This window comes from Desulfovibrio sp. (assembly GCF_018379785.1).
In the GTDB taxonomy this organism is placed as follows: Bacteria; Desulfobacterota; Desulfovibrionia; order Desulfovibrionales; family Desulfovibrionaceae; genus Desulfovibrio.
This window is the reverse complement of the sequence record NZ_JAGZUV010000008.1, coordinates 1-56,226: the sequence shown is the minus strand read 5'-3', so window position 1 is coordinate 56,226 and position 56,226 is coordinate 1. Positions and strand designations below refer to the sequence as shown.

The 56,226-nt window shown below is 63.4% G+C and carries 54 protein-coding genes and 1 tRNA gene (1 of these 55 only partly in view); 27 read left to right on the top strand and 28 right to left on the bottom strand.

The annotated features are described in order from the left end of the window. The 5 genes from ilvD to KH208_RS02835 all read right to left on the bottom strand — a co-directional run. Window positions 1–865, bottom strand: the 5' portion of a protein-coding gene (gene ilvD / locus KH208_RS02855) for a dihydroxy-acid dehydratase (protein WP_291433670.1). It extends 818 nt beyond the left edge of the window; 865 of the gene's 1,683 nt are visible here — the first part of the coding sequence; it begins with the start codon at window positions 863–865; its stop codon lies beyond the left edge, outside the window. Continuing rightward, window positions 838–1,146, bottom strand: coding sequence for a hypothetical protein (locus KH208_RS02850; RefSeq protein ID WP_291433669.1), 309 nt, complete (start codon window positions 1,144–1,146; stop codon window positions 838–840). Before KH208_RS02850 ends, ilvD begins: the two co-directional genes overlap by 28 nt. Before the next feature lie 267 nt (window positions 1,147–1,413). After that, window positions 1,414–1,839, bottom strand: coding sequence for a DUF4440 domain-containing protein (locus KH208_RS02845; RefSeq protein WP_291433667.1), 426 nt, complete (start codon window positions 1,837–1,839; stop codon window positions 1,414–1,416). A 65-nt stretch (window positions 1,840–1,904) separates the two neighbouring features. Continuing rightward, window positions 1,905–2,318, bottom strand: coding sequence for a pyridoxamine 5'-phosphate oxidase family protein (locus KH208_RS02840; RefSeq protein ID WP_291433665.1), 414 nt, complete (start codon window positions 2,316–2,318; stop codon window positions 1,905–1,907). Next, window positions 2,311–2,781, bottom strand: a complete 471-nt coding sequence (locus KH208_RS02835; RefSeq protein ID WP_291433663.1) for a MarR family winged helix-turn-helix transcriptional regulator — start codon at window positions 2,779–2,781, stop codon at window positions 2,311–2,313. The genes KH208_RS02840 and KH208_RS02835 overlap by 8 nt, the downstream gene beginning before the upstream one ends. A 204-nt stretch (window positions 2,782–2,985) precedes the next feature. Here KH208_RS02835 and KH208_RS02830 point away from each other — a divergent pair, with 204 nt between their 5' ends. The 6 genes from KH208_RS02830 (at window position 2,986) to thiF (ending at window position 9,134) form a co-directional block, all read left to right on the top strand. Beyond that, complete coding sequence (locus KH208_RS02830; protein ID WP_291433661.1) at window positions 2,986–4,536, top strand: lipopolysaccharide biosynthesis protein; 1,551 nt, start codon at window positions 2,986–2,988, stop codon at window positions 4,534–4,536. 235 nt (window positions 4,537–4,771) lie between these two features. Continuing rightward, complete coding sequence (gene thiS / locus KH208_RS02825; protein ID WP_291433659.1) at window positions 4,772–4,972, top strand: sulfur carrier protein ThiS; 201 nt, start codon at window positions 4,772–4,774, stop codon at window positions 4,970–4,972. Between the two features lie 296 nt (window positions 4,973–5,268). Beyond that, on the top strand, window positions 5,269–6,039 hold the full coding sequence (locus KH208_RS02820; RefSeq protein ID WP_291433657.1) for a thiazole synthase: 771 nt from the start codon (window positions 5,269–5,271) through the stop codon (window positions 6,037–6,039). A 12-nt stretch (window positions 6,040–6,051) separates the two neighbouring features. Continuing rightward, entirely contained in the window at window positions 6,052–7,170 is a 1,119-nt protein-coding gene (gene thiH, locus KH208_RS02815) for a 2-iminoacetate synthase ThiH (RefSeq protein WP_291433655.1), read from the top strand. A 76-nt stretch (window positions 7,171–7,246) separates the two neighbouring features. Further along, entirely contained in the window at window positions 7,247–8,467 is a 1,221-nt protein-coding gene (locus tag KH208_RS02810; RefSeq protein ID WP_291433654.1) for a diaminopimelate decarboxylase, read from the top strand. A gap of 58 nt (window positions 8,468–8,525) precedes the next feature. Continuing rightward, window positions 8,526–9,134, top strand: coding sequence for a sulfur carrier protein ThiS adenylyltransferase ThiF (gene thiF, locus KH208_RS02805; protein ID WP_291433652.1), 609 nt, complete (start codon window positions 8,526–8,528; stop codon window positions 9,132–9,134). 11 nt (window positions 9,135–9,145) lie between these two features. Here the strand turns inward: thiF and KH208_RS02800 are convergent, their stop codons facing one another. From KH208_RS02800 to KH208_RS02770, 7 genes are all read right to left on the bottom strand, one after another. Continuing rightward, entirely contained in the window at window positions 9,146–10,003 is an 858-nt protein-coding gene (locus KH208_RS02800) for an invasion protein (protein WP_291433650.1), read from the bottom strand. A 64-nt stretch (window positions 10,004–10,067) separates the two neighbouring features. After that, on the bottom strand, window positions 10,068–10,496 hold the full coding sequence (locus KH208_RS02795) for a (deoxy)nucleoside triphosphate pyrophosphohydrolase (RefSeq protein ID WP_291433648.1): 429 nt from the start codon (window positions 10,494–10,496) through the stop codon (window positions 10,068–10,070). A gap of 3 nt (window positions 10,497–10,499) precedes the next feature. Further along, a complete protein-coding gene (locus KH208_RS02790; RefSeq protein ID WP_291433646.1) occupies window positions 10,500–12,506 on the bottom strand; it encodes an ABC-F family ATP-binding cassette domain-containing protein in 2,007 nt (668 codons plus the stop codon). Then, window positions 12,503–13,579, bottom strand: a complete 1,077-nt coding sequence (locus KH208_RS02785; RefSeq protein WP_291433644.1) for an NAD(P)-dependent oxidoreductase — start codon at window positions 13,577–13,579, stop codon at window positions 12,503–12,505. Before KH208_RS02785 ends, KH208_RS02790 begins: the two co-directional genes overlap by 4 nt. Next, complete coding sequence (locus tag KH208_RS02780; protein WP_291433642.1) at window positions 13,576–14,706, bottom strand: hypothetical protein; 1,131 nt, start codon at window positions 14,704–14,706, stop codon at window positions 13,576–13,578. Before KH208_RS02780 ends, KH208_RS02785 begins: the two co-directional genes overlap by 4 nt. Before the next feature lie 4 nt (window positions 14,707–14,710). Beyond that, window positions 14,711–15,637 carry a dihydroorotate dehydrogenase gene (locus KH208_RS02775; RefSeq protein ID WP_291433639.1) on the bottom strand — a complete coding sequence of 309 codons (927 nt, stop codon included), beginning with the start codon at window positions 15,635–15,637 and terminating at the stop codon, window positions 14,711–14,713. A gap of 207 nt (window positions 15,638–15,844) precedes the next feature. After that, window positions 15,845–16,654, bottom strand: coding sequence for a dihydroorotate dehydrogenase electron transfer subunit (locus tag KH208_RS02770; RefSeq protein WP_291433638.1), 810 nt, complete (start codon window positions 16,652–16,654; stop codon window positions 15,845–15,847). A 394-nt stretch (window positions 16,655–17,048) separates the two neighbouring features. Here KH208_RS02770 and KH208_RS02765 point away from each other — a divergent pair, with 394 nt between their 5' ends. From KH208_RS02765 to KH208_RS02710, 12 genes are all read left to right on the top strand, one after another. Further along, window positions 17,049–18,122, top strand: coding sequence for an aminopeptidase P family protein (locus KH208_RS02765; protein WP_291433636.1), 1,074 nt, complete (start codon window positions 17,049–17,051; stop codon window positions 18,120–18,122). 69 nt (window positions 18,123–18,191) lie between these two features. Further along, window positions 18,192–18,716: a shikimate kinase AroL gene (aroL, locus tag KH208_RS02760; RefSeq protein WP_291433634.1), complete on the top strand. Its 525-nt coding sequence runs from the start codon at window positions 18,192–18,194 to the stop codon at window positions 18,714–18,716. A gap of 13 nt (window positions 18,717–18,729) precedes the next feature. Then, window positions 18,730–19,770 carry a glycosyltransferase gene (locus KH208_RS02755; RefSeq protein WP_291433632.1) on the top strand — a complete coding sequence of 347 codons (1,041 nt, stop codon included), beginning with the start codon at window positions 18,730–18,732 and terminating at the stop codon, window positions 19,768–19,770. 211 nt (window positions 19,771–19,981) lie between these two features. Beyond that, window positions 19,982–20,401 carry an ATP synthase F0 subunit B gene (locus KH208_RS02750; RefSeq protein ID WP_291433630.1) on the top strand — a complete coding sequence of 140 codons (420 nt, stop codon included), beginning with the start codon at window positions 19,982–19,984 and terminating at the stop codon, window positions 20,399–20,401. 111 nt (window positions 20,402–20,512) lie between these two features. Then, complete coding sequence (locus KH208_RS02745; RefSeq protein ID WP_291433627.1) at window positions 20,513–21,088, top strand: ATP synthase F0 subunit B; 576 nt, start codon at window positions 20,513–20,515, stop codon at window positions 21,086–21,088. After that, on the top strand, window positions 21,085–21,636 hold the full coding sequence (gene atpH, locus KH208_RS02740; RefSeq protein ID WP_291433625.1) for an ATP synthase F1 subunit delta: 552 nt from the start codon (window positions 21,085–21,087) through the stop codon (window positions 21,634–21,636). The genes KH208_RS02745 and atpH overlap by 4 nt, the downstream gene beginning before the upstream one ends. A gap of 3 nt (window positions 21,637–21,639) precedes the next feature. Next, complete coding sequence (atpA, locus tag KH208_RS02735) at window positions 21,640–23,148, top strand: F0F1 ATP synthase subunit alpha (protein WP_291433623.1); 1,509 nt, start codon at window positions 21,640–21,642, stop codon at window positions 23,146–23,148. A 23-nt stretch (window positions 23,149–23,171) separates the two neighbouring features. Continuing rightward, window positions 23,172–24,056: a F0F1 ATP synthase subunit gamma gene (locus KH208_RS02730; RefSeq protein WP_291433622.1), complete on the top strand. Its 885-nt coding sequence runs from the start codon at window positions 23,172–23,174 to the stop codon at window positions 24,054–24,056. Between the two features lie 11 nt (window positions 24,057–24,067). After that, window positions 24,068–25,489, top strand: a complete 1,422-nt coding sequence (gene atpD, locus KH208_RS02725; RefSeq protein ID WP_008682594.1) for a F0F1 ATP synthase subunit beta — start codon at window positions 24,068–24,070, stop codon at window positions 25,487–25,489. A gap of 168 nt (window positions 25,490–25,657) precedes the next feature. Next, window positions 25,658–26,059, top strand: coding sequence for a F0F1 ATP synthase subunit epsilon (locus tag KH208_RS02720; protein WP_291433621.1), 402 nt, complete (start codon window positions 25,658–25,660; stop codon window positions 26,057–26,059). A gap of 226 nt (window positions 26,060–26,285) precedes the next feature. After that, the gene (gene lepA / locus KH208_RS02715; RefSeq protein ID WP_291433620.1) at window positions 26,286–28,091 is read left to right on the top strand and encodes a translation elongation factor 4; all 1,806 of its coding nucleotides are present in this window, start codon (window positions 26,286–26,288) and stop codon (window positions 28,089–28,091) included. A gap of 543 nt (window positions 28,092–28,634) precedes the next feature. Next, window positions 28,635–30,755, top strand: a complete 2,121-nt coding sequence (locus tag KH208_RS02710) for a methyl-accepting chemotaxis protein (protein ID WP_291433618.1) — start codon at window positions 28,635–28,637, stop codon at window positions 30,753–30,755. 82 nt (window positions 30,756–30,837) lie between these two features. Here KH208_RS02710 and KH208_RS02705 read toward each other — a convergent pair whose 3' ends face one another. After that, the gene (locus tag KH208_RS02705) at window positions 30,838–32,478 is read right to left on the bottom strand and encodes an L-lactate permease (RefSeq protein WP_291433616.1); all 1,641 of its coding nucleotides are present in this window, start codon (window positions 32,476–32,478) and stop codon (window positions 30,838–30,840) included. 470 nt (window positions 32,479–32,948) lie between these two features. On the opposite strand from KH208_RS02705, the gene KH208_RS02700 reads away from it, so the two are divergent. Next, window positions 32,949–33,302 carry a hypothetical protein gene (locus tag KH208_RS02700; protein ID WP_291433614.1) on the top strand — a complete coding sequence of 118 codons (354 nt, stop codon included), beginning with the start codon at window positions 32,949–32,951 and terminating at the stop codon, window positions 33,300–33,302. 99 nt (window positions 33,303–33,401) lie between these two features. Here the strand turns inward: KH208_RS02700 and KH208_RS02695 are convergent, their stop codons facing one another. The 9 genes from KH208_RS02695 to KH208_RS02655 all read right to left on the bottom strand — a co-directional run bounded on the left by KH208_RS02695 (window position 33,402) and on the right by KH208_RS02655 (window position 42,501). After that, on the bottom strand, window positions 33,402–34,364 hold the full coding sequence (locus KH208_RS02695; protein ID WP_291433612.1) for a glycosyltransferase: 963 nt from the start codon (window positions 34,362–34,364) through the stop codon (window positions 33,402–33,404). After that, the gene (locus tag KH208_RS02690; protein WP_291433610.1) at window positions 34,361–34,834 is read right to left on the bottom strand and encodes a GtrA family protein; all 474 of its coding nucleotides are present in this window, start codon (window positions 34,832–34,834) and stop codon (window positions 34,361–34,363) included. The genes KH208_RS02695 and KH208_RS02690 overlap by 4 nt, the downstream gene beginning before the upstream one ends. Continuing rightward, a complete protein-coding gene (locus KH208_RS02685; protein WP_291433609.1) occupies window positions 34,831–35,787 on the bottom strand; it encodes a glycosyltransferase family 2 protein in 957 nt (318 codons plus the stop codon). Before KH208_RS02685 ends, KH208_RS02690 begins: the two co-directional genes overlap by 4 nt. A 30-nt stretch (window positions 35,788–35,817) precedes the next feature. Next, entirely contained in the window at window positions 35,818–36,963 is a 1,146-nt protein-coding gene (locus KH208_RS02680) for a DegT/DnrJ/EryC1/StrS aminotransferase family protein (RefSeq protein ID WP_291433608.1), read from the bottom strand. 142 nt (window positions 36,964–37,105) lie between these two features. Continuing rightward, complete coding sequence (locus KH208_RS02675; RefSeq protein ID WP_291433606.1) at window positions 37,106–37,615, bottom strand: hypothetical protein; 510 nt, start codon at window positions 37,613–37,615, stop codon at window positions 37,106–37,108. Window positions 37,616–38,076: 461 nt separating this feature from the next. Beyond that, entirely contained in the window at window positions 38,077–38,568 is a 492-nt protein-coding gene (locus tag KH208_RS02670) for a chemotaxis protein CheW (protein WP_291433604.1), read from the bottom strand. Between the two features lie 180 nt (window positions 38,569–38,748). Continuing rightward, window positions 38,749–39,576: a glycosyltransferase gene (locus tag KH208_RS02665; protein ID WP_291433602.1), complete on the bottom strand. Its 828-nt coding sequence runs from the start codon at window positions 39,574–39,576 to the stop codon at window positions 38,749–38,751. Beyond that, window positions 39,554–42,349 (bottom strand): response regulator, encoded by a 2,796-nt coding sequence (locus tag KH208_RS02660; protein WP_291433600.1) that lies wholly within the window; start codon window positions 42,347–42,349, stop codon window positions 39,554–39,556. Before KH208_RS02660 ends, KH208_RS02665 begins: the two co-directional genes overlap by 23 nt. Next, window positions 42,346–42,501: a hypothetical protein gene (locus tag KH208_RS02655; RefSeq protein ID WP_291433598.1), complete on the bottom strand. Its 156-nt coding sequence runs from the start codon at window positions 42,499–42,501 to the stop codon at window positions 42,346–42,348. The genes KH208_RS02660 and KH208_RS02655 overlap by 4 nt, the downstream gene beginning before the upstream one ends. Here KH208_RS02655 and KH208_RS02650 point away from each other — a divergent pair. Continuing rightward, the gene (locus KH208_RS02650; protein ID WP_291433596.1) at window positions 42,500–43,450 is read left to right on the top strand and encodes a DMT family transporter; all 951 of its coding nucleotides are present in this window, start codon (window positions 42,500–42,502) and stop codon (window positions 43,448–43,450) included. The genes KH208_RS02655 and KH208_RS02650 overlap by 2 nt on opposite strands. A gap of 102 nt (window positions 43,451–43,552) precedes the next feature. On the opposite strand, the gene KH208_RS02645 is transcribed toward KH208_RS02650, so the two are convergent. Then, window positions 43,553–44,980, bottom strand: coding sequence for a DHA2 family efflux MFS transporter permease subunit (locus KH208_RS02645; protein ID WP_291433594.1), 1,428 nt, complete (start codon window positions 44,978–44,980; stop codon window positions 43,553–43,555). A gap of 187 nt (window positions 44,981–45,167) precedes the next feature. Further along, window positions 45,168–46,778, bottom strand: a complete 1,611-nt coding sequence (locus KH208_RS02640) for a cobyric acid synthase (RefSeq protein ID WP_291433592.1) — start codon at window positions 46,776–46,778, stop codon at window positions 45,168–45,170. 115 nt (window positions 46,779–46,893) lie between these two features. Here KH208_RS02640 and KH208_RS02635 point away from each other — a divergent pair, with 115 nt between their 5' ends. The 3 genes from KH208_RS02635 to KH208_RS02625 all read left to right on the top strand — a co-directional run bounded on the left by KH208_RS02635 (window position 46,894) and on the right by KH208_RS02625 (window position 50,893). Then, complete coding sequence (locus KH208_RS02635; protein WP_291433590.1) at window positions 46,894–48,972, top strand: AsmA family protein; 2,079 nt, start codon at window positions 46,894–46,896, stop codon at window positions 48,970–48,972. A gap of 272 nt (window positions 48,973–49,244) precedes the next feature. Continuing rightward, complete coding sequence (gene motA, locus KH208_RS02630) at window positions 49,245–50,093, top strand: flagellar motor stator protein MotA (RefSeq protein WP_008682633.1); 849 nt, start codon at window positions 49,245–49,247, stop codon at window positions 50,091–50,093. A gap of 92 nt (window positions 50,094–50,185) precedes the next feature. Continuing rightward, on the top strand, window positions 50,186–50,893 hold the full coding sequence (locus tag KH208_RS02625) for a flagellar motor protein MotB (protein ID WP_291433584.1): 708 nt from the start codon (window positions 50,186–50,188) through the stop codon (window positions 50,891–50,893). A 219-nt stretch (window positions 50,894–51,112) separates the two neighbouring features. Here KH208_RS02625 and KH208_RS02620 read toward each other — a convergent pair whose 3' ends face one another. Both KH208_RS02620 and KH208_RS02615 read right to left on the bottom strand, forming a co-directional pair. Next, complete coding sequence (locus KH208_RS02620) at window positions 51,113–51,799, bottom strand: metal-dependent hydrolase (RefSeq protein WP_291433582.1); 687 nt, start codon at window positions 51,797–51,799, stop codon at window positions 51,113–51,115. 17 nt (window positions 51,800–51,816) lie between these two features. Further along, the gene (locus KH208_RS02615) at window positions 51,817–52,389 is read right to left on the bottom strand and encodes a UbiX family flavin prenyltransferase (RefSeq protein WP_291433580.1); all 573 of its coding nucleotides are present in this window, start codon (window positions 52,387–52,389) and stop codon (window positions 51,817–51,819) included. A 154-nt stretch (window positions 52,390–52,543) separates the two neighbouring features. Between KH208_RS02615 and KH208_RS02610 the strand changes: the two genes are divergently transcribed. Further along, window positions 52,544–52,620, top strand: a tRNA-Arg gene (locus KH208_RS02610). Window positions 52,621–52,706: 86 nt separating this feature from the next. On the opposite strand, the gene KH208_RS02605 is transcribed toward KH208_RS02610, so the two are convergent. Further along, a complete protein-coding gene (locus KH208_RS02605; RefSeq protein ID WP_291433578.1) occupies window positions 52,707–53,303 on the bottom strand; it encodes an adenylyl-sulfate kinase in 597 nt (198 codons plus the stop codon). Window positions 53,304–53,831: 528 nt separating this feature from the next. Continuing rightward, window positions 53,832–54,083 (bottom strand): TIGR04076 family protein, encoded by a 252-nt coding sequence (locus KH208_RS02600; RefSeq protein WP_291433576.1) that lies wholly within the window; start codon window positions 54,081–54,083, stop codon window positions 53,832–53,834. Window positions 54,084–54,488: 405 nt separating this feature from the next. On the opposite strand from KH208_RS02600, the gene KH208_RS02595 reads away from it, so the two are divergent. From KH208_RS02595 to KH208_RS02585, 3 genes are all read left to right on the top strand, one after another. Further along, entirely contained in the window at window positions 54,489–55,331 is an 843-nt protein-coding gene (locus KH208_RS02595) for a site-specific integrase (protein WP_291433574.1), read from the top strand. 319 nt (window positions 55,332–55,650) lie between these two features. Further along, window positions 55,651–55,980, top strand: a complete 330-nt coding sequence (locus KH208_RS02590; RefSeq protein WP_291433573.1) for a conjugal transfer protein TraJ — start codon at window positions 55,651–55,653, stop codon at window positions 55,978–55,980. After that, window positions 55,977–56,226: hypothetical protein (locus KH208_RS02585; protein WP_291433572.1), on the top strand; the 250-nt coding region annotated here is incomplete at its 3' end. The genes KH208_RS02590 and KH208_RS02585, both read left to right, overlap by 4 nt.

The window sequence follows — 56,226 nt, the reverse complement described above, 5'->3', positions numbered from 1 at the left end:
TGTCCAGGCCCGCCTCGCCGAACACGGCGGGCAGATGCAGCACCGTATTGGTGGAGCAGCCCAGGGCCATGTCCACGGCCACGGCATTGGCCACGGATTCGGGGGTGACGATGTCCAGCGGACGGATATTGTTCTTGAGCAGATCCATGACCCGCATGCCCGCGGTTTTGGCCAGGCGCACGCGCGCCGCGCTCACCGCCGGGATGGTGCCGTTGCCGGGCAGGGCTACGCCGATGGTTTCGGCCAGGCAGTTCATGGAGTTGGCCGTGAACATGCCCGCGCAGGCCCCGCAGCCGGGACAGGCCCGCTCGGCCATGCGCTCCAGCTCGTCCTCGCTCAGAGTGCCGCTGCGCACCCGGCCCACGGCCTCGAAGACCGTGATCAGGTCGCCGCGCGTGTGCGGCCCGAGATTGCCGGGCAGCATGGGCCCGCCGGAAACCAGCACCGAGGGCAGGTTCAGGCGCATCATGGCCATGAGCATGCCGGGCACGCATTTGTCGCAGTTGGGGATGAAGACCAGGGCATCAAAGGCGTGGCCCCTGGCCATGATTTCAATGGAATCCGCGATGAATTCGCGCGACGGCAGGGAAAAACGCATGCCCTCGTGGTTCATGGCGATGCCGTCGCACACGGCAATGGCCGGAAACTCCAGGGGCGTGCCGCCGGCCATGCGCACACCGGCCTTGACGGCCGAGGCCAGGGCATCCAAATGCATGTGGCCGGGCACCACCTCGCTGGCGGCGTTGACCACGCCCACCAGGGGGCGTTCCATTTCCTCCCTGGTCAGCCCCAGGGCGTAGAGCAGGGAACGGTGCGGGGCTTTTTCCAGCCCGCTCTTCATCTTTTTGCTGCGAGCATCATCCATGGCGGCAATCCTTTGAGGTAAAAAACAACACGACCCGGCGCGATCTCGGCATGCCGGGCAACGGATTTGTCATACGGCAAAAGTCCGCGCCCGTAAACACGCGCGGCGCGCGGGCCCAAGGCAGACGCATCTAATTCCAGGTTTTGCGGGTCTCTTATTTGCCGTGATGATCCGTCAAACCCAGCCTTTTGTGTGCTGGCTGCGTCATCCGGCGCTTTTTGCTGCTCATGTACTTGAGTACACTCCGCGCAAAAAGTGCCATTTTCCTTGCCAGCACGCAAAAATCTTGCTTCAGCCGTTGCGACGCAGGAAGCTACGGATTTTAGGATTCTCCCGGCACCAGCCATCCGCCTGCGCTTCGCTCCGGCGGAGCAAAGGTGACTTCGCCTCTTTTTTGTTCGTTCCCCAATCTATCAGGAATAAGACTTATTAGATGCGTCTGCCCGCCGCGCGGGCCGTCATAGCGGATCACCACGCCGTCGCCGGGCCGGATTGCCGCCCGCATCCACCGGGCGAAACCTATGCGCGGCCGACGGCCGGAAACAAACTCAGGCCGTGGCCGCCGGGCCGGAATAATGCACGTGCACGAGCCGCCATCCCCGACCGGGCCGCCGGACATAGACCTGGCTTTCCCGGCCGCTGGTGTGCCGCTCGCCGTTGTCGGCGCGTCTGGTGGCCGTGAACTCCCAGTCGAATTCCGCCACGGCCGCGTCGCCGTAAAGATGGATGGCCGGCTCACCCGTGAGCCTGAGTTCACGCCTGGAAAAGGTATTCGCCATGGTTTTGGTATAAAAGTTGTCCCGGATGGCTTCCCAGCCGCGCTCATGCCCGCGCGGATGGATAAAGGAAGTTTCCGGCGCAGTGTCCCAGACCTGTTCCGCCAGTTCCGGCTTGTCCGCGTGGATGATGGATTCGCGGTACATTTCGATTTTTTCGCGCAGTTCTTCCCCGGCATTGTCCTGATCTGTTGTCATAGCTGTTCCTTCGGATACGCGCGCGGTTCCGGCGTCAAAGCGGAAGCCGCGCGCCTTTGTTGCGGTTAAAACGTGCCCTTGCGAGGCGGGTTGCCGGAAAAATCGGCAATGACGTATTCGCCGTGTTCAAGACAAAGCGAGGCGAACACCGGATTGTCCGCGCTGCCGTAGATGCCCTTGATCAGCGGCTGGGCAGCCAGGACGCGCTCCTTCACGGCCATGTCGTCCGTCAGCGCCATCTTGCCCGTCAGGCGCAGCCAGGTCATGTCCTGTTTCACGGCGCAGATTTCCACCGCCGGATTGGCCTGCAACTGCTTGAACACATCCTTGTTTCTGGCCGTGCAGAACCAGAGCTTCCCGTCCTGCTCAAACTGGAACTGAAAAGCGCGCACCCTGGGCTGCGTGCCGTCCATGGTGGCGATGAAGCACATGGGCGTTTCCGACAGAATCCGCGAAATTTCCTGCAATTCCTTACTCATGACATTCTCCTTGCGGCGGGAGTATTGCGTCCCGTTTCAGATTTTCCAGTACCGCGCAAAGGCCCCTGACGCAGGCCTCCCGCTCTTCCCGGTCCATGCCGCGCCAAGCCGTACGCAACATGGCAGCGGAGATTTCCTCCTGCATGCCGCGCAGGCCCTCGCCCCTGGCGGTCAGCACGATGCGCTGCACCCGCGCGTCCGCGGGATCGGGCTCCCGGCGGCAATAGCCCCGCTCTTCCAGGGTTTTGATCAGGCCGGTGACGGTGTTTTTCCGCCTGTCGATGGCCTCCGCCAAGGCGCCCATGCTCAGAGGGCCCTGGCGGAACAGCGCGTGCAGCACCGCGCCGTGGGCGGGCAGCAGATCCGTGACGCCGCGTTCGGCCAGGGCCCTGAGCAAAAAGGCGTTGGCCTGCTCGCGCACGGCGGCGGCCAGGGCGATGACGGCATCCGTACTCTGTTCCATAGTCTTGCCACTCCAATTGGTTCGTGGGCGAACTAACCCATGCGGCCAAATTAGTTCGCCCACGAACAAATGTCAATATTTTTCTTCGGCCATAAAATCCGCCGCTTCCCGGCCCGGTTTCCGCCGCCTCCCGCGCGGGCGGGCGACAGGCGCTTTCTGCAAAAAGCCCTTTAGGCTTTTTGAGAAAATGTGTAGATTGCCCACATGCAAAGCTCCACGCCCACCCTGGCCCGCCGCTATGCCTTCAAGCTGCTGGCCAACGTGGCTTCCGTGCCGGTGTACCTGGCCATGGAGGCCATTCTGCCGCGCGCTCTCGGCCCGCGCATGTACGGCAACTACAGCTTTGCCACCAATCTCTTTCAGCAGCTTTCCGGCTTTCTGGACATGGGCACCTCCACCTGCTTTTACAACGCCCTGTCCCGCCGCCAGAACGAAACCGGCCTTATCGGCTTTTACTTCCGCATCAGCCTGCTGGTGGCCCTGATCAGCCTGTTGGCCGCCCTCTGCATGCTGATTCCGCCGGTGGGGGGGCTACTCATGCCCGACGTACCGCTCTGGCTCGCGCCCCTGGCCGCGCTCTGGGCTTTTCTGACCTGGTGGGGCCGGGTGCTGCGCTCCATGAACGACGCCGTGGGGGCCACAGTCTCCTCGGAAATGGTGCGCACCGTGATCTCGCTGCTGGCCGTGGCTCTGCTGGGCGTGCTGTTCTGGGGCGACTGGCTGAACATCCACAGCCTCTTCGCCCAGCAATATCTCATGCTCGGGGCCACGGCCCTGGGCTACTGGCTGGTCACGCGCCGCCACTGGCGCGAGCGCGAGGAAAGCCTGCGCTTCCATCTGAGCAAGGCGCAGAACCGGGCCTATTGCCGCGAATTTTTCGACTACAGCCACCCGCTTTTCGTCCAGGCCCTGCTTTCCTTTCTGCTGCTCACCGCCGAGCGCTGGCTGCTGCAATGGTTTGACGGCAGCGCGGAACAGGGCTTCTTCGCCCTGTCCCAGAAAGTCAGCATGGCCTGTTTTCTTTTTGTCTCCGCCATGACCCCCCTGATCATGCGCGAGCTTTCCATCGCCTGGGGCCAGAAGGACCGCGTGGCCATGGCCCGGCTGCTGACCCGTTTCGCCCCCCTGCTTTACGTGGTGGCGGCCTATTTTTCCTGCTTTACCCTGGCCGAGGGCCCGGCCCTGGTGAACATCTTCGGCGGCGCGGAATTCACGGCGGCCATCCTGCCCGTGCAGATCATGGCCCTCTATCCCTTGCACCAGGCCTACGGCCAGCTGGCCGGGTCGGTCTTTCACGCCACGGGGCGCACGCGCGTGCTGCGCAATATCGCGGCCCTGGAGTGCGTGTACGGCTTTGCCACGGCCTGGTTTCTGCTGGCCCCGCCGGACCTGTTGGGCCTCAACCTCGGGGCTGTGGGCCTGGCCCTGAAAACCGTGTGCGTGCAATGCCTGACCGTGAATTTGTATCTCTGGCTGGCCTCGCGCTTCATTCCCCTGAACTTCTGGCGCAATTTCGCCCATCAGCTCTGGAGCCTTGCCGCTCTGCTGCTGCTGGCCTTTGCCTGCCGCGAGCTGACCATCGATCTGGGCTTCGGCGATCTGGACTCCTTCCGCCGCTTCTTCATTTCCGGCGTGCTTTACAGCCTGCTCTGCCTGGGCCTCTGCCTGGCCGTGCCCCAAGTGCTGGGCCTTTCCCGCCGGGAATTGCGCGAGCTGTTCATCCGCCTGAAAAAATCCCGCCGCAGGGCCGCGTAAACATCCCTTGCATTCTTGCGGCGCAGAGACTATCGTTTTTTCCTACCGGCTGGGGGAGCCGTCACGGCTGAGAAAGGGTGTTAGCGCCCTGACCCCTAGAACCGCGCAAACGCGCGGCTCTGCACCTGACGCAGATAGTGCTGACGAAGGGAAGCTGGCCGACCTGCCGCCGCAGGTTCGCGCTCGCCCGCAGACATTCCGGTCCGCGGGCTTTTTTGTTTTCTGGAGGTTCGACATGGATGTGATCGTCAACGGCGGAGCCGAAACCTGCGCGGAAGCCGCCAGCGTGGCGGATCTGCTGCAAACGCGCGGCCATGACCCCAAAACTGTGGTCGTGGAGCGCAACGGGAACATCGTCCCCGCCGACGCTTTCGCGGCCACGCAACTGCACGGCGGCGACGTGCTCGAAATTGTGCAGTTTGTAGGCGGCGGCTAGGAGCTGTTTCCAAATTAGGGAGTTTTGCCTTTCCGGCGAGGAAAACGAGCCTGTTACGACGGGAGTATACTCTTGTCTCAGCCGTTGCAGCGAAGCTGCTTACGAATGAGGACAGCAGCGTCCGGTATTCGGCCAGAGTGAAAAGCGACCTCTGACGAAGCTGGAAGGTAAAAGAACCAATTTAGAAACAGCCCCTGGAACGACATTCTCTTTTCCCGCCGGACGGCACGGTCCGGTGGGAGAGGTTGAGGCCGTTTTCCCTTTTCCGGCATCAGAGCATCCTGACGGAGAAACATATGAATGATCCCTTTGTGGTCGGCGGCGTGACCCTCAAAAGCCGTCTGTTCATCGGCACGGGCAAGTACAGCGCCGACAGCCTGATTCCGGCGGTGGCCGAGGCCAGCGGCGCGGAAGTCATCACCGTGGCCATGCGCCGGGTGGAAAAAGGTCAGCAGGGCATTATGGGCCATATTCCCAAAACCATGCGCCTGCTGCCCAACACCTCGGGGGCGCGCACCGCCGACGAGGCCGTGCGCCTGGCCCGCCTGGCCCGCGCCGCGGGCTGCGGCGACTGGGTCAAAATCGAGGTTATTTCCGACACCCGCCATCTGTTGCCCGACGGCTATGAAACCGCCAGGGCCACGGAAATTCTGGTTAAGGAAGGCTTCACCGTGCTGCCCTACATCAATCCGGATCTCTACGTGGCCCGTGCCTGCGCGGAGGCCGGTGCCGCGGCGGTCATGCCGCTGGGCGCGCCCATCGGCACCAACCGGGGCCTGCGCACCAGGGAAATGATCGCCATCCTCATTGAGGAGCTGGACCTGCCCATCGTGGTGGACGCGGGCATCGGCCGTCCCTCCCAGGCCTGCGAGGCCATGGAGATGGGCGCGGCGGCCTGTCTGGTGAACACGGCCATCGCCTCTTCCGACGATCCGGTACGCATGGCCGGAGCCTTCAGGGCCGCCGTGGAAGCCGGACGCAACGCCTGGTTGGCCGGAGCGGGCGCGGTCATGGCGCGGGGCGAGGGGGCTGAGGCATCCTCGCCGCTCACAGGTTTTCTCAGATAGAGGATCACACAGATGAAAAATTTCCAGGAATTTTTGCAGGCCTGGCCCGCCGAGCGCCGGGCCGAGGGCGTGGCCGACGTCACCCCGGCCAACGTGCTGGCCGTGCTGGACAAGGACGTGCTGCAGCCCGCCGATTTTCTGACCCTGCTCTCGCCCGCCGCCGGGGAATGTCTCGAAGCCCTGGCCCGGAAGGCCCACGACCTGACCCTGCGCTATTTCGGGCGGGCCGTTAATATCTTCACGCCGTTGTACATTTCCGACGTGTGCACCAACCAGTGCCGCTACTGCGGTTTCAACGCCAAAAACAAGCAGCCGCGCCGCCATCTCAGCGTGGACGAAGCCTATGCCGAGGCCAGGGCCATCGCGGAGATGGGTTTTCAGCACATCCTGCTGCTCACGGGCGACGCGCCCAAGCTCTCCTCGCCGGAGTATATCGCCTCGGTGGCGCGGCGGATCAAGCCGTTGTTCGCTTCCGTAGGCGTTGAGGTCTATTCCCTCACCGTGGAGGAATATTCCCTGCTGGCGGAGGCGGGCGTGGACTCCATGACCATGTTCCAGGAGACCTACAATCCCGAACTCTACGCCTGGCTGCATCCCGTGGGCCCCAAGCACGACTACGGCTTCCGCCTCAACGCGCCGGAACGCGCCGCGCGCGCGGGCATGCGCTCTCTGGGCGTGGGCGCGCTGCTGGGCCTGGAATCTTTCGAGCAGGACGCCTTCGGCACGGGCCTGCACGCCTGGTGGCTGCAACGCAACTTCCCCGGCGTGGACGTAAGCGTGTCCATTCCGCGCATCTGCCCGCACGAGGGCGACTTCGACGTGCAGCATGCGGTGGATGACCGCCACCTGGTGCAATACGTCACCGCGACGCGTTGCTTTTTGCCGCGCGCGGGCATCACCTGCTCCAGCCGCGAAAGCGCCTTCATGCGCGACCACCTGGTGCCTCTGGGCGTCACCCGCGTGTCCGCCGGAGTGTCCACGGCCGTGGGCGGCCGGGCCACGGAGGACATGCACAATCCCGGCCAGTTCGAGATCACCGACCACCGCAGCCTTGAGGAAATGAGCGCTGCCCTGGCGGCCAATGGTTACCAGGCGGTGATCAAGGATTGGGAAGACCCGGCGGCGGCCTGACTTCGCAAGCAGCGTGCTCGCGGACGGCACCCGCGGGCACGCTGCTTGCAGCCGCGCGCCAGGGAGGATTGCTCCTATGCGGATGACGGATGTGGAAACACTGCTGAACCGACATGGATTTCCCTTGTATATTTATGACAGCGAGGCGATATCCGGTCGGATTTCCCGTCTGAAAGAGGTCTTCAACGGCTTCGATATCCTGTATTCCATGAAGTGCAACAGCAACGATGCCGTCTGCCGCCATATAACGGCGCACGGCCTGGGCATCGACGCGGCCTCGAAAAATGAAGTGCTCGCGGCGCATTTTCTGGGCGTTCCCAGCGATAAGATCTTGTTTTCCGCGCCCGGCAAAAGCGATGACGACCTGCGGGAAACGCTGGACAACTGTCTGATCATCGCGGATTCCTACAATGAGCTGCAAAGAATCGACGCCCTTTGCGCCGGGCGGGGCATGACCCGTCCGGTCGGCCTGCGCGTCAGCCCGGATATTTCTTACGGGCCCGGGTCTTGCCCGGCCGTCTGTCCCGGCCTGCCCGACAAATTCGGTGAAGATGAGGAAGACTTGCCCGCGCATGGGGATTTTTTACGCGGCCTGAAGTATGCGCGCCCCGTGGGCATCCATGTCTATACGCGCAGCCAGGTGCTCAGCGCCGGGGCCCTGGGCGTCTGCTTCGAGCATGTGGCGCGGCTGGCGCGCGGCTGGAAACGCGACCTTGGCTTGCCTCTTGAGTTTGTCAACTTCGGCGGCGGCCTGGGCATCCCTTACGCCGAAGAAATGCAGCCCTTGGACCTTGAGCGGCTTCACAGGCATGTGGCGGGCCTGATGCGGACCATCCCGCAAAGCGGCCCCGCCCCGGTGCGCCTCTATATGGAAAGCGGCCGTTTTCTGGTAGGCAAGGCGGGAGTCTTCGTTACCCGCATTGTTGACGTCAAGCACTCACGCGGCAGGACTTTTGTCATTGCGGCGGGCCTGCTCAACCATTTTCTGCGCCCGGCCATTGCCGGGCTGATGGATGCTCTGCCGCTTGAGCGGACATACGCCGGGCCGTGCGAACCCTTGTGGAGCGGTTGCAATACTGTTGTTCCCAAGGCCTGGGGACGGCCAGCGCCCGCCCGGACCGTCACGGTCTGCGGCAACCTGTGCACCGCCATGGACACCGTGGCCCACGGCATCCCTCTGGAAAACGCCGTAGTGGGCAATCTGCTGGTTTTTGAAAACGCGGGCGCCTATGCCGCCGCGCTGAGTCCGCACGGTTTTTCCAGCCAGCCCGGGGCAAAAGAGATTCTGTGGGCCTGAGGGTTCTTCGCATCCCGGAGTATGGCTTTGCCCGCCACGAAGTGCGGAAGGAAAATATATGAGCAACAGTCTGCGCCAGGGCCTGGTCCGATACTTCTCGCCGCAGCAACTGGACAAACTGCGCGCCGCGCGCGTGGGCCTGGCCGGAGCCGGCGGCCTGGGCTCCAATGCGGCGCTCATGCTGGCGCGTTGCGGGGTGGAGAACCTGCTGCTGGTGGACGACGACGTGGTGGAGCCGTCCAATCTCAACCGCCAGCAGTTCTGGCCGCGCCATCTGGGCAGCCCCAAGGTGGATGCCCTGGCCGGGATACTGCGCGAGCTCAATCCGGACATCCGGGTGGAGACGCGGCGACTGCGCCTGGGCCCCGCCGATCTGCCGGAAATTCTGCCCGCCTGCCCCATCTGGGTGGAGGCCCTGGACGATCCGGAAGCCAAAACCATGCTGGTGGAACGTGCCCTGCTGGACGGGCGCATGGTGGCCAGCGCCTCGGGCATGGGCGGCTACGGCGGCCCGGCCATGCGGAAACGCCGCCTGGGCCGCCTGACCCTGGTCGGGGATTTCACCACCGATGTGCTCGCGGCCCCGCCCCTGGCCCCGCGTGTCACCGAAGCGGCGGCCCTGCTGGCCGACGCCGTGCTGGAATTTATTTTGGGGGAGGAAGGGTAGGCCCGCGGTGGTCAGGGTAAAGGCTTGACGGAAATTTCGCGGTAGACGCCCCTGGCCGGATCAAAGGCAATGACGCGTTCCGCCCAATGGCGCAACGGCTTGCCGGACTCGCAGGAGCCTTCCATGCCTGTGGGCAGATCCGGGGCCACGACGTGGAAAGCGTCCCAGGAACGGCCGTTGACACTGCGTTGTTTAACCGTCACCGCCGGGCCCGAAGCGGAACTGTAGCCCGCGATGAAGAAACCGAGCGGGGTGTAGAAATTATCCCCGCAACCCAGAAAAAGCTGGCTTGCCCACAGATTCAAGAGCGGGTCTTCGTTGAAGCTGAAATCCATGATGCCGTCATGGTTGAGATCCCTGGGGACGATATTACGGGTTTCGCCATGATACGCGGATTCCAGTTGCTGCTGCCGGGGCCAGTCTTCTCTTTTTTCATGCTCCGCCGTGAGCTGCTCCGGGTCAAACGGCAAAACGGCGATGATTTCCAGCTCTCTCCAGCGTTCCTTGGCTTCTTCCACCCCGATGCGAGCCCCGGGCGTTCCCACCCGGCGGATGCCCGCCGCAAGCCGGGCCGCTTCACCGGACTGCCCGGATGCGCCCTTCTTTGTCTGTTTACGGCCCGGCTCCCGCTCTTTTCGTTCCTCGTCGTATTTCAGGCTCTCCAGCTCCCGCGCTTTTTCGGCGTCGTCATAGGGCATCAGCTCCAAATAAAAGAGGGGGGCGTCGGCGGGCATGCCCGCCCCACGGCACCGCGGCGGCTTGGAGGCCGCGGTGGCCGCCCCGGGCGGCGCAAGCAGGGCCGTCAGCATCAGCGGGACCAGAACAAGCCCGCACAGACGCCGAATATGAGCAAAACGCATACGCCCCATGCGGGTTCCTTCCGGCCGGCAAATTGCCGTTGAACCGCTTGCAAAAAATTCAGCACACACGCATTCAGGCCATTCGCGGCCCTTCTGCCCGCAACTGTTCCAGCACGCCCGCATCGGCGGGCAGAAAGCCCAGCTCCGGGGCTTCGGCCGGAGTCACCCAGCGCAGATTCTGGCCTTCCGCCGGGCAGGGCTCGCCGCTGAAGGCCGTGACGTGGAAAAAGTACAGACGCACACGAAAGCCGCGCTCCGCATAACTGTGTTCCAGGCTCTGCCAGAAGCGGCACTCGCGCACGCCGATGCCCAGCTCCTCGGCCAGTTCGCGGGCGAGAGCCTCCGCCGGGCTCTCCCCTTTCTCCAGCTTGCCGCCGGGAAATTCCCAATAGCCTTCCAGGGGCTTGTCCGTGGGCCGCTGCGCGGCCAGAAAACGCCCGCCCCGCCAGATGATGCCCGCGGCCACCTCAATCAGCCGCGGGCCGTCGCCGCTCTCAGGCATGAATCACTCGCTTTCGGCCTGTTTCTTGATAGCCGTTATTTTTTCTTCCAGGCCCGCCATTTCCTCCAGCAGGTCCTCGCCGCGCCGCTTGCATTCTTCAAAGCGCTTGAGCAGTTCGCCGGAGCGGCTGTGATCCGCATAGACCTCTGGATCAGCCAACTGACTTTCCACCGCGCCCTGTTCGTCCAGCACGCGGGCCAGTTCCTCTTCCAGAGCCGTATACTTGCTTTGCAGGGGTTTGAGTTCCTTGTGCAGGGCGTTGCGTTTCTCGGCCTGTTCGCGCTTGAGGCGCTTCTGTTCCTCGCGTGAGAGACCGGGCGCGGCCTCCCGCGCCGTTTCGGAATTCATTTTCGGCAGTCCGGCGGCGCTCAGGGCAGCGCCGCCCCGGCCGTCCGTTCCGGCACCGGCCAGGCGCGCCCTGCGGTCGGCGTCGTAGGCCGCGAATCCGGCATGGACCGTAATGCCGTTTTCATTCAGTTCCCAGGCTTCGGCTCCGACCTGCGACAAAAGCCAGCGGTCATGGGCCACCATCAGCAGGGTGCCGGTGAATTTTTGCAAAGCCAGGACCAGAGCCTCGCGGCTTTCCAGATCCAGATGGTTGGTGGGCTCGTCCAGCAACAGAAAATTGCAGCGTTTCAGAAACAGGCTGGCCAGAACCAGGCGGCTTTTTTCGCCGCCGGACAGGGCGCTGACCTGGCGGTCGAAATATTCCTGGCCCAGCAGAAAGAGGCCCAGCACGCTCATGAGCTCCTCTTCCGTGGTGTGCGGGTCCGAAAGGCGGCGGATTTCGCCCAGCACCGTGGTGTCCGGGCGCAGGGTGTCCATCTGGTGCTGGGTATAGTAGCCCAGGCGCATCTGGGAGGCCGTGACCAGATTGCCGCCGCAACGCTCCAGCTGCCCGGCCAGAATCCGGAGCAGGGTGGATTTGCCGCAGCCGTTATGCCCCACCAGGGCGATGCGCCCGCCCCGGTACAGCGTGAAGGTCAGGGGCGGCCACATGCTCTTGCCGTCCGGGAAATGAAAGGCCAGATCAGCGGCGGCCAGCACGATCTTTTCCGAGTGCGGGGCCTCGGGCCAGCTGAAATTGAGCTCCTTGCGCTTTGGTTCGGGCCTATAATCCTCCAGCTCCTTTTCCAGCTTCTTGGCCATCTTCTGGCGCGAACCGGCCTGGCGGGCCTTGGTGGCCTTGGCCCGGAAGCGCTCCACAAAAGCCATTTTACGGTTGATCTCGTCCTGGAGGGCGCGGGCCTCGCGCTCGCGCTGGGCGTTGTACTCCTCCTGCAAAGCCAGGAACTGGGTGTAGGTGGCCTTGCGGAATACCGGGCGGGACAGCCCCAGATAGAGCACATGGGTGCCCACATTGTCCATGAACATGCGGTCGTGGGCCACAAAGACCAGCGCGCCCTTGAAGTCCAGCAGAAAGGATTCCAGCCACTCCACGGCTTCCATGTCCAGGTGGTTGGTGGGCTCGTCCAGCAGCAGCACGTCGGCCCCGGCCGTGAGCACGCGGGCCAGTTTGGCCCGTTCGCGCCAGCCGCCGGACAGCTCCCGCAGGGTGCGTCCCCACTTGGCCTCGGAGAATCCCAGCCCGGACAGCACGGCCTTGGCCCGGTGCTCGGGATTATAGCCGTACGTGGCTTCCAGCTCACTCTGGCGGTGCATGAGCGCGGTCAGGCGGCTTTCGTCACCGGATTCGGCCGCCTGCTCCCACTCGGCCCAGAAATCGTTCCAGTCGTGGAGCACGTCCAGCACGTAAGTCAGCAGGGGCGTGTCCAGGGCTTCCCCGGACAGCTCCTGCTCCACAAAACCCAGGCGGCAGCCCTTGGGCAAAAGCACCCGTCCCCCGTCGGCGGATTCCACCCCGGCCAGCAGGCGCAGCAGGGTGGACTTGCCCGTGCCGTTGGGACCGCAGACGCAGAGCCGCACGCCGGAATCCACCTCCAGCGAAAAATTGCTGAAGATGTCCCGACCGCCGAATGATTTGGAAAGTTCCTGAATGGTTATCTTCACAGCCAACCCTCGCGCCGGTAGCCTTCCACGGCCTCGGCCATGCCCTCGGCCAGACTGACCCGGGGCTCGTAGCCCAGCTCCCGCCGGATGCGGGCGGCGTCGCAGAGCCAACCCACCTGCCGGGCCTCGCGGTATTTGTCCAGGTTCCAGTTGGGCGCGCGTTGCGGGGCCCGGCTCGGCAGGCAGCGCGACAGCCGCGCCCGCAACAGTCCCCCGCCGGAGGCCAGTCCCGCCGTCACGGCCAGCAGGGGCAGAGGCAGATGAATCACGCGCAGCCGGGGGCGGCCCAGGGCCGCGCCCATGACGCGGCAGAAATGGGCCATGCTGTACAGGCCGCCGTCGTTGATATGGTATACGCCCCGCGCCGTATCCTTGCAGCAGAGCAGCACGGCCCGGGCCATGTCCCGCGCGTGCACGGCGGACACGGGAAAATCGCGGAACGCTCCGGGGCTCACGGCAAAGCCCCTGGCCGCGCCCTTGAACACGGGCAGCAAGCCCTTGTCGCCGGAGCCGTAAATAATGGGCGGACGCAGGGTCACCAGCCTGTCCCCCAGGGCCCGGCCCAGAATCTGCTCCACCAGCAGCTTGGACCAGCCGTAGGCGGAAACCGGCGCGGGCACGGCATTGTCCGCCACGCCGGGCGGGCAGTCGGAAGGGCCGGTGGCCGCCAGGCTGGAGACCAGCACAAAACGCGCGGGCAAACCCTTGCCGGAGCCCTGAGCCGCCGCCTCCACGTCGGCCAGCGCCACGGCCAGAGCGCGCGCGGCCAGCGCGTTGGCCCGCAGATAGTCCTGCCAGCCCAGGCCGAACAGCAGGGCCGCCATGTGAATGACCACATCCTGCCCGGCCAGGGCTTCGGCCAGCCCCTCCCCCGTGCGCAGATCAGCCCGCGCCACGGCCACATCCGCAGGCAGATGCCCGGTGCGCGAGGCCGCGCGGGTCAGGCAGGTGACGCGCGCGCCCGCTGCCAGCAGGCGCGGCAGCAGATGACGGCCCACAAAGCCCGTGCCGCCGGTGACCAGCACCTTTTTGCCGTCCAGAGGGGAAAAGCGTTCGTCCGAGGGCCCGGTCATACGCTGATCTCCCGGCGGTATATGCGGTAGCGCTTGGTGATCCGGCCCGAAAAATCCTCAATAAGGTCGTCCACGGCCACATTGTCCTCCAGCACCCAGGAGCCTTCCACCCACTGAAAATCCGGTTTGCTGCGGGCTTTTTCCAGCATATAGTCCAGCAGCAGCAGGGGCAGGCCCAGCAGGCGGAACTCCTCCTTGATGCCGAACAGCATGATGCGGTAGCCGCCCCGGATTTCCTCCCGCGCCTGCCACCAGTGCCAGAGCGCGGACAGCCCCAGCTTGCCGTTGAGGCGCTTGAGCAGGGGGTTCATGTCCGGCAGGGCCACCATGCCCGCGGCGGGTTCGTCGTTGTGGTAGAAAAGCACGAAAAAATCCGGATCCAGGATGCCTTTGAGCTCTTTGACATGGTGCTCGGCCTCGCCGTCGGAAAGCGGCGAAAAGCCCCAGTTCTTGGCCCAGGATTCGCGGTAGATCTCCAGCATGGTCCGGATGTCGGCGGCCAGGGTGGCCTTGCTGGACGTACGGCAGGTGAAACGGGCCTCGGCCTTGAGCCGGTCCACTTCCTCCCGCAGCCAGTCCGGCGGCGACAGGCGATCGCGCTCAATGAGGTAGGCGAAAAGATCCTGTTCCTTGCGCAGATGCCAGCCTTCCAGCAGTTCCGCATAATAGGGAGGATTCCAGGGCATCATGATCACCGGGGGCAGGTCGAAGCCGTCCACCAGCAGGCCGCAGGTGTAATTGGCGGAGGGGTTCAGCGGCCCGCGCATGAAGCTCATGCCCTGGGCGGCCAGCCAGCTCCGGGCTTCGCCCAGCAGGGCGTGGGCGGCCTCCGGATCGTCCAGGCATTCGAAAAAGCCGAAGGCCCCGCAGGCCTCTCCGGCATAGGCATTGTACTTCTCGTCCACAATGGCCGCGATGCGCCCCACGGGCCGCCCGTCGCGCAGGGCCAGATACAACTCGCGCCGGGCCGATTCCCAGAAAGGGTGCGCGCCGGGCGTGAGCAGCTCGCGGTCCTGGCTTTTGATAGGGGGCACCCAGAGAGGCTGATCCGCGTAGACGGTCCAGGGCAGGTCCACAAATGTGGTCAGCTCCTGTTCGGAGCGAACCGGAATGATGCTGACGGCCATGGGCCTAGTCCATGCGCAACGCGCCGCGCAGTTCGGCGGGCGAGCGCGCTCCCAGGCGTTCGCAGGCCGCGGGCAGTTCCGCCGCCAGGGCAAAAGCGCTGTCCGGGCGCATGAAGTTGGCCGTGCCCACCTGCACGGCGGCCGCGCCCACCAGGATGAATTCCAGCGCGTCCTCGGCGCTGACGATGCCGCCCATGCCCACCACCGGAATCTTCACGGCCTGTGCCGCCTGCCAGACGCAACGCAGGGCCACGGGCTTGATGGCCGGGCCGGACAGGCCGCCCACCACATTGGCCAGAGACGGACGCCGGGTACGCAGATCCACGGCCATGCCCAGCAGGGTGTTGATGCAGGAAACGCTGTCCGCGCCCGCGTCTTCCACGCTGCGCGCCATGAGCGCGATGTCCGTGACATTGGGCGAGAGCTTGACCATCACATGCTTGCGCGGCGCGCCCTTGCGCACGGCGGCGGTGACGGCGGCGGCCAGCTTGGGATCCTGGCCGAAGAGCACGCCGCCCTCCTTGACGTTGGGGCAGGAAACATTGACTTCCAGCGCGGCCACGCCCTCCTCGCCGTCCAGACGCGCGGCCAGTTCCCCGAATTCCGCCGGGGAGGTGGCATACATATTGGCGATGACCGGCGTTTCCCGCCAAGGCAGATGGGGCAGCTTGTCCCGGCAGAAGACCTCCACCCCGTCGTTTTGCAGGCCCACGGCATTGAGCATGCCCGCCGTGGTTTCCACAATGCGCGGGCAGGGATTGCCCTCGCGCGGCTTGAGGGACAGGCCCTTGACCACTATGCCGCCCAGGGCCGCCAGATCGCCGTAAGGCGCGAACTCCACGCCGTAGCCGAAGGTGCCCGATGCCGTGAGCACCGGATTTTTCAATTTGAGATCGTGGGTTTGCCCCTTGAGGGTGACGGAAAGATCCATGCTGTTTCCCGGTTGTAAAAACGCTTGAGCTTCAGTTTTGTTCCATTCTGGCATACGCAACAAACCGCGTCGGCATGATCGGCGCGGCTGTTTTTGTTCGCCGGCAAGGAAAACAAGCTTTTTTACGGAGAGAGTGTACTCTTTATGGTACTCGACCGAAATAAAAAGCGAAGTTTGACAAAGCCAGCGGGCAAAAGGCAGTTGCGCCTACAATTCGATGTGATGGGACCAGAACACCGGCCCCTGATTGCACACCTGAATCAGGCCGCCGCGCTTGGCGGGCACCGGCCAGGCATCCGTGGTGCGGACCACGCAGCCGAGGCAGGCGCCCACGCCGCAGCCCATGCGATTTTCCAGCGAGAGCTGGGCGCGCACGCCCAGTTCCCCGGCGAATTTCTGCACGGTGCGCAAAAACGGCAGGGGCCCGCAGGCCAGCACAAGGCCGTTCTGTTCGGCGTATTCGCGCATGCGCTCCTGCAGGGAAAAAATGAAATTGTCCAGATCGCCGGGCGTGTGCTCGCGCAGGCTGTCCAGAGGCACATGCTCGTTGATGCTGTCCACCGGATAGCAGCTGATGGGCTCGCGGTGGCCGAAGAGCATGGTCACGTTCCAGGGCTTGGGGTGCTCGTTGACGTAGCCCACAAAAGGCACAATGCCCATGCCCCCGGCCAGAAGCAGGGTGGGCGTGTCCGGCTCCACGGCGAAGCTGTTGCCCAGGGGCCCCCAGACCCGCACCGTGTCGCCGGCCTTGAGTTCGGCCATGCGCCGGGTGCCGCGCCCCTGAACCTGAAAAAAACAGATCATGTGGCGGGCGGTCATGTGGCAGATGCCCAGGGGACGGGCCCAGGGAATTTCCAGGCCGAACGAGGCGGGCCGGACCATGACGAACTGGCCGGGACGCCACTGCTCCCATTCGGGATGGGTCAGACGCAGGGCGAAAAAGCGGCTTTCCTGGCCGGTCTGGCCGAAGGGCACCAGATCCAGCACCGTGAGCAATGAAGAGCGCGGCTGGGACATGTTCTGTTCTATAAACCCACTTGCCGGGACGGTCAACCAAGGCCGCGCTGCCTCCCAAGACAATCAAATGAATGTTTCAGCCGTCGGATATCCTTACAGCAGGCCTTCCTTGTTTCCGCGAACGCAGCCGACACAGTCGGCAGGAGAGCGGGGACCGGTTTTACGGGAATTTTGCAAAATTGGCGGTTTTGTCGTGCGGGCAGGCCGGAGTTTGTGAAATAACCGTAACGTGACAGGAAGGCTGACGCAAGCGGACTCTTCTCTTTCGCTCCGGACACAACAATACTCATCCTGTTCATGCGATTGCCCTGGTCGGATCCCGACGCGGGGCTTTTCATGCGCGGCCCGACGCTGTAGCATGACCCCGTTCCCCATCAGGAACAGGAGATACGCCATGCAAGCCATATACGCCGCCCGCCGCGACCGTCTGCGCCGGGCCATGCGCGCCAGAGGCCTGGACGCCCTGCTGGTCAGCCAGGCGGCCAACCGTTTTTATCTTTCAGGTTTTGAACTGCACGATCCGCAGTGCAATGAAAGCGCGGGCCGGCTGGTCGTCACGGCCGACGGCCGGGACTGGCTGGCTACCGACGCCCGCTATCTGGACGCGGCGGCGCGGCTCTGGGATCAGGAACGCATCTTTATCTACGGCGGCGACGCCGCCAAAGACCTGCATAACCTCCTGCGGCGCTGCGGCGGACGCGTGGGCCTGGAGGCGCGGGGCGTCAGTCTGGCCTTTGCCCGGGCACTGGACCAGGCCGGGCCCGGCCCCCGGTTTGAAGCCGCCGACGGCCTGGTGGAGCACTTGCGCCGGATCAAGGAACCCTGCGAAATCGCGGCGCTGGAGCGTTCCTTCGCCCTCAACCACAAGCTCTTGCAATGGGTGGAAGGTCAGCTGGAACCGGGCAGGACCGAAAAAGAACTGAGTTGGGCCATTGAGCGCTTTTTCCGCGAGAACGGGGCCGGGGAACTGGCCTTTGCCAATATTGTGGCTGTGGGCCGCAATGCGGCCCTGCCCCACGCCATCCCCGGCGAGGACGCGGTCACGGAGAACTGCCCGGTGCTCATCGACGTGGGGTGCCGGGTAGACGGGTATTGCTCGGACCAGACCCGCACTTTCTGGGCGGGCGACGCGCCCGCGCCGGAGTTCAGGCGTACCCTGGCCCTGGTGCGCGAGGCCCAGGAAGCGGCCCTGGAAAAAATGCGGCCCGGCCTGCCCCTGCGCGAAGCCTATGCCCTGGCCCGCGCGGTTTTTGAAAAAGCCGGGGTCGCGGAAGCGTTCACCCACGGCCTGGGCCACGGCGTGGGCCTGGAAACCCACGAGGCCCCCAGCCTGTCCCCGCGCGCCGAGGGGGTGCTGGAGCCCGGCATGGTGGTCACGGTGGAGCCGGGCCTGTATTATTCCGCCTGGGGCGGCGTGCGCTGGGAATACACTGTCCTGGTGGAGGAAGGCGGCGTGCGGATTTTGTAACGCATCCCGTCAGTCATGACGAGACGCTCGGGGGTGCGCCCCTGAAGGTTTCGGAGCAAAGGAGCCCGCATGGCGGCGATTTTTCTGGTGGGAGCCCGCGCGGCGGGCAAAACCACGGTGGGCCTGGAGCTGGCCCGGTTGCTCGATTGTGCTTTTGTGGACACGGACCGGCATTTGCGCGAACGCCTGGGCCGCTCCGTGGCCGAAGTGGTGTCCGCCGAGGGCTGGCCGGGCTTCCGGGTCCGCGAAAGCGCGGCCCTGCGTGAAGTGGCCGCCCTGCACGCCCGGGGCGGCGCGGTCATCGCCACGGGCGGCGGCATGGTTCTGGATCCGGAAAACCGTCGCTTCATGCGTGCCCAGGGTACGGTTTTCTATCTGGCCGCCCCCGCGGAGGCCCTGGCCCGGCGCCTGGCCCGCGACCCCCTGGCCGGGCAGCGCCCTTCCCTGACCGGGCTGGGCATCGCCGAAGAAATGCAAAAAGTTCTGGACGAGCGCCGTTCTCTCTATGAGGACGCCGCCCACCATATCCTGGATGCCACGGCGGCACCGGCCGACGTCTGCGCCGCCGCTTTGCGCCTGCTGGGCCGAAACTGAGGGCGGCCGCCGCATGTCCAGCGCCGCCGCGCCGTTAGTCTCCGTCATCCTGCCTGTGTACAACGCCGCTTCCGGCCTGGAGGCGGCATTGTACAGCCTTTGGGCCCAGCGTCCCGCGCCGGACGCGCCTCTGCCGCCCTTTGAAGTGCTGGCCGTGGACGACGGTTCCACGGACCGCAGCCCCGCCCTGCTGGATGCCGCCGCCCGGCGAGAGCCCCGGCTGCGCGTGCTCCGCCGTCCCCATCAGGGCATCGCCGCAACGCTCAATGCCGGGCTGGCGGCGGCGCGAGGCCGTTATCTGGCCCGCATGGACGCCGACGACATTGCCCACCCGGAGCGTCTGGCCCGGCAGGTTGCGCATCTGGACGCTGATCCCGGCCTGCACCTTTCAGCCGGTATGGTGGATTTCGGCGGCGACGCGGTCCGGGCCGGCGGCTTCGCCCATTTCGTGGACTGGCAGAACAGCCTGTGCTCACCGGAGGACATCGCCCGCAGCCGCTTTCGGGATACGCCGGTCTGCCATCCCTCGGTCATGTTCCGGCGCGAGGCGGTGGAACGCTGGGGAAGCTACGCGGACGGCGATTTTGCCGAGGACTGGGAGCTCTGGCTGCGCTGGCTGGACGCGGGCGCGCGCCTGGAAAAGCTGCCGCTGCGCCTCCTGACCTGGAACGACCCGCCCGGACGCGCCACCCGCGCCGACGCCCGCTACCGCGAAGCGGCCTGCAATGAGCTGCGCGCCTTCTGGCTGGCCCGCGAACTGGCCCGCAGCAACCCTTTCCATCCCGAGGTCTGGGTGCTGGGCGCCGGGCGCGTGTCCCGACGGCGGCTGGCCCCGCTCTGGCGACACGGCGTGCGTCCCGCGGCCTATATCGACATTGACCCCCGCAAAATCGGCAACCGCCCGGGCGGCATAGCCGTATTGCCCCGCGCGGCCCTGCCCGGACCGGGACGCTGCCGCATCCTCAACGCGCTCACGGCCCACGGCTCGGCCGAAGAGGCGGCCCGCTGGCTGTCGGAGGCCGGGTACGGCCCCGAGGACTGGTGGCTCTCCTGAAAGGCCCGCTCGCCCTTTTTTGCCTCACTGCCCGCAACAACTTGCTCCGCGCCACTTTTAAGATTTTTTTCCACTTTTCCGGACAAACTTTTTTGTGAACTTTGCGAAATTTGTCACCAATACCCTTTGACATAACAGGGCTGTGGCGCTATGGTGCAAGGGCTTTATGTATCAAATCCTTCACACCGCCATTTTTTAGGGAGGATGCGGCATGCTGGATCTCAATATCACCCTGGTCTTTCAGCTGGTGAACTTCTTTATCGCCATCTTTGTACTCAACATCCTCCTGATCCGACCCATCCGCGAAATAATCAAAAAGCGCAACGGCGTCATGGACGACCTGGCCGGCGAAGCCGACAACTTTGAGTCTCAGGCCGCCGAACGCCTCGCCAACTACGAAGCCGAACTGGCCCGCGCCCGTCAGGACGCCGGTCTCACCCGTGAAGAAGGCCGCAACGCGGGCCTGGCGGAACAGCAGGGCATCGTGGGCACGGCCCAGAAGAGCGCCCGCGACATCCTGGCCGACACCCGCCGCAGTCTGCGGGGCCAGGCCGAGGCCACGCTGAGCGAGTTGCGCAATCAGGTGAGCGACTTTTCCGCTCGCCTGGCCGACCGCCTGATCAAGGGCTGATCCCGGTTTTTCACTGCGGCCCGCCGGCGCCCTTTCGCGGGGTTGCCCGGCTGTCGCGCCCGGCGCACGGGCATGCTTTGGATCATTTCTCAGACCGTTAGGGGGTGTGTTTTGAGCAAATGGAAACACTTCGGGCTTGTCCTGCCGCTGGCGCTGGCCTTTGCCGTGGTCGCCACGCAAGCAGCCGCCGCTGAAGCCGGGCACGCGGCGCCGCGCTGGGGCGATTTCGGCTGGCGCGTGCTCAACTTCGTGATCTTCGCGGGCATCCTCTGGTATTTCGTGGGCGGGCTGGCCAAAAAGTTCTTCAAGGGCCGCCGCCAGTTGATCCGGGACACCCTGGACGACCTGGAAGAGCGCCGCGCCAAGGCCAGAGAGCATCTGGCCGCCGTGGAAGCGCGCATTGCCCGCCTGGATGAGGAACGCAAGGCCATTCTGGAAGAAAGCCGGGTCCAGGCCGAAAATCTCAAACAGGGCATCATGGAAGAGGCGCGCCGTCAGGCCGAGCAGATCGTGGAACAGGCCCGCCTCACCGCAGAGAACGAAGGGCGCTCCGTGCTGGCTGAAGTGCGCGCCGCCCTTGCCGACGAAATCGTGGGCGCGGCTGAAAAGGCCCTGCGCGACAAGCTGGGCGACGGCGAACACGACAAACTTATCGCCAACTCCCTTAACAAGGTGGTGCTCCATTGACTGACACCGTGGTTGCACGCAGATACGCCAACGCCATCTTTGCGTTGAGCCGTAAGGAAGGGGACGACGCCCTCACCCGGCACGGGGATTGCCTCGCGACCCTGGGTGGAATGATCGCCGCCGCGCCGGGACTGGACATGACACTGAAAAGTCCTGTCATCAGCGTGGAAGAGAAAAAGGCGGTCATGGGCAAACTGCTGGACAAGCTCAAAGCCGACCAGATCATGCGCAACTTCTGTTTCCTGTTGGCAGACAAAGAACGTCTGGCCTTCCTGCGCGAGATCGCCAACTGGTACGGCAAACTGCTGGACGAGGCCAAAGGCGTGATCCGCGGACGGCTGACCACCGCCGTGAAACTTTCCGCCGCCAAACAGGCTGAGCTCAAGGCCGCGCTGCGGGAAAAAAGCGGCGCCGACATCGAGCTGACCTTCGCCGTGGACAAAGACATCCTTGGGGGTATGGTGCTCAACATGGGAGATCGGGTGCTGGACGCAAGTCTGCGCGCACAATTGGGGATCCTGCGGGAGACTTTCAAGAGGGGTGAATAGCACATGCAGATCAAAGCGGAAGAGATAAGCAAGATCATTGAGGATCAAATCCAAAACTACGAGCAGCGCGTGGAAATGAGCGAAACCGGCACCGTCCTCTACGTCGGTGACGGCATCGCCCGCGTCCACGGCGTGCAGAACGCCATGTCCATGGAACTGCTGGAATTCCCCGGCGGCGTCATGGGCATGGTGCTCAACCTCGAAGAGGACAACGTGGGTGTCGCTCTGCTCGGTTCGGACGTGGGCATCAAAGAAGGCGACCCGGTCAAGCGTACCGGCAAGATCTTCTCCGTGCCCGTGGGCGACAAGGTCATGGGCCGTGTGCTCAACCCCCTGGGTGAGCCCATCGACGGTCTCGGACCCATCGAAGCCACGGAAGTGCGTCCCGTGGAAATCAAGGCCCCCGGCATCATCGCCCGCAAAAGCGTGCATGAGCCCATGCCCACGGGTCTGAAAGCCATCGACGCCATGACGCCCATCGGGCGCGGCCAGCGCGAGCTGATCATCGGCGACCGCCAGACCGGCAAAACCGCCGTGTGTCTCGACGCCATCCTGGCCCAGAAAGAGACCGACATCCACTGCTTCTACGTGGCCATCGGTCAGAAAAAGGCTTCGGTGGCGCTGGTGGCCGATACGTTGCGCAAGTACGGCGCGCTGGAGTACACCACCATCATTTCGGCCACGGCCTCCGACCCGGCGCCGCTGCAGTACATCGCGGCCTATACCGGCTGCACCATGGCCGAATACTACCGCGACAGCGGCAAGCACGCCCTGATTATTTACGACGACCTTTCCAAGCAGGCCGTGGCTTACCGCCAGATGTCCCTGCTGCTCCGCCGCCCGCCCGGACGTGAAGCTTTCCCCGGCGACGTCTTCTACCTGCACTCGCGCCTGTTGGAACGCGCGGCCAAGGTCAACGACAGCCTGGGCGCCGGTTCCCTGACGGCTCTGCCGATCATTGAAACCCAGGCCGGCGACGTCTCCGCCTACATTCCGACCAACGTGATCTCCATCACCGACGGTCAGGTTTATCTGGAGCCGAACCTGTTCAACGCCGGTGTGCGCCCGGCCATCAACGTGGGGCTTTCCGTGTCCCGCGTGGGCGGCGCGGCTCAGATCAAGGCCATGAAGCAGGTGGCGGGCACCATGCGCCTGGACCTCGCCCAGTACCGCGAGCTGGCGGCTTTCGCCCAGTTCGGCTCGGATCTGGACAAAGGCACCAAAGCCAAGCTGGACCGCGGCGCGCGTCTGGTGGAGCTGCTCAAACAGCCCCAGTACCAGCCCATGCCCGCCCAGGAACAGGTGGCTTCCATCTGGGCCGCCACACGCGGCCACATGGACGACGTGCCGGTGGATCAGGTCCGCCGCTTTGAAACCGAGATGCTGACCTTCCTGCGCGACACCAGGAAGGACGTGCTGGACGCCATTAAAGACAAAAAAGTCATTGACGAGGCTGTGGAAAGCGCGCTCACCGAAGCCGTTGCCGCCTTCAAGCAGGGCTGGCAGGCCTGAGGCCGCCAAACGGGAGACCTAGCATGCCTTCACTCAAAGACGTAAAAATGAAGATCGTAGGGGTCGGCAAGACCAAGCAGATCACCAAGGCCATGAATATGGTGGCCTCGGCCAAACTGCGCGGCGCCCAGGCCCGTATCGAGCGCTTCAGACCCTACGCGGCCAAATACCGCCAGGTGCTCGGCGAACTGTCGCGCAAGGTGGAGGGCAACGCCCACCCCCTGCTGGCCGAGCATGAGGAAAAGAAAAACTGCGCCATCGTCATGGTCACCTCGGATCGCGGCCTGTGCGGCAGCTTCAACGGCAACATCATCAGTGCCGCCCTGAAGCTCGCCAAGGAGAAAACAGCGGCCGGCATGCAGGTCAGTTTCGCCTGCGTGGGCCGCAAGGGCCGCGACACGGTACGCAAAAGCGATTACGCCATGCTCTCCTCCTATGGCGACCGCATGGGCAGCATTGACTTCGCCCTGGCCAGCACCGTGGCCCAGGAAGTCATCCACGGCTATGAAACCCTGGCCTTTGACGAAGTCTGGCTGGTGTACGGCGAGTTCGTGTCCATGGGGCACCAGCCGCCGCGCACACTCTGCCTGCTGCCGTTAAAAACGCCGGAGGCCGAGGAAATCGCCGAGGAAGCCGGTGAGGCCCGTTGCGAGTATGTGTACGAGCCGCATGAGGAAAAGCTGCTGGCGGAACTTCTGCCGCGCTACGTCAAAGTGCAGGTCTATCGTGGCCTTCTGGACACCTCGGCCAGCGAGCACGCCGCCCGCATGGCCGCCATGGACAACGCCACGCGCAACTGCAACGAGATGATCAACATGCTGACCCTGCTCTACAACAAGACGCGGCAGGCTTCCATTACCAGCGAACTCATCGACATCGTCGGCGGCGCGGAAGCGCTGAACGGTTAAGGAGCCCAAACATGAGCAAAAACATCGGTAAAGTCGTTCAGGTTATCGGCGCCGTGGTGGACGTTGAGTTCAGCGACGGCAACCTGCCGGATATCTTCACCGCCCTGGAGATAAAAAACCCGAACAACAGCGACGCTCCGGATCTGATCTGTGAAGTGGCGCAGCACCTGGGCGACAACGTCGTGCGCACCATCGCCATGGACGCCACCGAAGGTCTGGTGCGCGGCATGGACGTGGTGGACACGGGCCAGCCCATCATGGTGCCCGTGGGCAAAGCCGCAGTGGGCCGCATCCTCAACGTCATCGGCCGCCCGGTGGACGAACTGGGCCCGGTCAATGCCGAAAAGTACTACCCCATCCACCGTCCCGCGCCCGGGTTCACGGACCAGAACACCAAGGTGGAACTGCTGGAAACCGGCATCAAGGTCGTTGATCTGCTCGTTCCCTTCCCCAAGGGCGGCAAGATGGGCCTCTTCGGCGGCGCCGGCGTGGGCAAGACCGTTATCCTCATGGAGATGATCAACAACATCGCCAAACAGCACGGCGGCTCCTCGGTGTTCGCCGGTGTGGGCGAGCGCACCCGTGAGGGCAACGACCTGTACAACGAACTCAAGGAAGCAGGCGTTCTGGAACGCGCCACGCTTGTCTACGGCCAGATGAACGAGCCTCCGGGAGCGCGCGCGCGCGTGGCCCTCACGGCTCTGGCCTGCGCCGAATACTTCCGTGACGAAGAGCATCAGGACGTGTTGCTGTTCATCGACAATATCTTCCGCTTCACCCAGGCGGGTTCGGAAGTGTCCGCCCTGCTGGGCCGCATGCCGTCGGCCGTGGGCTATCAGCCCACTCTCGGTACGGACCTGGGCGCTCTGCAGGAACGCATCACCTCCACCAACTCGGGTTCGATCACCTCGGTGCAGGCCGTGTACGTGCCCGCCGACGACTTGACCGACCCCGCCCCGGCCACGACCTTCTCGCATCTGGACGGCACCCTGGTGCTTTCCCGCCAGATCGCGGAACTGGGCATCTATCCGGCCGTGGACCCGCTGGACTCCACCTCGCGCATCCTCGACCCCAATGTGGTGGGCGAGGAGCATTACAGCGTGGCCCGGCGGGTGCAGATGGTGCTGCAGAAGTATAAGGAACTGCAGGACATCATCGCCATCCTGGGCATGGACGAACTCTCGGACGAGGACAAGCTCACCGTGGCCCGCGCCCGGCGCATCCAGCGCTTCCTCTCCCAGCCCTTCCACGTGGCCGAGACCTTCACGGGCACCCCCGGCCAGTATGTGAAGCTGGAAGACACCATCAAGGGCTTCAAGGGCATCCTGGACGGCGAGTATGACCACCTGGCCGAAGGCGACTTCTACATGCTCGGCGGTATCGAGCAGGCCGTGGCCAAGTATGAGCAGCGCAAGCTGCAAGAGGAAAACTAAGGGGCGCCCGCAAAACGCGCCTTTTGCCCCTTGAGCCGCGTCCGGAGCCGGGCGCGGCCAAGGGAACAGAATGTATCTTTGTGAGCGCACCTGGAAATTTTCAGGACGTGCCGGTGTAAAATGGTTTGCATGTCCGGTATCGGGACATCAGGAGCGTAAGGAGTGACTATGGGCACGCTGCAACTGGAAGTGGTGACGCCGGACAAAACCGTGGTCAGCGCCGAGGTGGAAATGGCTGTCTGCCCCGGGGTGGAAGGCGAATTCGGGGTGCTGCCGCAGCACGTCTCCATGCTCTCGGCCCTGAAAATCGGCGATCTGCGCTATCGGGTCAACGGCAAGGATGAGAACGTCTTCATTTCCGGCGGCTTTGCCGACGTGAACAATAACGTGCTGAGCGTGCTTGCCGAATCCGCGGAGCTGGCCACGGACATTGACACCGCCAGGGCTCAGGCCGCCAAGGAACGGGCCGAAAAACGCCTGTCCGCGCACGACGACAACCTGGACCAGACGCGGGCCGAGGCCGCCCTGCAACGCGCGGTCACGCGCCTGCATGTGGCGCAACTGCGCTGACATACACTGCGATTGGATGCATGAAGAGCCGGAGGCATTGCCTTCGGCTCTTCTTTTTGCAGCATGTTGCGCTTGAACGGGTATCGCTTACCCGTCACGCCACAGACCCGCAACAGTACAAGCCCGAAAAATGCCGCTCTCCAAGCGCCGCGCCGGACGTGGACTTCGCGGAACTTTTCGCCTAAAATAATCTGTTTTCATACTCCCAGCCCTTGCAGGACAAACTATGCCCACACAGGATCGCATCCGCAATTTTTGCATCATCGCCCATATTGACCACGGCAAATCCACCCTGGCCGACCGCATTCTGGAACTCACGCAGGTGGTCAGCGCACGCGAGGCCCGGCAGCAGTATCTGGACAGAATGGATCTGGAGCGGGAGCGCGGCATCACCATCAAGGCCCAGACCGTGCGCATTCCCTATGTGGCGGCCGACGGCAAGGAGTATGAGCTCAATCTCATCGACACGCCCGGCCACGTGGACTTCAACTATGAGGTTTCGCGCTCACTGGCCGCCTGCGAGGGTGCGCTGCTGGTGGTGGACGCCACCCAGGGCGTGGAGGCCCAGACCCTGGCCAACGTCTACCTGGCTCTGGACCACGACCACGAAATCATCCCGGTGCTGAACAAGATCGACCTGCCCAGCGCCGAAGTTGAGCGGGTCAAGGCTGAAATCGAAGAAAGCATCGGCCTGGACTGCTCCGAGGCCCTGCCCGTGTCGGCCAAAACAGGCATGGGCGTGGACGCGGTGCTGGAAGCCATTGTGAAGCGCCTGCCCGCTCCCAGGGGCAACCCGGACGCGCCGCTCAAGGCCCTGATTTTCGACTCCTGGTACGACAGCTACCAGGGCGTGGTGACGCTCTTCCGGGTGGTGGACGGCGCGGTGCGCCTGGGCGACACCATTCGGCTCATGAGCACCGGCAAGGAATACGAGGTGCTGCGTCTGGGCGTCTTCTCGCCCGAGGCTGCGGATGTGCGCGAGCTGACCGCCGGTGAAGTGGGCTTTCTGTGCGGCTCCATCAAGGAACTGGGCGACGCCCGCGTGGGCGACACCATCACTCTGGCCGACAATCCGGCCGCCGACCCCGTGCCCGGTTTCAAGGAAGTGAAGCCCATGGTCTTCTGCGGGCTTTACCCCACGGAATCCGACGACTATGAAAACCTCAAGGCCGCGCTGGAAAAACTCCAGCTCAACGACGCGGCTTTCAGCTTTGAGCCGGAAACCTCCCAGGCCCTGGGCTTCGGCTTCCGCTGCGGCTTCCTGGGTCTGCTGCACATGGAGATCATTCAGGAGCGCCTGGAACGCGAATTCGAGGTAGGCCTCATCGCCACGGCACCCTCTGTGGTCTACAAAGTGGACACCGTGGACGGCAAAACCCTGGAAATCGACAACCCCAGCCATTTGCCGGACCCGACCAAGACCCGCGCCCTGTACGAGCCCTATGTGAGCATGGACATCCATGTGCCCAATGAATACGTGGGCAACGTCATGAAGCTCTGCGAGGAAAAACGCGGCACGCAGAAAAACCTGCACTATCTGGCCGCCAACCGGGTGGTGGTGACCTATGAGATGCCCTTTGCCGAAATCGTCTACGACTTTTTCGACCGTCTCAAATCCGCCACGCGCGGCTATGCCTCCATGGACTATCAGCCCATCGACTACCGGGCCTCGGATCTGGTGCGTCTGGACATTCTGCTGAACAGTGAGCCCGTGGACGCCCTGGCCGTCATCGTGCACCGGGACAAAGCCTATACCTATGGCCGTTCCCTGGCCCTCAAACTCAAGCGCACCATTCCGCGCCAACTCTTCCAGGTGGCGATTCAGGCGGCCATCGGCCAGAAGATCATCGCCCGCGAAACGGTTTCGGCCTTCCGCAAGGACGTGACCGCCAAATGCTACGGCGGCGACATCACCCGCAAACGCAAGCTGCTGGAAAAACAGAAGGAAGGCAAAAAGCGCATGAAGCGCATGGGCAATGTGGAATTGCCGCAGGAAGCCTTTCTGGCGGCCCTCAAGGTGGGCGACGAGTAGTTCAGCCGTGCGCCACGGGCTCTGAAAAAGAAACCAGGCGCAGGCATTTTTCCATACTGAGGCAGTCTCCCTGGAGGCTGCCCTTTCTTTCAGCGGCGAAACACTTTTTTATAAACAGCATTGACCCTATAGCATGGATTATCATTTTCGATAATGAATGTTTCTCATAATCATACACTGCGAATTTCATAAAATTTTGCTGTATTTTCCCCAGAGAGAGAGAGAGAGAGAGAGAGAGAGAGATTTTAAAAAAAAATTCTTGTGCTATAGAGTTGATATAAATATCAACATACGAATTATATAATTATATGGATTCTGATATCTTCAACTATATTTTTCATTCCCTTCAAGGCTGAAAAAGGGCCTTTTCCCCTAATTTTTTTCTTCCTCCAGCCGAAAATGAGAGTATCTTCCACTTTCATAAGGCATCATCCGCTACGCCACGACAAAGCCACTGAAAAACGACAGCCGGGGCGCGACGGTCAACACCGTTTCTGTAGTGAAACGTACGAAGACCTCTGGAGGAGGCAAAGGGCGGGTCATATGAAAAATCTGAAAATCTGGCAAAAAATGGCCGCGGGCATCGGTCTTATGCTGTTGCTGGCCGCGGTCATCAGCGCCGTGTCGCTGAGCGTCATGAAAACCGTGGACGAAGAAACCACCAATATCAAAATGGCGTTCGCGCCCTTGCAGCAACTTGCCAACAGCCTGGATCAGCAGGTGACCGCCATTCCCGGCCAAATGCTCGCCTACCAGAACGGCAAGGCCGAAGCCTGGGACAACGTGCGGCGCCTGCTTGAACAGACCGACCAGAGCCTGACCAAACTGGCGGCACACCTCAAGGCCAATCCCGTCATCCCCGATACGGGCAAAACCGCTGCCGGACGAACGGCCTTCGAAAGCCTGAAAAAAACGCTGTTGGAAACGCATGCGGCCCAGGACGAGCTGGTGACCCTGCGCAATCATATGAATGAAACCGGCGCGAAGCTGTTGAACGAAACGCAGGACTATGTTCAGCGGATGAACACGGTGCTCAACCAGTTCGTGGCGGACCAGGACAGCGCGGAAGCCGCCAGAGCCCTGCCGCTGGTCCAGGACGGCCAGCGCATCATGGACGCCATCAACTATCTGCGTATCCGGATGCTGCGCAGCCTGGCGGAAAACAATCGGGATTACTCCAAGGACAATCTGCCGGTCCTCTTCCCCGCACTGCTCACGCAAGTGGACGAACTGCTGCCCCGGATCAGGCACGCCGACCTGCGAGAGCTCCTGAATGCCCTGCGCGGCCATATTGAGGAATACCGGGACGCCCAGGCCAAAACGCTGCAAATCTGGGAACGCATCGACAAACTTAACATGCAACGCAACCAGGCCTGCGACGAAGGCATCCGCGCCGCCCAAGGCATCGCCGGAGCCGGCGACAGATTGCAAACCTCGGCCATCGGCACCACCGATGATGAAGTCCGCGATGCCATTACGCTGATTTATGCGGTCAGCGCCGCGGCTCTGATCATGGGCCTGCTGATCGGCCTTGCGCTCACCCGCGGCATCACGGTTCCGGTGGGCCGGGCCTTGGGCTTTGCCCGCGCCGTGGCCGCCGGGCAGTTGGACCAGCGGTTGCGCCTGGACAGAAAGGATGAAATCGGCCAACTCGCCGTGGCCCTGGACAGTATGGTGGACGCGCTGAACGAAAAAATCGGCGAAGCCGAGCAGAAATCCCGCGAAGCCGAAGAACAGTCGCGCAATGCCCAGGCGGCCATGCGGCAGGCCGAGGCCGCGGGCAAAAGCGCTCAGGCCAAAACCGAGGCCATGCTGACGGCCGCAGACAAACTGGAAGCCATGGGCAATGTGCTTTCCTCGGCATCCACCCAGCTTTCGGCCCAGATCGAACAGGCCGACAAGGGTGCGGCGGAAGCCGCCGAGCGTCTCTCCGAAGCGGCCACGGCCATGAACGAAATGGACGCCACCGTCCAGGATGTGGCCCGCAACGCCAATGCGGCCTCCTCCGCTTCGGCGGAAACCAGGGAAAAAGCCGAAGCCGGCGCGGGCATTGTGGAAAAGGCCGTGCGGAGCATTGAAGAAGTGCACCGGATGTCCATCACGATCAAGGACGACATGGCCCAGCTCAGTGAACACGCTCAAGCCATTACCCAGATCATGAACGTCATCTCGGATATTGCGGACCAGACCAATCTGCTGGCCCTGAACGCGGCCATTGAAGCGGCCCGCGCGGGCGAAGCCGGGCGCGGTTTCGCCGTGGTGGCCGACGAAGTGCGCAAGCTGGCCGAAAAAACCATGGCATCCACCAACGACGTGAGCAACGCCATCAGGGCCATCCAGGAAAGCACGGCCAAGAGCATGGAGGCCGTGGACGGCGCCGTGGAACAGATCGGACAGGCCACGGGTCTGGCCAACGATTCGGGCATGGCCCTGCAGGAAATCGTGGCCACCGTGGAAGCCACGGCCGACCAGGTCAATGCCATTGCCACGGCCAGCGAGGAACAGTCCGCTACCAGTCAGGAAATCAACCAGTCCATCGTCATGGTCAACGACAGGGCCAGGGAAACCGCCGTCGTCATGACCGAAGCGGCCAAGGCCGTTGAGGAGCTGGCAAGCCAGGCCCAGGGCCTGACCCGCCTGATCCAGGAGCTGAAAAACAGTTAAGCGGGGAGTTTTCGTCCGGATGGCAAAAGAAGAGCGCCGCTCCCCAGGAACGGCGCTCTTCTTTTATAGTTGTATCAGCAGGTCAGGGCAGCATCCAGTGCAGCACCCCGGACTGCAAGTACGTCAGGACGCAGATGAACAGGGTCATGGCGACGCTGTGGCCGAGAGTGAAACGGAAAAGGTTCCCCTCCTGTCCCACCAGATTGGTGGCCGCCGTGGCCACGCTGATGGACTGGGGCGAAATCATCTTGCCCGTGACGCCGCCCGAGGAGTTGGCCGCCACGGCCAGCTGCGGGTCCATGCCCACCACTTCTGCCGTGGAACGCTGCATGCCGCAGAAGAGCGCGTTGGAAGAGGTGTCCGAACCGGTCAGGAATACGCCCAGCCAGCCCAGAAGCGGCGAGAAGAGCGGGAAGAGCGAGCCGGTCAGGGTAAAGGCAATGCCCAGGGTAGAGCTCATGCCCGAATAGTTCATAAGGTAGGCCAAGCCCAGAATCATGGCGATGGTCAGAATGGGGAAGCGCAGTTGCACGGCCGTGCGGCCGAAGCAGGCCACGGCCTTGCCGAAGGAATAGCCGGGCATGAAGGGCACGGAGAAGAAACCGGCCAGCAGAATGGCCGTACCGCCCGCCGAAAGCCAGTTGAAGGTGAACATGGCCGCATAATTGGGATCCTTGCCCGCGGCCAGAATGGGCGCCGCCTTGTGCACCATGCCGTCCAGGCCGGGCCAGGCGAAGGTGATCACCGCGCCGGGGATGGCGTTCAGCAGGTTCTTGAACTGCGGCAGGCCCCACAGAAAGACCATGACGGCCAGAATGATGTACGGTCCCCAGGCCCGCAGCACAACACCGGCCGACGGCGGGGCCCCTTCCAGCACGGAGGCGGATTCGCCCGCGAACCGCCAGATCCGGGCGGGCTTCCAGACCCGCAGCAGCAGGACCAGGGCCACGATGGTGATGAGCGCCGACATGATGTCGGGCAGGGTCGGGCCATGGAAGTTGGAGAAGAGGAACTGCGAGGCGGCGAAGCTGACACCGGCCACGGCAATGGCGGGCAGCACTTCCATGGCGCGCCGGAAGCCGCACATGACCACGCAGAGCCAGAGCGGCACGATGACGGAAAGGAAAGGCAGCTGTCTGCCGACGATCTGGCTGATGGTCAGATCCGAGAAGCCTGAAACCTGTCCGGCCACGATGACGGGCACGCCGATGGCGCCGAAGGCCACGGGCGCGGTATTGGCGATGAGGCAGATACCCGCCGCGTACAGGGGCTGGAAGCCCAGGCCCACCAGCATGGCGGCGGTGATGGCCACGGGCGTGCCGAAGCCCGCCGTGCCTTCAATGAAGGAACCAAAGGCAAAAGCGATGAAAATGGCCTGCAAGCGCCGGTCGTCGGTAAGACGGGCCAGGGATTGCTTGATATGCTCGAATTCTCCCGATTCCACGGTCATGTTGTAGACCCAGACCGCGGTGATCACTATCCAGATGATGGGGAAGAGGCCGAAAGCCGCGCCGTAGATCAGGGAACTGAAGGCCGTGCCCACGGGCATGCCCCAGACCAGAACCGCCAGCAAAAAAGAAAGGATCACGGCCGTGGCCGCGGCATAATGCCCCTTGGCGCGACGCACCGCCAGCATGTAAAAAAGGGCAAAAAGAGGAATACCGGCCAGCAGCGCGGAAAGAAGCGCGCTCCCGGCGGGGTTGTAAATTTGTGTCCAGGCCATATTTGCTCCTTCAACGGTTACATGTTGTCCATCTCTTGTTTGAACAGAACCCATGCGAAAGATGATCCGGTTTGCACAAAGGCCCCGGAACATCTTCCGCAATATATTCACTGGATCAGCTTCGCATTGATCCGTCGCGGCGCGGGGGCTTCGGCCGCAGGCGAACGTATGAGCCATACGGACAAAGTCAACATCGCCGACCACGGCTGAAGACTGCAATCGCGTGCGGGGCCGCCGGAACAGATCAACGTAAAAGTCACACTGTTCCGCGGGTTATGGAGAAAGCCGGTTCAGGAAAGACTGACGGGAGGGGCAAGGGGAAAGGGCAACATACCCCGGATTTCACGGGGACCGGGGATATGTTCCTTGGTGCGGGGAAAAGCGACCCGCGCGAGAACGCGGGACGGAAAAACAAGCCGGGCGGCAACACGGGCGGGCGATCCCGGTTCCGGGCCGTCTGATGCGGAGCGGTGGCGCTGTTTGTTTTCCGGCTGCCGAAAGGAAACGGAAAAGGCGGGGAGAGCGCGGAAAACGCCGGATTCCATGAACGGCGTGAACTTTACAAGCTCCAGGGACCGGGCCGGAGCATTCCGTCCACAGGTCAGCAGGAAGATCGTAACGATCCCCATGCATATTCCGCAGAAAAGGCAGAATCGGCGAATGGCGTTCATGGCCGCGCTCTTTTTGTCTCTGGGCAGCATTTCAAAGCCGGAATGCTCAATATCGTGCGGCACGGGGTCAAAACCGGCTTGTCAGGCAAGCCGCCGCACGATGGAACCGTACAGCCGTCCCACTGTTTCAACCCTATCCTAACGGTGGGATAAATCAACAGATTTATCCCACCATATTAAATAAGGAAGCGATATTACGCAAAAAAGAGGTTCGGCCAAAACGCGCGGAACACGGAAAGGCGCAAGGCGCCTTCAGCGCCGCAGACCGGCGGGCAGGGCGAAATAAACCCGTGCCGCCAGGTCGAAAAGAGAGCCGGGCAGAAAACTGACCCACCAGAACAGACGATATTTGCGCGAACTGTTCCGCCAGGTCGCGATGCAGGCGCGGGCCTCGGCATTGCGCCCCTCGCGCCAGAGGGCCACGGCCTTCTGAAAAGCCGCCCGCCGGGTCAACAGGGCCACCAGACCGGCGTGCTCCGCGTCATAGCCGGGATAGAGACGGCGGTGTTTGTCCAGAATGCGCAGGGTTTCGTCCGCGAATTGGCCGAACTTGCGGAAGGTGGTGTTGGCCCCGTGCACCCGCCAGAGGGTCAGGGGCTCGTCCACGAAATCCAGCTTCCAGTCATGGGCGATGCGGTAAAAGACGTCGGCCTCCTCGCAGACATTGAGGCTTTCGTCAAACCAGCCGCCGTCCCACGCGCCGGGGTCAGCGGCCAGACCGGCCAGGGCTTCGCGCCGGATCACGGCCGAGGACATGGAAATCCACTGCCGTTCCATGAGTTCGCCGAAAACCATGCCGCGCACAGGCCGGGCCTCGGCAAAAAGGCGCTTGAGCTCGCGTTTGCCGTCAAAAATCTCCGTATCCGTGCAGACCAGGCCCACCCGGGGATCGGCCTCGAACAGGGCCACCTGCGCTTCCAGCTTGCGCGGCCGCCAGAGATCGTCGCAATCCAGAAAGGCCAGGTAGCGGCCGCGCGCCCGCATCAGGGCCAGGTTGCGCGCCGCGCCCAGGGGCACTGTGGCCTCGCCGCGAAAATAGCGCAGCTTGGGGCCGTAGCTTTGGGCAATGGCCGGACTGTCGTCCGTGGAGCCGTTGTCCCAGAAGATGACTTCAAAATCCTCAAAGGTCTGGGCCATGAGGCTGTCCAGGGCCGCGCGCAGATCGCGGGCGCTGTTCAGGCAGTTCATGATCACGGATACGGCGGGAGCGCTCACGGTTTCTTTGCCTCCGGAGTTGTTGCGGCGGGTCCGGCCAGCTCCCGCGTTCGGCGGAAGACCCAGTATTTGCAGAGCAGGTAGACAAAGACCGGAACCAGCACCACGGCCACGGGCATGGCAAACTCATAGGCCAGGCCCAGGCGGACGAGCAGCCAGACAATGCAGGAGTTGAGCCCCAGGCCCACGGCCTGGGTGGCGGCGAAGCGCGGCAGCATGGCCCGGTGGCCGCCCCTGGCCTGAAAGGTCCAGAGGCTCTGGCCCAGATAGGAGACAAAAAAGCTGATCAGATAGGCCAGACCGTTGCCCGCCAGCAGGGGCAAAGCCCAGACGTTCACGAACAGCAGGCCCAGCAGGGCGTAGCAGAGGGTCGCCAGGCCGCCCACCAGGCCGAAGCGTATCCAGCGCCGGGCCAGCAGGCTTTGCACGAAGCGCCGCAGATCCTCCCAGGTGGGCACAAAGCCGGTCACAATGTTTTCTCCACAATATAGCGGGGCCGACGCCGCACTTCCGTGAAAATCTTGGCGATATACTCGCCCATGACGGAGAGGCAGAACAACTGCACCGAGCCCAGCAGCAGAACCACGATGATCAGCGAGGTCCAGCCCGGGATAACCGCGCCTTCCATGTACTGGAACAGCGAAACCAGGCTGTAGGCCAGGGCCGCCAGCATGCAGAGCAGGCTCATGAGGCCCGCCAGGCGCAGGGGCGCGGCGCTGCAGGAGGTGATACCCTTCCAGGCGAAGGAAAGCATTTTCAGCAGAGGGTACTTGCTCTCTCCGGCCTGGCGCGACAGGCGCGCGTAGTAGACCTTGCCGCTCTTGAAGCCCAGACCGGGAAAAAGCCCGCGCAGAAACAGGGTCTGCTCCCCGTAGGACGGCAGAACCTCCAGCACGGGCCGGGCCACCAGGCGATAATCCGCATGGTCCGGGATCAGGCGCACGTTCAGCCAGTTCATGAAGCGGTAGAAGAAATGCGCGGTGCCCCGCTTGAAGGAGGTGTCGGAACTGCGGTCTTTGCGCACGCCGTACACAATGTCGCAGCCTTCGGCATAGCGGGCCAGCATTTCCGGGATGACCCCGATGTCGTCCTGAAGATCGGCGTCCAGGCTGATAATGCAGTCCGCGCCCCACTGGCGGGCCGTGTCCATACCGGCCCAGACCGCGTTCTGGTGTCCGGCGTTGGCCGCGAAGCTGATGCCCCGGCAGAAGGGATCGTGCCGATGGCGTTCTTCCAGCACTTGCCAGGTGCGGTCGCGGCTGCCGTCGTCCACATACAGGGCGTAGCTTTCAGGCCGGATCAGGCCCCCGGCCTTGCAGCGCTCCAGCAACTCGGCCAGGGCGTTCAGCGTGCGCGGGAGGGTTTCCTCCTCATTATAGCAGGGAACCACCAGGGCCAGCAGAGGCGCGGGACGGGACGGCATGGCAAACTCCTGTGAGACGGCGGCGCGCCCTCAGGCCGCTGCGGCGCGGGCCAGGGCCGCGCAGACGTTTTCCACATCTTCCCGGCTCAGACCCGGATGCAGGGGCAGGGTCACCAGTTCCGCGTACAATTGTTCGGTGACCGGCAGGCGCACGGCCCCGCCGCCGAAAAAGCTCAGCAGATGGTTGGGCTTGTAATGCACGCCCGTGGGAATGCCCTCCCGGGCCAGGGCCTCCTTGACCGCGTCCTTGCGGCCGTTCAGGATGCGCACGGGCATAATGTGCGGCACAATGAAGTCTTCCGGGTCGGTGTGCAGCAGGGCCAGACCCGGCAGGCCCGCCAGGCGCTCGGCGTAGACGGCGGCCAATGCGCGCCGGACCGGGATAAATTCGCTGTCCAGGCGGGAAAGCTGCACCCTGCCGATGGCGGCCATGAGATTGCTCATGTGGTAGCGCCAGCCCTGGCGTTTGACGTCCGGATCCCAGGAGCGGATACCGGCAAAGCGCTTCTGGGCGTCGTTTTCCACCGAAAGCAGGCGCGCGTCCGAAGCCAGGCGCGCGGCCTCGGCGTCAAAGGCCACCAGGCAGCCGCCCTCGCCGGAGGTGATGTTTTTGATGCCGTCAAAGCTGAAGCAGACCATGTCCCCGAACGAGCCGATCCTGCGCCCGTGATGGCGGCAGCCGAAGGCATGGGCCGCGTCCTCCACCACCCGCAGCCCCTTGCGCCGGGCAAAGTCGTAGACCTCGTCCAGATGCCAGGGGTTGCTGGCGTAGTCCACGGGCATGACGGCGATGGTGCGGGAGGTGAGGCGTTTTTCCGCGTCGCGAAGATCCAGAGTGCCGGTTTCTGGCAGCACGTCGCAGGCCACGGGCACGCAGCCCGCCGCCGTGACTGCCTGGAAGGAAGCCACAAAGGTCAGCGAGGGCACCAGCACCTCGGCCTTGCCGTCCGTGGCGCGGCACTGGGAAGCCACGGCGTCCACGGCCAGATGCAGGGCCGCCGTGCCCGTGTTCGTGGTGATGACCTGCTGCGGGGTCACGCCCAGATACGCGGCCAGCTCCTCTTCAAACAAACGGGTCTCATTGCCTATGCCCAGATAGCCGTCTTCCAGAATTACCCGGCTGACGGCGCGGGCCTCGGCTTCACCCACAATGGAACGCGAAAGACGCAAGGACATGAGCCCCTCCGCAAGATTGCAAAAGTTCTCCGGACGCGGCATGCGCCCGGAGAACTTTTGCAATACCCTCTATCGCCGCCCGGAGCAAGCGCCGGGGCGGGACGGCGGCGGCAACGGCCACCGCCCCGGTCCATTTTCCCTCTTACAGCGCCGGGGCTGTTTCCGGCGGATTCGCGGGCCTGAAATCCGCGAACACGGAGCAGACCTTGCTCAGCACATGCAGCGAAGATTGCAGGCTGCTGCCGATCACGTGGATGGTGAAGCCGTCGAGATCTTCCGCCTCGCCGAAATGTTCCATGAGATATGCCGTGACATAGAGATCGTCATACACCTTGCCGAGCAGTCCGGACAGATCCTTTGCCCTGTGCGCGTCAAGCACGTCCTCTTCATATTTCAGCATATACGACGGCACGCGGTAGCAGCGCAACTCATGCGGCACCTCTTTGGCCGGGCCGCCGGGATTGACGGGAGAAGCATCCGGCACGGCGCATTCCGCCGGTTCCGGCTCTTTTCCGGCCGCGAAGGCCAGCAAGGCCCGCGCCGTCTGTTGCAGCGTTTCGGCCAATGCGGCGCAATGGGAAAAATCTGGAGAAGCGGCGGGCGGGATGGGGCGGGGCTGTGAACGCTGAGCGTCCAGAGAAGGATCGGACATCAGGCACCTCTACGGTTTTCTTATTGGAGCCTTCAGAATGAAAAGCTCCGGGTGCTAAGAACTGCCGTAGAGCAGCGGACTATTTCCCGGCAAGCCGGTCTTGTATTTCACCCACACCCGGAACGATAATGCGGGAAGGCGCGCCCCGCCGGAGGCAAGACGCAAGAAAACCCACAAGCTGTCGGGGTGGGAAACCGTCTACGGAAAGGTGTTCTTAGGCACCTGTGGAGAGGGCAACATATTTCAGGGCGGCAGTCAAGAATTCCCCGCCCGGGACAGGGTCATTCTGTTCTCCGCCCGTTGTTTTCTCCTGCCCTGCGGGTACGGAGGTTTTACGCCTCCGTGCCCGCAGGGTTTGAAATACCTCATCATGACAAGCCCCCCGAAATCCATCACCGGGGCGTTAAACCACCATGCTCCGGCGCGGGGCATCAAGCCCGGCCGCAAACGCGGCCGGATCCCTACGACCCGCTGAGGTCAATATCGTTGAGCAGATTGTCCAGATCCAGCAGAATGAGCAGACGGTCGTCCAACTTGCCGATGCCCCGGATGTATTCGGAACCGATGCCCGCCACCACCGGCGGCGGGTCCTCCACCGTGCCCGCCGGAATGCGCAGCACCTCGGAAACGCCGTCCACCAGGAAACCCACGATTTTCTGCCCCAGTTCCATGACCACGATGCGGGTGTTGCTGTCGTGCTCAAGGACGGGCATGTTGAAGCGCGTGCGCATGCTGATGACCGGAATGACCTTGCCGCGCAGGTTGATGACGCCCTCAATAAAGGCCGGAGCGCGGGGCACCATGGTGATCTGCATCAGGCGGATGATTTCCTGGACGGCCAGGATATCCACGCCGAATTCCTCTTCGCCGATGCGGAAAGTGACCAGCTGGATCAAATCGCCGTCGTGCTCGTCGTGTCCCTGGCCTTTCATATCTTCCATAATCTGACTCATGGCAAAACCTCCTCAGGGGCTGTCCGGGACACGCCGCCTGTAGCATGTGCGGTGTACAGCGGGGCGGCCCGGATCGCGGCGGCATTGCCGCCCCCTCCTTGCCCGCCCGATGCTCTTGCTTGAGCTGACTCGCCGACAATCCTTATCGGCTGCCGTGAAAAATACTTGAGGCCCGCCCGTTCAGCCCCAGGCTTCGGCCTGCGCGCGCTCCGCCGCGCTGAGATAGTCCAGCCAGGCGCGGCGCATGGCTTCAAAATGGTTGACGCGCAGCTCCTCGGCCCAAGGGCTGCGGACATCCCAGGGCTTGGGGCCGTGGAAATGCACAATATGCCCCGCGTCCAGGCAGTCGGCCTGGTAGGGCGGGCAGTTCCAGCGGCCCTCCAGGCGGGTGACGCGCTTGCCGAAGAAATAGTTCAGCAGAGACTGGTCCAGATTGCCGATACGGCCCACATTCTGAAGGGAAAAAGCCAGAAAGTGCCCGATCAGATCGTGCCGCCGCAGGCGCGCCAGGTTGAACAGCACCACGCCGCTGGAAAACGTCCAGATGGGAAAAGGCATGGGCACGGTATAGCGCTGCTGCCGGAACTCATAGGCAAGGCTTTCATATTCATGGTAAAACGGGGCCGTATTTTCGCGGGCCATGCCCATGTACGGCGGCAGAGGACCATTGAAAAGCGCGTCCAGGGGACGGCGGAACAGTACGTCCGCGTCGCAGTACAACACAGCCTCGTCTTCGGCCAGTTCCGGCACCAGGGCCAGTTCCAGCTTCAAAAAACAGCCGATGTTGGCATGGGTTTCCGGCGGCAGCAGGTCGCGGCCGAGGCGGGGCCGGTAGCGCGCCAGCGGGATGCCTTCGCGCGTCACGCCTTCAAGCACCTCCGGCTTCTCCCCGGCATAGACGCAGAGGCAGGGCGCGTCGGGCCCGTGCAGGGCGCGCAGGGAACGCACGGCCGCCTTGAGCAGCAGCAGATAGCGCGGATTGTCGTCAATGCAGAAGACGACTTTCATCTTCCTCACCATTCAGATGCCGGCACAGTTGCTCGACACGACCGGCCATGTCCGCCGGGTTGAAATCATTGACCGCCGACAGCACCCCGGTCAGACCCTCGGCATAGGGCGTGCCTTCCACCAGGGGAATGAAGGCTTCCAGCGCGCTTTCCACGCCGCCCCAGTCCGTTTCCATGCGCCGCGGCAATTCCTCAAGCAGGCGCAGCAATGCGCGCTTGTGCTCTTCGGCCAGGCGCAGGTCGCCCGCCGTGACGGACAGGCGGCTGTGACTCTGGAGCTGGCGGATCCGCTCCAAAGCCTCGTCCATGGCCGCCTCAAAACGGCGCAGCAGGTCTTCGCCGGGCGGCACGCCGGGCAGGGAGGACTCCATCTGCTTGGTCAGTTCCGTGACCCGCTCCACGCCCAGGTTGGCGGCCACGCCCTTGACCGTGTGCGCCAGCCGTGCCGCGCCGCGGTAGTCATTGAGGTCCAGCAGATCGCGCAACTGCGCGGCGCTTTGGCCGTAGTGCTCCACAAAACGGATCAGCAGCTCGTTGTACAGCTTTTCATTGCCGCCCACCGTGGCCAGGCCCGCCTTGATGTTGACGGACTGCCTGTCCCCGCCGGGGACAGGCGCGGGCGCCGTGGCGGCGCCCGTCTCCTCCGGCGTCCGCCCGGCGGCTTCCCGCACGGGATTACGGGCCAGTCCGCCGGGCAGCCACTTCTCAAGGGCCGCATACAGTTCCGCCGGGTTCACGGGTTTGGTCAGATAGTCGTTCATGCCCACGCCCTTGCCGTCCATGCGCGAGCCTTTGTCGGCATGGGCCGTCATGGCCAGAATGGGCAGTTCCGCCGGGGAGCGGCCCAGTTCGCGGATCCGGCAGGTGGCTTCAAGGCCGTCCATGACGGGCATCTGCACGTCCATGAGCACCAGGGACACGGGCTGCCGCCGCACGCATTCCACAGCTTCGCGCCCGTCCCCGGCCACGGTCACCGCAAGCCCGGCCTGTTCCAGCAATTCCCTGGCAATCTGGCGGTTGATCTCGTTGTCGTCCACCACCAGCACCGGCGGCACGGCTTCCGCGCCCCGCTCCCCGCCGTCCGCAACCGGCAGCGGATCATCCTCTTCCACATCCGGCGGCAGATCGAACTCCAGGTCAAAGCTCAGGCGGCTGCCCCGGCCCGGCGCGCTGTCCACCGCGATCTCGCCGCCCATCAGGTTGACCAGATGGCGGGCCAGCGCCAAGCCCAGTCCCAAGCCGCTGCCGGAACGGGTCATGGACATGTCGCCGGGCACAAAGGGCTCGAACAGCTTGGCTTGGTTTTCCCCGCTGATGCCGGGGCCGCTGTCCGTCACGCAAAAACGCAGACGTACCTTGCCCGCGGCCGCGTCCGGCAACGGGGCCACGCTCAGCTCCACGCCGCCTTCCGCCGTGTACTGCACGGCATTGTCCAACAGAATGCGCAGCACTTCCTCCAGATGCCGCTCGTCGCCGAGCAGGCGCGCGGGCAGGCCTTGGGCCGCATGCAGCTCCAGGGACAATTTCTTCTCGGCGGCCTGGGCGGCCACGCTCTGGCGCAGCAGGTCCAGAAAACGGCCCAGGGGAAAGAGCGTGTGTTCCGGCCGCAGACTGCCTTCGTCCACGCTGGCGAAGTCCAGAATGCGGTTGAACATGTCCAGCAGCACGCTGCCGGATTTATTGATCTGGGAGAGATACTTGCGCTGGCCGGGGCTCAGTTCGGTCTGCAGGCAGAGATAGCTCATGCCGATGATGGCGTTCATGGGCGTGCGGACTTCGTGGCTGATCCGGCGCAGAAAATCCTCCTGCACACTGGAGGCTTTCTGGGCTATCCGCAGGGAGGAAAGCGCCTGAGCCCTGGCCTGCAGCGCCTGTTTCCGGCTGGCATGCGCCGCCGTCTCCGCCGTCTTGAGCTCCTGGATGCGCAGAAGCAGCGCGCTCTTCATCTTCTGCAGGGAGCCGAACATGCCGGCCAGTTCGTCGCCGTATTTCAGACGCAGGGGCACGGGATCGTTGCCCGCGGCCACGTCCTCGGCATAGCGGCCCACCAGGCCCAGGGGCCGGACCACCCGCTTGTGGAAAACAAACATGCCGGCCGCCACATTGACCGCCAGCAGGCCCAGGCCGACGATGGCCAGACCGAGCATCCACCACAGGGCGCGCTTCTGCGCGGACATATGCGCCAGAAAATCCTGATAGAGACGGGCGCGCAGCAGCCGCCCGGCATTGCTGATTTTGTCCGGAATGCGCGCCAGCTTGGTGTCGTAGATCCATTGCAGGGCCTGCTTGGGCTGGGGGTCGCCCTGAATGGAAAATCCGCCCCGCTCGTCGGGGAACAGGCCGCGCGCCCGCATCACGGCGATTTCGGTCAGGCGGTTCAGCAGATCATTCTGCTCCAGGCAGAACTGGAGCAGGCTTCTTTTCTCTTTGTCCAGATCAAGGCTGTCCGCGATCTCCTGCAGGGAGCGCCCCTCTTCCCCTTTGAGAAGTGAGCCCGACGGGCGCCCGACATCGCCGCGCTCGGCCAGAAGAAGGGCCTGCCATTCCTCCAGCCGGCTCTCATTGGGCGCGCTGACATAGTCCAGGGCCAGACGGTATTTGTCGGCCGCGCCGCCCCCCAGCTCGCTGAGCAGCGCGTCTATGCGGTAAAAATTGTGCAGCAGGCCGTTGACTTCCCGCAGGTCGCGGCCGAGCCAGAAAAAACAGACCCCCAGCAGGAGCACCAGGCCCAGTTGCACCAGGTTGGAGGTTTTGATAATGGCCCGGATCGTCATGCCTTCACTCCCACGCACCCCAGGGGCGCGGCCTCGGCGGCCTTCTTGATGTTGTTGCCGTAGTACCATAGGCTGCCGGAAAAATCATCTTCCAACCCATTGCCGGACGCGGCGATGGCAGCCCGGCGCCGCACCGGGCGCGGTGACGCCATGGCCGCTTCCGCCCCACGCCCCTTTTCCCGCCTTGTTCCCCACCTGGCCCTGCTCACGGCCATGTGCGTCTGGAGCACTTCCTACGTGGCGCTGCGCATCGCGCTTTCCGGCCTCACGCCCCTGCAGGCCATGGCCGGGCGCATGCTGGTGGCAAGCCTGGTCTTCGCGCCCCTCTGGCCCCGCCTGTTCCGGGATCTGCGCCGCCACGGCCACCTGGGGGCCCTGCTGCTGATGGGCTTCTGCGAACCCTGTTGCTATTTTCTGTTCGAAACCCACGCCCTGCGACTGACCACCGCCTCCCAGGCGGGCATGGTGGTCTCTCTTCTGCCTCTGATCGTGGCCGGTGTGGCCTGGGTCGCCCTGGGCGAACGGATAAGCGGGCGGGTCTGGCTGGGCTTCGCCCTGGCCGTGGGCGGCGTGGTCTGGCTTTCACTGGCCGCAGCGCCCGCGGACAACGCGGCCGACCCCATGCTGGGCAATGCCCTGGAAGCCCTGGCCATGCTCTGCGCCGCCTTTTACACGGTCATCGCCCGGCGGCTTTCCCCGCTTTACAATCCCATGCAGATCACCGCCGCGCAGTCCGGCCTGGGCATGCTTTTCTTCTGCCTGCTGCTTCTTTTTCTGCCGGAAACGAGCCGCCCCATTTCCCTGGGCCTGGAACTGCCAGCCTGGGCCCCGTGGGCCAGCGTGCTCTATCTTGGGGGCTGCGTAACCTTCGGCGGCTACGGGCTGTACAATTTCGGGGTCAACCGGCTCTGCGCCGGGCAGGCCGCGGCCTACACCAACCTGATCCCGGTCTTTACCCTGCTGTTCGGCGTGAGCCTGCTGCACGAGGTTTTTCTGCCTTCGCAGTACCTGGCCTCGGTCCTGGTCATCGCCGGTGTGCTGCTCAGCCAGTGGCGGCGCACGGAGGGAAACAGGCACGCTGAAGGACGCCGCGAAAAATAGCGGCGGGCCCGTTGCGCGATCCGGCTTTTTCAGCGTTGCCCGGCTGCGGCTGCCTCTCCCCTTCCTCGGGTTTGCGGCTCCCTGTCAATATCAGTGCAGCCCTTACCGCGACGCCCGCCGCTTCCCGGAGGATGCTCGGCGCTCCCCGCGACCGGGAAGCAGCGCGTCGCCGTCGCTGCGGCTCAGAAACAGAAAAACCAGGGAGGCCAGCAGGGTGACGCCTCCCACCGTGAGAAACGTTTCATGAAAATGATCCAGCAGCGACCCCGGCGCCAGGGCGTTGAACAGGCGCAGCACCGCCGTGCTGCTGGCCACGCCGAAGCTGATCGAAAGCTGCTGGGTGACGGCGAGCAGGCTGTTGCCCGTGCTGACATGCTCCTGGGCGAGATCCCCCAGGGTAATGCTGTTCATGGCCGTGAACTGCGTGGACATGGCCATGCCCAGCAGGATCATGGGCAGGATCAGCATCCAGAGGGGCAGGGAGGGAGTCTGGAGCGAGAACTGGGCGATCATCAGGCCGATGCAGGCGGTGACGCCCACCAGAGTGTTGCGGTAGCCGAAGCGACGCAGCACGCGCACGGCAAACGTCTTGGCCGTGAGGGAACCCAGGGCCATGGGGGCCATCATCATACCGGCGGTCAGAGCCGGATGGTCCAGCCCTACCTGAAGCATGAGCGGCATGAGATAGGGCATGCAGCCCGTGCCCAGTCTGGAAACCACATTGCCCGCGATGCCCACGCGGAAGGTATGGATGCGAAAAACTCCCAGGCGGATCAGAGGGGCCTTGCTGCGCCGGGCGTACCGGGCGTACAGCGCCAGAAGCGCCACGCCGGCGAGCAGCAGGAAGGGGGCCAGACTTTTTGACTCCGCACGGCTTCCGAAAAGCTCCAGGCCGCCGGAAAAGAACGCCAGCCCGAGACCGAAGAAAGCGAAACCCGTGAAATCGAACGGCCCGTGCGTCCCTGTGAACTGGGGCATGATCCGCCAGGCATAGAGCATGCCCGCCAGCCCCACCGGGATGTTGATCAGAAAAATCCAGTGCCAGCCGACATAGGTCACCAGAGCGCCGCCCAGCAGCGGCCCGACCACCGGCCCCACCAGTCCCGGGATGCTGATGAAGTTGAGCACAGCCACCAGCTTCTCGCGCGGAAAGGCCCGCAATACAGCCAGCCGGGCCACGGGCATCATCATGGCTCCGCCGATGCCCTGGATCACGCGCGAAAGCACCAGCATGCGCAGACTGCCGGACAGGGCGCAGGAAAGCGAACCCAACGCGAAAAGGGCCACCGCGAACAGAAAGACGTTGCGGGTGCCGAAGCGGTCCGCGAACCAGCCGCTCGCGGGGATCAACAGGGCCACGGTCAGGGTGTAGCCGACCACGGTCATCTGCATGGCCAGGGGCGACTCGCCGAGACTTTCGGCAATGGCCGGCAAGGCGGTGTTCAGGATAGTGGCATCCAGGGCCTGCATGAAAAAGGCCGCGGCCGCGATCAGGGGCAAACCGGCCATGCCGCCGGGGGGAATTCTCATACGCTGTCTCCGCCCATTACGGGCCCCCGGTATCTGAGACAAACACGAACGCCCTGCTGAACGCCATTAGAGCACCCCGCCGCAGGAATTTGCAAGCAAATCCTTGGGGAGACCGCGTTATCAGCGTTTATTCGCTCCGGGATCGCGGCAAGCCGGATTTCCGCCGCAGTCTTGCGGCGGTGCGCGGCTACAGCCCCAGCATGGCGTAAATGGCCGCCATATCCAGATTCGCTTCCACCGCGTCGGCCAGGCGATCCAGCTCCGGCCCCAGGCTGTAAACGGTCCCGGTGCGCGGCGCAAGGCCCCGCTCCCGGCGCAGCCGGTTCAGAAAGGCACGGCGGAAGGCGTCCGCATCGAAGACCCCGTGCAGATAGGTGCCCCAGACCCGCGCCGCGCCGTCGGCGCCGGGCAGGCCCCAGCCCAGCGTCCGCCCGGCCTCGTCCGTCATGACCGGCGTCAGCGGCATCCCGCCCGCGCCGCCGGGACGCTCTTCCGCCGGAACGCTGCGCCCGTGGTGAATTTCATAACCCCGCACCGCCAGTTCCTCTCCGGCCAGCCCGGCCAGAGCCCGGCCGCCGGTCCGGCGCAACAGTTTCGCGCCGCCCAGTTCCGTGCGCAGCGGCAGCAGATCCAGGCCCGGCTCCAGGCCGCCCTCCTCCAGGCCCAACGGATCGGCAATGCTTTGCCCCAGCATCTGGAGGCCGCCGCAAATGCCGACCAGCGCCCCCCGGTTCCGGCAACGCTCCGCATAGCCGCGCAGGGCTTCCGCCACGCCCGTCCGGCGCAGAAAACGCATGTCCGCGATGCTGTTCTTGCTGCCCGGCAGAATCACGGCATCCGGCGCGCCCAGCTCATCGGCGTGCCGCACAATGCGCAGGCGCACGTCCGCCTCGGCGCGCAGGGCGTCCAGATCGGTGAAGTTGCTGATATGGGGCAGATCCACCAGGGCGATATCCAGGCAGTCCGGCGCGGCGGGCCTGCCCCCGTCCGCCGCGCCCAGGCCCGGCGTGATCCCCAGCTTGAAGCTGACGGAGTCCTCCTCCGGCAGGCGCAGATCCTCCAGCATGGGCATCACGCCCAGAAAGGGACGGCGCGTCCGGCGGCTCACCGCCTCCAGGGCCGGGTCCAGCAGGGAGGCGTCGCCCCGGAACTTGTTCAGCACATATCCGGCCACGCGCGCCCGGTCGGCCCGGCCCAGCAGGCTCATGGTGCCCACCAGGGAGGCAAAAGCCCCGCCCCGGTCGATGTCCGCCACCAGCAGCACATGCGCCTCGGCATGGCGGGCCATGCGCATGTTCACGATGTCGTGAGCTCTGAGATTGATTTCCGCCGGGCTGCCCGCGCCCTCCAGAACCATGACGTCCATGCCCGAGGACAGCTCGCGGTAGGCGCGGCGCACGGCCTTCCAGGCCTCGGGCTTGTAACGCAGATACGCGCCCACCCGCATCTGGCCCACGGGACGGCCCAGCACAATGACCTGGGAGCCCACATGGGAAGTGGGTTTGAGCAGCACAGGATTCATGCGCGCGTCGGCGGGCAGGCCGCAGGCCACGGCCTGCAGGGCCTGGGCCCGGCCCATTTCCTCGCCCTGTTCGGTCACAAAGGAATTGAGGGCCATGTTCTGGGCCTTGAAAGGCGCGACCCTCAGCCCCCGACGGGCCAGCAGACGGCAGACGGCGGCGGTGAGCAGGCTTTTGCCCGCGTTGGAGCAGGTGCCCTGGAGCATCAGGGCCGGCACGGCGGCTTTGGCCGGGACGGGTGTCGGGGCCGCATCCGGCGCGCGAAAAAAGGGTCGCATGCCTCTCTCCTTACCCGCAAGCGCGGGCGGGAGCAAGAAAACTTGCAGGCTCTTGCCGCATCCTTTATATAAGAAAAGTCGTGAGAACGGATCGCAACCTCTGCACGGAGGCCGCATGAAACGTGTTCTGCTCTGGATTCTGGGCATTGTGATCGTGCTGGGCGCGGCCGGAGCCATCCTGCTCGGCCGCATCGACACGCAATTCGTGGTCGGCCAGATCGCCGACGCCACAGCCAAGGCCACCGGCAAACCCCTGGTCTTTGCCAGCGCGCCGCGCCTGTCCCTGCTGCCGCCCGGCGTGAAGTTCGGGCAGGCCGACTGGGGCGAGATCAAGGACGGCCAGGGCCTTGCCGTATCCGTCAAAAGCGGCATGGTGGAGCTGGAGCTGACCCCGCTGCTCTCCGGCAATCTGGTGGTGCGCGAGGTGCGCCTGGACAATCCCGTGCTGGAAGTGCGCGAGGGCAAGGCCGTGTCCGGGCAAGCGGCGGCTCCCGCCGCCTCCCCCGCTCCCGCTGTCCAGGCCGGACCGCAGGGCCGGCTGCAGAGCCTGCCCCCGGCGGCCGGGGCCGCCGCGCCTTCCGACGAGCTGCCCGTGGAGCTGATGCGCCTGGTAGTGCGCCAGGGCGAAGTGCGCTACGTGGACGCCCGGGGCGTTCATCTGCGGGTCAAGGATCTCAATCTTTCCGTGGAAAACCTGCGCCGCCGCGAAGAAGCCGGCATGCAATGCGATTTTGCCTTTGATCTCAAAGAAGAGCAGAAGGCCGTTCTGACCGGCAATCTGGCTCTGGACGCCAAACTGCGCTATTACGCGCCGCATCTGACCTTCCGCCAGATTTCCCTGACCTTCACGCCCCTGGGCGGCCTGCTGCCCAAGGAGGCCGGGCCCGCGCAACTGGTCTGCGAGGGGGCGCTCAACCTCCAGACGCAAAACCTGCGCCTGGCCGCGGCACGGCTGAGCACGCCACAGGCCCGCCTGACCCTCGGCGGCGAGGCCACTCTGACGCCCCCGACCTTCAAGGGCACCGTGAGCCTGGAAGGTTTGCCGCGCAAGCTGGCCGCTCTGGCCGGGCAGAGGCTCAAACCCTCGGACAACGACGTGCTGAGCTTCAAAAGCATTCTGGAATACGCGGACGACACCCTGCATCTGCGCCAGATCGTCATGCAGTTGGACGACATCCCGGTGCGCGGCGACCTGACCCTGGCCCTGGGCACGCCCCTGGCCGTATCCGGCGGCATTCAAACCGGCATGATCAATCTGGATAATTACCTGCCCCTGCCTCAAAACGGCACATCCGCCGCGGCCGACGGCAAGCCCCATGACGGAGCGGCGGCCTCCGGCGGCGCGGCGTCCGGGAGTTCCGCGCAACCCGCGCAAAACTGGCCCGGCGTGAATCTGCGCGCGGCTCTGGCCGGAGTGCGCCAGGGCAAACTGAGCGTCACGGACATTGCCTTCATTCTCAAGGGTGAAAAAGGCCGCTACAACGTCACCTCTCTGAGCTGCGCTTTGGGCAGCGGCGGCAAGATCAAGGGGTCGGCCGTTGCGAATCTGCCGGGCAAGGCCTACAGCCTCAAGGCCACGGCCGTGGGCGTCAATGTGGGCGGCCTGCTGGAAGCTCTGGGCAAGGGCCGCCCGCTGGACGGCGTCGCGGCGCTGGATGCGGACCTGAGCCTGCGCGGCGCGGACGCCAAGGCCATGCTGGCCGGGCTCAACGGCCGGGGCGTGCTGGAAGTGCGCAACATGCACCTTGAGGCCATGTCCGCCCTGCCTCAGAACATGCCGGGTCTGACCGGCAAAAAGGGCGCGGTGCCCGACCGCTTTGACCTGGTGCGCGTGCCCTTCACGGCCCGCAACGGCGAGGTGACGGCCCAGCCCATCACGGTCAGCTCCGCCGGGCTCAACGCCTCGGGCCGGGCCCAGGCCAGCCTGCCGCGCGAATACCTGGACGCCACGGCGGACATCAAAACCCTGGGCATGACCATCCCCGTGGTGGCCAAGGGGCCCTTCAGCAATATTTCCTACGGCGTTGATCCCAAATTCGCCCTGGACATGGCGAGAAAACTGCCGGGCGCGTTGCTGGACGGCGGCAAGGCAGCGGGAGGCGCGACCCGGAACGGCGCTGCGGGCACGGGCGGCGTGATGAAAAAGGGCCTGGAAGGCGCGGGCGGCCTGATGCGCGGCCTTTTCGGCAAATAACAGCGGCCCGCTGGAGCGAGCGCGGGGCTTCGGATCTCGGGCCGGAAAAACGGGCTTGCCTTTTCCCGGCCCGAGGCTAAAGATTTTCCTTAGTCGGCCGTTGAGAATGCTAGCGTCTCATTTGAAAAATCAGACACACAAAACTCTTCAGGATTTTGCGGCGGCACATCAGACACAAGAAGCGGCCCGCCGAGGGCAGGCTCTGTCCCGTTGGCGACGGATGCCGGCGCGGGCGGACAATAGTCATAGATTGAGCGTACAGGCGGCAAAGTATGTACTTATTAATAGGTCTTGCCATCGTTGCGGCCTCGGTGTTTACCGGCTACACCCTGGCCCACGGCGAATGGGGCGTACTTTTCCAGCCTGCGGAATTCATCATTATTCTGGGATGCGGCCTGGGTGCGTTCTTTGGCTCCCAGACCAAGTACACGTTCAGCCTGATCGTCAAAAGCCTGAAACACCTGTTCGCGGACCCCGGCTCCAGCAAATCGCGTTATCTGGAAACCCTGGCCCTGCTCTACGCGCTGTTTTCCAAGATGCACCGCGAAGGCGTCATCAGCATTGAAAGCGACGTGGAAAAGCCGGAGGCCAGCCCCATTTTCAGCAAATATCCCAACGTGTCCAAGGACACCAGGATCGTCAACTTCATCGGCGACACCCTGCGCGTCTATCTGACCACCGGCGACCCGGCGGACATCGACAGCCTCATGGACGTGGACATCGCCACCATGCGCGAGGAAGGCATTCTGCCCGCCCATGCCGTGAGCCACATGGCCGAATCCATGCCGGGCATGGGCATCGTGGCCTGCGTGCTGGGCGTGGTGCTGGCCATGGGCAAGATCAACGAACCCCCCGAAGTGCTGGGCCACTACATCGGCGCGGCCCTGGTGGGCACGTTTTTCGGCATTCTCTGTTGTTACGGCCTGTTCGGCCCCATGGGCGCCAAGCTGGAAAACTTTGTCTCCGAGGAACATTTTTATTATCATTCCATCAAGGAGGCCGTGGCCGCCGCCATTCGCGGCTCCACCCCCCTGATCGCCGTGGAATACGGCCGCCGGACCATTCCCTATCCGTTCCGGCCCACGTTCGCGGAAATGGAAGAAAAGCTCAAGAACGGCTAGCCCCGAGCCCGGCCGCTCTTCCCGCCGTCGGCGGGAGCCGAGTCCACAGCCGGGCGCGTCCCGGCTTTTGCTTTTTATCGTGAGGAAGAACTATGAGCAGCGCCTGGAAAGTCGCGTACGCCGACTTTGTGACGGCCATGATGGCCTTCTTTCTTCTGCTTTGGGTGCTCAACATGGTGCCCCCGGAAACCAGAGCCGGCCTTGCCGCCTATTTCAGCGGCGAGCGCAACTTTGATTCCAGCTCCACCTCGCCGGTGTCCAACAACCCTTTTATTCAGAACACCGACAAAATCGACACCCGGGATCTCAAGATCAACGAAGTGGAAAAATCCCATTACGCCATTGCCCAGAAAATCAAACAGATGCTCATGGCCGACGCCGTGCCGCAGAATTCCTCGGGCATCAGCGCCGACGACGTGGGCGTGCAGTTGCGCATCAATTCCGACGTCATGTTCAAGCCCGGTTCCGTGGATTTTCTGCCTGAAGGCGAAAAAGTGCTGAACAGCGTCTTGCGGGTTCTGAAGGAATACAATCTCTACCTGGTGGTGCGCGGCCATGCCGACAGCACCGAGGCCAGGCCGCCCTATGCCTCGGCCTGGGAGCTCTCAGGCGCCCGGGCCGCGGCGGTGCTGCACTATTTGGCCGACCACGGCGTCAAGCCCACCCGCCTGCGCGGCGTGGCCTACGGCGACACGCGCCCGCTCAAACCCGGCATCGACGAGGAAAGCCGGGCCGTCAACCGGCGGGTGGAGTTCTTTTTCCACCGGCCCGAGGTGATGTCCTACAGCGTCGTGTATTAAGGAAGCACTGATTAATGGTCTTTTTGCCCTCTGCCCGCGTCCGGTTCACTCCGTGCGAAGGTCGAATATGTTTGGATATACTCCCTCCGCCCGCAGTTCGCCGCCCTTGGCAGAGATCAGTGCTTCCTTAAGCATCTGAGAAAGCAAAGGACCGACATCTGGCGGTCTTTTGCTTTTTCTCATTCACAACTGACGCCCGATGAGTTTCAAACTCACCGCCTACACAAACGAGAGGCTCTGTCCCGGGCGCATAGCAATGCAGTCGCAGGCGGGGCAGACTTCGGCCAGCCGGGCCTGAAAGTCCGCGGCGCTCTGGGCCAGCACCGGGAAGGTCCCCCAGTGCATGGGAATGACGGACTTGCAGCCCAACAGTTTACAGGCCAGAGCCGCCTGGCGGGCGTCCATGGTGAACACGCCGCCGATGGGCAGCAGGGCCACATCGATATGGTAGAGTTGTCCCCAAAGTTCCATGCCGCTGAAAATGCAGGTGTCGCCCGCGTGATAGACGACAAGGCCGTCGGGCATCTCGATAATGTAGCCTGCGGGGGCTCCGGAATCGCTGGAATGGAAGGCCTGGGTCATGGTGGCCTTGATGCCCTTGCATTCCATGGTGCCGCCCATGTTGAAGCCGATGCCGTTGAGGATCTGGGCCTGGGGCACGCCCGCCTCCATCAGCTTGTCCGCCGTGCCCACGATGGCCCCGAGCATGGCCCCGGTTTTGCGGCAGATTTTCACGGACTCGCCCACATGGTCTCCGTGGTCGTGAGTGACCAGCACCATGTCCACGGGGCCCAGGCTTTCCGCGTTCACCCCGGAAGAGGGCGTAAAAAAAGGATCAATGACCACATGCGCCTGCGGGGCGCTGATCTTGAAGGCCGAATGGCCGTACCAGGTGATTTCGCTCATAGTTTTGCCTCGTTATGCTATGCTTCGGCCCAGCGCCCCAGAGAGTGCGCCAGGCCCAGTTGATCGAAAATCCGCCCGCTGGTCTGAAGAAGCAGATCCTCCAGACTTTGCGGGCGCAGATAAAAACCCGGGGAAAAGGGCATGATCACGGCCCCGGCTTCGCGCAGGGCCAGCATATTGCGCAGATGCACGGCGGAAAGCGGGCTTTCGCGCGTCACCAGCACCAGACGCAGGCCTTCCTTGAGGGCCACGTCGCCGGCACGCTGGAGAAGATTGCGGGTGGCGCCGGAGGCCAGCGCGCCCAGCGTGCCCATGGAACAGGGCACGACGAGCATGGCGGCGGGTTCCACGCCGTGCCACCAGGAACCGCTGGCCGGACCGGCGGCCAGATTGTCCGGCTCATAGACATGGTCGGCACAGGCGGTCAGCAGTTCCGGCCCGGCCCCGCACTCGGCCCGCAAAACCGCATGCGCGCCTTCTGAAACGACGCAATGGGTCCGCACGCCGGGCATGGCGGCCAGAGCGCGCAACACGCACAAAGCCAGGGGCATGCCGCTGGCCCCGCTGACGCCCACCAGAATGTTGCGCATGCTTTTGTTCTCCTTGCCGTTCATCAGTCTGCCTATTTTTCCCATAAAAGCGGCGGGCTGGCAAATATGGCTCGCGACATCCGGGGCGGACGGCCCTGGCCGACGGGCATGCCTTGACAGAGCCGGATACAAAGCATATCAAGACACATCCTGCGCGCCCGTAGCTCAGTTGGATAGAGCGTTGGCCTCCGGAGCCAAAGGCCGTGCGTTCGAATCGCGCCGGGCGCGCCAAAATTCAAGGCGGTCAGCACAGAGCTGACCGCCTTTCTTTCAGAGATGAAGCGAAGTCCGCCGATTCTCCGCGAAAAACGCGGCGTCTACAAAAAATATCCTGTCAGCGCCGGGCCGCCCGGCATGCTTTCCAGAGGCAGACCTTCGCTGATCCGCCGCCAGCTCCGGCTTTCCGCCAGAGCCTCTTCGGCCAAGTCGCGCAAGGCCACATAACTCTCCGCCAGGCTGAAGCGGTCCGTATCAACGACGCGGTCGGCCCGCAACGGCTCATCAAAAGCGTCGGAAACGCCGGTCAGCAAATCCATCTCGCCGCGCGCGGCCCGGGCATAAAATCCCTTGGTATCCCGCTCCACCAGAGTGTTCAGCGAGCAACGCACCCAGACTTCACGATAAAGGGGAATCTCGTCGCGGTTTTTCTGGCGCATACATTCATACGGCGTGATAGCCGCCACAATGCAGATCTTGCCCTGGGCATGCCTCTGCAGCACGTGTTCACGCATGGCGTCGATATTACGCAGACGGTCCTCGGGGCGAAAGCCGCTGAAGCCGAAGCGGCGTCGGAAGCAATCGCCGTCAATGAATTCAACGTCATGACCCCGCGTTTCCAGATACAGGCGCAACAGAGACCCCAGGGTGGTTTTGCCGCTGCCGGAGAGCCCCAGCAACCAGATAACAGGCATCATGCGAACCTCGCTTTCAGGGTGGCGGCCCGGCATGCAGCCGTGTGCCGTCGTGATCGGAACGTACATATCTGTTCCGCAGTAATGCAAGAAACCGGCCAATGCTTGTTTTTTGCGGCAAAGCGCCCCGCCGGGTTGTTTCCCGGAAAAAACGAAGGAAATTTTGACAGCCTGCCACCAGGCGGACGCAATATATCCGGAGGGGCTTTCAACCAGCTCTGAAGCATGTGACGTGGAACGCTCGTTTACGGCGAGCGAAGCCCGCCTACTGACATTTCGCGGCAAGGAGTCGCGGACGACGTCTTGCAGCGCAGTCCAGGTATGTCATGCATGAACTGCTCTAAACCCGGCATTGCGAAAAAAATAACTTGACAAAAACGGCAACACGACAAAAACTATTTTTCAGGAACTGTTTGAATATACAAACAACACCTCTCCCCAAACGACGAAAATTTCCGGGCATGGCCGCTCCCAATGGCAAGGGAGGGAGCGGCCAGCGCACCGGGAGCGGAAGAAACGGCGAGCTCCGCGTCAGTCGCGCGGTTCCGCCTGGAGCATGAATTCCACATGCTCCTCACAGTCCGGGCACTGCACGGGCGTCTCCTTGAAAACGCCTTTGCGCGCGGCATAGACAAAGGGAAAGATGGCGTTCAGCGCCATCATGCACAAATTGCCGCTTTTGTCCTTATCCAGCAGCGGGCCGTCAAAATAGACGGCATCGCCCACGGCGTAGAGAGGACAGCCCGAACGAACGACCACGGCTTTGATTCTGTTTTCTTCCATGTAGACCTCCTTGGCATATGGACGGTCCGTATTCGCCCGGCAGCGGATGCGGACCGTCCGCCGTTTTCCGGCAAGACCGGCTTTTTTATAGCGACACGCGGCAAGTGCCCTTCCGCCCGGCCCGCAGTATATGCCCACCGCGCCCGGGGAGCTATACGATTCCGGCCGGGCTGCCCGTTTATGGCCGGATATGCGGCAAGGCAAGCAGTTCTTTTGGGCCGGAGCGCCGCCATGACAAACAGCCCCACGCAATGCGTGGGGCTGTTTGCACAAAAAAGAGGGCCAGCTTTGAACTGACCCTCTTGAAGTGGCTGGCGGAGCGGAAGGGACTCGAACCCTCGGCCTCCGGCGTGACAGGCCGAAATAGCATATGACTTCTTTCTTTTTCCTATAAAGGAGGATCGTATGTTATTGAACGATGCTTGGTCTTACTACCAAAAACTGATCCTTTCAAGTGCTACCGTCAAGGCCCGAGGAACGGAAGAAGGGCGTTGGAATGTTCATATTTCCCCTATTGTTGGGCACTTGCGCTTAGCCAATCTCAAAAATATGCAAATTTTACTTTTGCGTAAAAGCCTTGAGGAAAAAGGGCTCAGTCCGCAAACGGTTTATCATTGCCTCTCGCTTCTTCGGAGGGTTTTGCGTCGGGCCAAAGGCTGGGAGTTATGGGAAGGACCAATTCCAGTTTTTACAATGCCCAAGTTCGACAACCAGCGTGTCCGCTATTTAACGGAAGCAGAAGCCAAACAGCTCGTTGGGGCCTTAAAATTCGTCTCTCCTTTATGGAGTGACATTGTTCTTTTTGATCTTCATACGGGACTGAGAGCCGGAGAACTTTTTTCACTCACCACATCCCGCATAGAACCCACTCTCAAACATGCCCATGTCATTGACACAAAGACGCGGCACAATCGTGTAGTGCCACTAAACCCGCAAGCCACCGAAATCTTAAAACGGTATATGCGGAAGTCATCCTCCCACATCTTCCAGCAGGCGGCAACGACACCTAAAATTTTCCGCCGTGCAGTCGAGGCCTGTGGTTTTAACCAAGGGATCACCGACCGGCGAGAGCGTGTCGTTTTTCATACTCTCAGGCATACTTTTGCGAGCTGGCTTGTTCAACGCGGCATTGCTTTAGTTGTTGTCAGCCAGCTTTTAGGCCATAGCGACATGAGGATGACTATGCGCTACGCCCACTTGGCCCCCAATCAGGGGATGCAAGCAGTTTCTTCACTTCCCTATGTCTGATTGCCTGACAAATGTCAACAAACCCAATTCTATGAAATTCTCTGTATGGAGAATCATGGGGAATCACAGGGAATAACAGACTATGGCAATTTATAAAAAGCAATGTTCATTTCATAACATCCTATGCTATTTTATAACATTTGTCATAATCTGTTGTAAAATCGCAATACTCTGCTATAGATTGAGATAAATCGAAGAAGACAGGACAGGTAAAGTAGTACCACTTTCCAAGTGGCTACTTTACGTCCTGCCCCCTCATGTGCCGGGGGTGGCTGGCTTACTCGCTTCGCTCGACGCCAAAGGCAGGAGAACAGAAGGCATGCTGGAAGTTGTGAAGAAGCCCAAACGCACGGAGCAGATCAAGGCTTATGTGACGCCTGAAGAGTTCACTCTTATCATGGAGTCCAGTGAGCGGGCCGGGCTGAGCATGTCGGAGTTTGCCCGGCGCGTGTGTCTGGGGTTCCGGGTGGAGAGTCGGGAGGATCAGCAGGCTCGGCGGGAACTGCTGAAGGTCAATGCCGACCTGGGGCGGCTGGGCGGCCTGCTCAAGCAGAGCTTGGCCACGGGCCACAAGGAGCAGATTTACGGACTGCTCCATAAGATTGATCAGCTTCAGGCCAGCCTGAAGGCCAAGATCAGGGCATTATGATCAGCAAACGCATTCCGTGTGCGCCCCAAAATGACAACTACGCCCGGCTGGCGGACTATATCGCCGCCGGGCGTGAACATGATGTGCGGCAGGAGTTGAACGATGGAAAACGGCACTACGATCCGCAGCGCCACTTTGAAGCAGGTCAAGGCCTTGCCGGAAACCGCATGCGCAGGCTGTCCGAATGCCATCTGGCATCTTATTCTCAAGGGCAAAAAAGAGGAGTTGCGAGTTTTCTGTCTGTTG

Excerpts from the sequence above, each read along its gene's own strand:
- KH208_RS02810 (WP_291433654.1), top strand. The coding sequence starts at position 7,247 with ATGCGGATGACGGATGTGGAAACACTGCTGAACCGACATGGATTTCCC.
- KH208_RS02615 (WP_291433580.1), bottom strand. The coding sequence starts at position 52,389 with ATGCGCAACATTCTGGTGGGCGTCAGCGGGGCCAGCGGCATGCCCCTG.
- KH208_RS02650 (WP_291433596.1), top strand. The coding sequence starts at position 42,500 with ATGGCCGCTTCCGCCCCACGCCCCTTTTCCCGCCTTGTTCCCCACCTG.
- thiF (WP_291433652.1), top strand. The coding sequence starts at position 8,526 with ATGAGCAACAGTCTGCGCCAGGGCCTGGTCCGATACTTCTCGCCGCAG.
- KH208_RS02620 (WP_291433582.1), bottom strand. The coding sequence starts at position 51,799 with ATGAGCGAAATCACCTGGTACGGCCATTCGGCCTTCAAGATCAGCGCC.
- KH208_RS02675 (WP_291433606.1), bottom strand. The coding sequence starts at position 37,615 with ATGTCCGATCCTTCTCTGGACGCTCAGCGTTCACAGCCCCGCCCCATC.
- KH208_RS02655 (WP_291433598.1), bottom strand. The coding sequence starts at position 42,501 with ATGGCGTCACCGCGCCCGGTGCGGCGCCGGGCTGCCATCGCCGCGTCC.
- atpD (WP_008682594.1), top strand. The coding sequence starts at position 24,068 with ATGAGCAAAAACATCGGTAAAGTCGTTCAGGTTATCGGCGCCGTGGTG.
- KH208_RS02720 (WP_291433621.1), top strand. The coding sequence starts at position 25,658 with ATGGGCACGCTGCAACTGGAAGTGGTGACGCCGGACAAAACCGTGGTC.
- KH208_RS02645 (WP_291433594.1), bottom strand. The coding sequence starts at position 44,980 with ATGAGAATTCCCCCCGGCGGCATGGCCGGTTTGCCCCTGATCGCGGCC.
- KH208_RS02800 (WP_291433650.1), bottom strand. The coding sequence starts at position 10,003 with ATGGGGCGTATGCGTTTTGCTCATATTCGGCGTCTGTGCGGGCTTGTT.
- KH208_RS02765 (WP_291433636.1), top strand. The coding sequence starts at position 17,049 with ATGCAAGCCATATACGCCGCCCGCCGCGACCGTCTGCGCCGGGCCATG.
- KH208_RS02845 (WP_291433667.1), bottom strand. The coding sequence starts at position 1,839 with ATGACAACAGATCAGGACAATGCCGGGGAAGAACTGCGCGAAAAAATC.
- KH208_RS02600 (WP_291433576.1), bottom strand. The coding sequence starts at position 54,083 with ATGGAAGAAAACAGAATCAAAGCCGTGGTCGTTCGTTCGGGCTGTCCT.
- KH208_RS02660 (WP_291433600.1), bottom strand. The coding sequence starts at position 42,349 with ATGACGATCCGGGCCATTATCAAAACCTCCAACCTGGTGCAACTGGGC.
- KH208_RS02795 (WP_291433648.1), bottom strand. The coding sequence starts at position 10,496 with ATGCCTGAGAGCGGCGACGGCCCGCGGCTGATTGAGGTGGCCGCGGGC.
- KH208_RS02635 (WP_291433590.1), top strand. The coding sequence starts at position 46,894 with ATGAAACGTGTTCTGCTCTGGATTCTGGGCATTGTGATCGTGCTGGGC.
- KH208_RS02625 (WP_291433584.1), top strand. The coding sequence starts at position 50,186 with ATGAGCAGCGCCTGGAAAGTCGCGTACGCCGACTTTGTGACGGCCATG.
- KH208_RS02785 (WP_291433644.1), bottom strand. The coding sequence starts at position 13,579 with ATGACCGGGCCCTCGGACGAACGCTTTTCCCCTCTGGACGGCAAAAAG.
- KH208_RS02730 (WP_291433622.1), top strand. The coding sequence starts at position 23,172 with ATGCCTTCACTCAAAGACGTAAAAATGAAGATCGTAGGGGTCGGCAAG.
- KH208_RS02820 (WP_291433657.1), top strand. The coding sequence starts at position 5,269 with ATGAATGATCCCTTTGTGGTCGGCGGCGTGACCCTCAAAAGCCGTCTG.
- KH208_RS02640 (WP_291433592.1), bottom strand. The coding sequence starts at position 46,778 with ATGCGACCCTTTTTTCGCGCGCCGGATGCGGCCCCGACACCCGTCCCG.
- atpA (WP_291433623.1), top strand. The coding sequence starts at position 21,640 with ATGCAGATCAAAGCGGAAGAGATAAGCAAGATCATTGAGGATCAAATC.
- KH208_RS02830 (WP_291433661.1), top strand. The coding sequence starts at position 2,986 with ATGCAAAGCTCCACGCCCACCCTGGCCCGCCGCTATGCCTTCAAGCTG.
- KH208_RS02770 (WP_291433638.1), bottom strand. The coding sequence starts at position 16,654 with ATGTCCCAGCCGCGCTCTTCATTGCTCACGGTGCTGGATCTGGTGCCC.
- KH208_RS02595 (WP_291433574.1), top strand. The coding sequence starts at position 54,489 with ATGTTATTGAACGATGCTTGGTCTTACTACCAAAAACTGATCCTTTCA.
- KH208_RS02780 (WP_291433642.1), bottom strand. The coding sequence starts at position 14,706 with ATGGCCGTCAGCATCATTCCGGTTCGCTCCGAACAGGAGCTGACCACA.
- KH208_RS02605 (WP_291433578.1), bottom strand. The coding sequence starts at position 53,303 with ATGATGCCTGTTATCTGGTTGCTGGGGCTCTCCGGCAGCGGCAAAACC.
- KH208_RS02685 (WP_291433609.1), bottom strand. The coding sequence starts at position 35,787 with ATGCCGTCCCGTCCCGCGCCTCTGCTGGCCCTGGTGGTTCCCTGCTAT.
- lepA (WP_291433620.1), top strand. The coding sequence starts at position 26,286 with ATGCCCACACAGGATCGCATCCGCAATTTTTGCATCATCGCCCATATT.
- motA (WP_008682633.1), top strand. The coding sequence starts at position 49,245 with ATGTACTTATTAATAGGTCTTGCCATCGTTGCGGCCTCGGTGTTTACC.
- KH208_RS02705 (WP_291433616.1), bottom strand. The coding sequence starts at position 32,478 with ATGGCCTGGACACAAATTTACAACCCCGCCGGGAGCGCGCTTCTTTCC.
- KH208_RS02680 (WP_291433608.1), bottom strand. The coding sequence starts at position 36,963 with ATGTCCTTGCGTCTTTCGCGTTCCATTGTGGGTGAAGCCGAGGCCCGC.
- KH208_RS02665 (WP_291433602.1), bottom strand. The coding sequence starts at position 39,576 with ATGAAAGTCGTCTTCTGCATTGACGACAATCCGCGCTATCTGCTGCTG.
- KH208_RS02755 (WP_291433632.1), top strand. The coding sequence starts at position 18,730 with ATGTCCAGCGCCGCCGCGCCGTTAGTCTCCGTCATCCTGCCTGTGTAC.
- KH208_RS02590 (WP_291433573.1), top strand. The coding sequence starts at position 55,651 with ATGCTGGAAGTTGTGAAGAAGCCCAAACGCACGGAGCAGATCAAGGCT.
- KH208_RS02835 (WP_291433663.1), bottom strand. The coding sequence starts at position 2,781 with ATGGAACAGAGTACGGATGCCGTCATCGCCCTGGCCGCCGCCGTGCGC.
- KH208_RS02750 (WP_291433630.1), top strand. The coding sequence starts at position 19,982 with ATGCTGGATCTCAATATCACCCTGGTCTTTCAGCTGGTGAACTTCTTT.
- KH208_RS02670 (WP_291433604.1), bottom strand. The coding sequence starts at position 38,568 with ATGAGTCAGATTATGGAAGATATGAAAGGCCAGGGACACGACGAGCAC.
- KH208_RS02840 (WP_291433665.1), bottom strand. The coding sequence starts at position 2,318 with ATGAGTAAGGAATTGCAGGAAATTTCGCGGATTCTGTCGGAAACGCCC.
- aroL (WP_291433634.1), top strand. The coding sequence starts at position 18,192 with ATGGCGGCGATTTTTCTGGTGGGAGCCCGCGCGGCGGGCAAAACCACG.
- thiS (WP_291433659.1), top strand. The coding sequence starts at position 4,772 with ATGGATGTGATCGTCAACGGCGGAGCCGAAACCTGCGCGGAAGCCGCC.
- thiH (WP_291433655.1), top strand. The coding sequence starts at position 6,052 with ATGAAAAATTTCCAGGAATTTTTGCAGGCCTGGCCCGCCGAGCGCCGG.
- KH208_RS02710 (WP_291433618.1), top strand. The coding sequence starts at position 28,635 with ATGAAAAATCTGAAAATCTGGCAAAAAATGGCCGCGGGCATCGGTCTT.
- KH208_RS02775 (WP_291433639.1), bottom strand. The coding sequence starts at position 15,637 with ATGGATCTTTCCGTCACCCTCAAGGGGCAAACCCACGATCTCAAATTG.